Below are 55,418 nucleotides of genomic sequence, written 5' to 3'. Positions count from 1 at the left end.
GGTGAACCCCAAGCTGGGCGTGCGCTGGCAGCCCACCGCGGCGGTGCTGGTGCGCGGCTCGGCCGGCACCGGCTTCCGCGCGCCGTCGTTCAGCGAGCTGTACCGGCCCACGGTCAACGGCACCAGCCCGGCCTTCCTGTACGACACGGTGATCGACGACTTCGACCAGTGGCCCACCATCAAGCAGGCCAACCCCGACCTGAAGCCGGAGAAGTCGCGCCAGTTCTCGCTGGGCATCGTGGTGGAGCCGGTGCGTGACATGAACGTGAGCCTGGACTACTGGAACATCCGCAAGACCGACGTCATCAGCGACCTCTACGAGAAGACCATACTGGCCAACCCGACGCGCTACGCCGCCTACATCAGCCGCGATGCCGACGACGTGCCCACCGTGCTGCTGAAGAAGGAGAACCAGGGCAAGCTGCAGACCTCGGGCCTGGACATCGAGCTGAACCTGCGCGGCATCGCCACGCCGATCGGCCGCATGGGCGCCAGCCTGAGCGGCACCTACGTGATCGCCTACAAGCGCCAGTTCGGCAAGCTGGAGCCGCTGGTCAGCAACGTGGGCAAGTTCCTGAACGACCAGGTGATCCAGCGCTGGCGCCACCGCATCGGCATCGACTGGGAGAACGGCCCGTTCTCGGCCACGCTGGGCAACACCTACTACAGCGGCTACACAGACGACAGCTACCTGCCCGACACGGCGCCGCGCCGGGTGGAGGCCTATTCGCTGTGGGACCTGTCGGGCGCCTGGTCGGTGAACAAGGCGCTGAAGCTGCGCGCCGGCGTGCAGAACCTGCTGGACACCGCGCCGCCGTTCTCCAACCAGAGCTACTACTTCCTGTCGACCTACGACCCGACCTACACCGATCCGCGCGGCCGCAGCTTCTACGCCAGCCTGAACTACAGCTTCCGCTGATGGCGGGGTGACAGCGCGGCTGCGGGCCGGCTGTTAGCCTGCAGGCATGAACCCGCCCCCTGCCGCCACACCGGCCCCATCGATCGCGGCCGGCCTGGCCTGGGGCCTGCTGGCCGCGGCCATCTGGGCCAGCTACTCGGTGCTGGCGCGCCTGGCCGTCAAGGCCGGGCTGAGCCCGGGCGACCTGACGCTGCTGCGTTTTGCACCGGGCGCGCTGATCATGCTGCCCTTCCTGTTCCGCTGGGGCTGGCGGGATCTGGCCGGCATCGGCTGGCGCCGCGGCCTGGTGCTGACGGTGTTGGCCGGCCCAGGCTTCAGCCTGTTGTTCATGACCGGCTTCACCCTGGCGCCGCTGGCCCATGGCGCGGTGGTGGCGCCGGCCTTCCAGATGCTGACCGGCCTGACCCTGGCCGCCCTGATCGCCCACCAGCGCTGGACCCGCGAGACCGCCATCGGCGCGGTGGGCGTGCTGATCGGCCTGGCCTGCATGGGCGGTGACAGCCTGCTGCACGGCGAGGGCCGGATGACGCTGCTGGGCGATGCGCTGTTTGCGGCGGCCGGCACCTGCTGGGGCCTGTTCGGCGCGCTGTCGCGGCGCTGGCAGGTGGACCCGCTGCGGGTGACCGGCGTGGTGGTGGTGCTGTCGTTCGGGATGTTTGCGCCGGGCTTTGCGCTGCTGGCCGACTGGCAGCGGCTGGCGGCAGCAGGTCCAGGCATGCTGGCGCTTCAGGTGCTGGCCCAGGGCCTGGGCGCCGGGCTGATCGCGGTGCTGGCCTTCAGCCGGGCGGCGGCGCTGCTGGGATCGGGCCGGGCCGCGTTCTTTGGCGCCATGGTGCCCGGCGCGGCGGCGCTGCTGGCCATCCCGGTGCTGGGCGAGGTGCCGACACTGCTGCAGGTGCTGGGGATCGTGGCGGTGGTGGCGGGGCTGCTGGTGGCGTTTGGGGCTGTGCAACTGCTGCTGGGGCGGCGGGCGGCTTGAGGTGGCTGGGGGTGTGTGGGGATTGCATGGGCCCGTTCAGGGGCCGTTGTGCAGCGGGTGCAGTCGGTGGCCGGCAACCCTCGAGCGCACGGTCTCGGCCGCCTTGCTCACGTTCGGGCGCACCTTCGCGGCTGCCGGCAACGACAGCTGCAGGCGGTGTGGCTGCCATGGCCGGCGCCTGGATCCGCTGCGAGGGGTCGATTTGCCCGAGAAGGACTGGACATCGCCGGGGCTCGACCGAACGACTGCAGCTTCAGCGTTCGACAGGTCACTGCCGACCCTTGCCAGCCCGTCGCCGCGCTCCGAAGCTGCCTCATGACCAGCCCGGACAAGCTGTCGCGGGCTTGTCCGAGGCAGCGGCACCGCCGGCACACATCAGCGCGGGTCCACCGCCGCGCCACGCCTGGGCGACGGCTGGACGCGCTTTCGCCACCAGTCCGGTCGCACCGAAGCGGGGACTGGGGGCAGGCCTGCGGGCAGGCGATGTGCGGTCAGGCGGTCGGTGGTCTCGACCAGGAAGTCCACCCAGGCCCGCACGCGCGGCTGGCGGGCCAGTGAGCGCCGCAACAGCAGACTGAGAGGGGGGGCGTTGAGGCCGTGCCAGTCCAGCAGCACGGGCTGCAGCGTGCCGTTCGCAAGCCCTGGATGCAGGGTCAGGTCGTTGATGCGCGCCGCCAGCTGGCCGCTGTAGAGCGGCGCGTCCAGCGCCGGCCGGCTGTCGCTCACCAGCCAGCCGTCGACGCCGACTTCCACGCGCTCGCCACCGCGCTCGAAACTCCAGCGCCGGATCACTTCGCCGAACGGCGTCTTGAACAGCGCACAGGGGTAGCCAGCCAGCGCTGAGGGGTGCGCCGGCGTTCCGTGCCTTGCCCAGTAGGCGGGTGTGGCCACGACCAGCCAGCGCGTCTCGGCCAGCGTTCGCAGGATCGCGTCCTGCTCCGGGGGCCAGCCGAACTGCAGCATCGCGTCAGCGCCGAGCCGCGCCAGATCGCGGCTCGATCCCGCATCGGTCAGTTCGACATGCACCTCGGGATAGCGTGCGTGGAAGCGCGGCAGCGCGTCGGCCAGCACGAACTGCAGCACGACACTGTGTGCCGCGACCACGATCTTGCCGCGCGGCGCGTGGCTCTGGTCGCGCAGGCTGGCGTCGAGTTCGCGCAGTTCGTCCAGCAGCGACCGCGCGCGCTCGATGTAGGCCAGCGCATGGGCGGCGGGCTTGAGCGGCTGCGCCGAGCGATCGATCAAGGGCGTACCGAGCTCGGCCTCGAGGGCCTGGACCAGACGGTGCACCGAAGGCGCAGAGACGCCGAGGTGGCGCGCGGCGGCGTTGAAGCCGCCCTGGTCGACCACGGCCACCAGGTACTCGAGGCCGCGCAGCTTGTGAATGGCCATCGATGCGCCTCCTTGGCGGATGGTGAAGCCAGGACGCAGGTTGCCTGCTGCCCGTATGAGCATTCAGCTCATGCGACGTTGTCTGCCGTGAGTATTGCCGCAGACGTGAACCTTGCCCAGCATCACACCCATCCGCACAACACCGAACCACAGCCAGGAGTTCCCGATGAGTACCCACCTGTCCCGCCGCCGTTTGCTGCGATTCGCTGCGCTGGCCCCGCTCGCTGGCGTCGCTGCGCGTGGGCACGCCAAAACGGCAGCCCCGCTGCGCGGCCTGCAACTCGTGGTGCCTGTGCCACCGGGCGCGCAGCCCGACGTGATTGCGCGCTGGCTGATCGATCCGCTGGCGCGGCGTGCCGGCGTGCCCGGCCTGGTGGTCAACCGTCCCGGCGCGGCCGGGGCGCTGGCCGCCGATGCCGTGCTGGCTGCGGCACCCGACAGCGGCACGCTGCTGCTCGGCGGGTTGGATCACGTCGCCTATTCGCATCTCAACAGCAACCGCCGGGCGCTCGATCCGCTGGTGGACTTCGTGCCTGTGGGTGCAATCAACCGCGACACCTGGGTCGTCGTCACGGCCAGCGACCACGGCCCGCGCACGCTGGCGGCATTGGCCGAACGTTCGCGCCGCGAGCCGCTGAACTACGCCAGCCTCGGCGAGGGCACCACTGCGCACCTGGTTTCGGCGCGTCTGTGCCGTGCGGCGGGTGTCGAGGCGCAGCACGTGCCCTATCGCGATCCGTGGATGCCCGACCTGCTGGCCGGGCGCATCCACTTCGTCGTCGCGCCGACACCGGCGGTGCTGCCTCTGCTCAAGGCCGGCCGGCTGCGGGCCCTGGCGACACTGACCGACGAGCGGCTGCCGCTGCCCGGTGAGCCGCCGAACGTGCGCGAACTGGGCCTGGCCGACCAGGTGTTCCACGGGGGCCTGTTTCTCTACGCACCTGCGGCTCTGGCGTCGCAAGCGGCGCAGCTGAACGCCTGGCTTGTCGAGACGCTCAGCGAGCCGGAGATCGTGCAGCGCTACCGCGATGTCGCGATCGAGCCGACGCCCATCGGCCTCGATGCCACCGCGGCGATGGTGCGCCGCCGGTTGCAGGAGGTCGACGCCATGCGGCTGGCTGTGTTCGGGCGCACGCGCTGAACAGCGCAGCATCGACGCGGAACCCCGCCTTGCCTGGCACCATGCCATGAACAGCTTCGCATCCACACTACCGCCGGACACTTTCGGCTGGTTGGCGTCCGCGCTGACCCTGCTGACCTTCCTGTGCACGGACACGCGCCGATTGCGCTACACGGCGCTGGGCGCGAACGCCACCTTCATCGTGTACGGCGCGAGCGAGCAGCTCTGGCCAGTTCTGGCCCTGCACCTGCTGCTGGTGCCTGTGAACCTGTGGCGTCTGGCACGGCAAGCGGCGGTTGAGCGCCAGGTCGAATCGTCGCCCGTCAGGCGATGTGGCGGCGCTGGACCGACGGCATGTGGCGCGTGCAAGCGTGAGCCTTCAAACCCTTGCGCTCGGTCCGCTCCTCACAAGCCTGCGAACGCCTTGTGCAACAGGCCAACGCAGACGTGGTGGAGGGGCACCACAGCCCAACAACCGCGGAAGGCGGCTGGCTCGTCGCGCAGGTCCGGACAGGCCAGCTCGACCCCGTCTCGAACCCGTCGTTGCCCGCCAAAACTTGTGTCCGAGGGAGTGGTGTGACCCAAACTCGTCACACCGAGCCGGAGATCCGCCGATGGGTGCTCAATTCGAAGCAGCCGACGGTGCCATCGGACCGTTCGTGACAGTTTGCGGCCGGTCACAGCGGTCGTTCAGCCGCCGCAGTCACCGCGGCGTCATGCGCCTGATCGGTCCCGAAGCCGGAGCGGTCATCGGAGGCGTTGATCCGCACAAGACTGCTTCCGGCCAGAGCCGCCGCGCAAGCGCCGAGCCTGAGCGGCTTCACTTGGTCTGAGCGCGACATCCCAATCGCGGCGCCCTCATCCGCCCGCGCACTCCAGCATCGCTGCAAACCGCATGGCCCTGGCGTCCTCGTACCGCGGGGCGACCACCTGCATGCCGACGGGCAGGTTGCGCACCATGCCCGCTGGCACGGAGATGGCGGGCACCCCCGCATAGTTGAACAGGGGCGTGAAGGCCGCGTGGCCGCGCGGCCCGGCCGGCAGCCCCCCGATCACAGCTGGGCCCAGCTGGTCGACGGGCCAGGCCGTGACCGGGGCAGTCGGCGTCAGCAGCAGGTCGAACCGGTCGAAATAGGTGGCCAGCGCGCTGGTGATGCGCTCGCGCAGGCGCAGCGCCGTGGCCACGTCGGCCGCGGTCACCTGGGCGCCCAGGGTGATCTGGGCGGCCAGGTCCGGGTCGATCGGCGGGTGGCCGGCGTCCAGGTGCCGGCCATACAGCGCATGCAGCCCGGCATGCTGCAGCTTGATCAGCGGGTACTCGCGGGTGCCGTCTGGCCAGGCCGGGTCGGCATCGGTGATGGTCCAGCCCTGGGCGCGCAGGGCATCCACCCGGGCCTGCAGCGCGGCCGCCACATCGGCATCCACCGCGAAGCCGCAGCCCAGCTGCGGGCTCCAGCCGATGCGCAGGGCGCGCGGTGGCGGCTGCAGCTCACCAACGCCCAGGTCCACCGCCAGCGGCGGCGCTGACGGGTCGGCGGCATCGAACGCGATCAGCCGGTCGAACAACCACGCCACGTCGCCCACATCGCGCCCCAGCAGGCCGATCACCGACAGGCCGTAGTTGGGTTCGGCAAAGCCCCAGGGGTGCGGGATCAGCCCGGGGCTGGGCTTCAGGCCGACCAGGCCGGTGTGCGCCGCCGGCCTGCGGGTGGAGCCGCCCGCATCGGTCCCGATGGCCAGCAGGCCCAGGCCGGCGGCCACCGCCGCCGCCGCGCCGCCAGACGAGCCGCCTGGCGTCAGGGTCCGATCCATCGGGTGCCGGGTGGCGCCGTAGACCAAATTGACGGTGTTGCCCTTGCAGGCGAACTCGGAGCAATTGCTGATGCCCAGCACCACCGCGCCCAGGGACTTCAGGCGGGCCACCACCCAGGCGTCGCGGGGGGCCACGAAGCCGTCGTGCACCCGCGAGCCCTGCTGCTGCGCATAGCCGGCCACCCACACGTTGTCCTTCACCGTCACCGGCACGCCAGCCAGCGGCAGGCTGGCGCCGCTGGCCAGGCGCTGGTCGACGTCTGCCGCCTCGGCGCGCACCCGGTCGGGGTGGAACTGCACCAGCGCGTTCAGGGCCGGGTTGTGGGCCTGTACCCGGGCGATGAAGTGCTCGGCCACGGCCAATGCGGTGGTGGTACGCGCCTGCACCTGGGCGGCCAGCGCCCTGGCGGTGGTGGTGTGCCAGCTCATGCGTGCGGCGGGCGGTGGGGGCGGGCCATCAGGGCCGCCAGCGCCGGGCTGATGCCGTGCGCCTGCCGCCCGCCGGTGGCGCTGACGCTGCCCACGCGCGGCTTCATCCACCCCTGGTGCGCCAGGGTCTCGGCCAGGCCCACGGCGCAGCGCACGCCGTCCAGCAGCGGCACGGCCAGCGCCGGCTGCAGCAGCGGCGCCATCGCGGCCATCGCGGCGCCGGCCAGCAGCACCGCCTCGGCACCGCCGTCCACCAGGCGCTGGGCCTCGGCCAGCACGGCCGCCTGCACGCGATCGGGCTCGCTGAAGGTCTGCTCGGGCGTCATGTCCACGGCGCCGATGGCGGCCAGCCGGCTGCCCAGCCCGGCAGCCTCCACCAGTTCCCGGTACACCGGCACCAGGCGCTGGCCATAGGTCAGCAGGCCAAAGCGCGGCGCCAGCATGGCGGCGGTCCACAGCCCCGCTTCGGTCATGCCCACCACGGGGATGTCCAGCAGCTCACGGCAGGCCCACAGCGCGGTGTCCAGCGACACGGCCAGCACCACGGCATCACAGCCCGGCGCATGCCGTGCCACCAGGTCCAGCACGCCATGGGCGGCCAGTGCGTTCTCTGCGCGTGATCCGATGACCTGCGGGCCAAAGCTGCCGGTCACCGCCAGCAGCTCGGTACCGGGCCGGGCCGCGGCCTGGGCGGCCTGCAGCACCCGGTCGGTCACGGCCTGGGTCAGGTTGGGGTTGACCAGCAGGATCTTCACCGGCCTGCCCCGGCTGGCGTGGCCGCTGCGCCCGGCGGCGGCACCGCCTGCATGAAGTGGCGGGCGATCTGCTCGCGCGTGGCCACCCAGGCGCCACGCTGCTGCTGCACGTAGGCCACCAGCTGGCGCAACCCGCCGATGCGCCCGGGCCGGCCGATGATGCGGGTGTGCAGGCCGATCGACAGCATGCGTGGCGATGCCTGCGCTTCCAGCATCAGGGCATCGACGGCGGCGATGGCGTAGTCGGCGAAGTCGCTGCCGCGCACATAGGCAAAGCTGTCGAAGAAGCGCATGTCGTTGGTGTCGAAGGCATAGGGCAGCACCAGCTGCTGGCGCGGGCCGGCGCTGGTGGCCACCGGCAGCCAGTACGGCAGGTCGTCGTTGTAGGCGTCGCTGTCGTAGAGGAAGCCGCCATGCTCGACCAGCAGGCGCCGGGTGTTGACCGAGGCCGAGCTCTTGGTGTGCCAGCCCAGCGGCGGCTTGCCGTGCAGCCGGGCGATGGTCTGCACGCAGCGGGCGATCAGCGTCCGCTCTCGGGCCTCGTCCATGCCGGCGTGGGATTCCCAGCGCCAGCCGTGGCAGCACACCTCGAAGCCGCGGTCGGCGGCATCCTGGGCGATCCAGGGCGTGGTCTCCAGCGCGCGGGCGCAGGCGTTCAGGGTGAGCGGCAGGCCGGCATCCACCAGCACCTGGGCGATGCGGGCATAGCCCACCCGCGCCCCGTACTCGAACATGCTCTCCATGCACAGGTCGGGCGCGCCCACCACCTCGTGGTTGACTTCGTGGCGCGACTCATTGCGCTCGTCGCCGGCGGTCAGCGACAGCTCGGCGCCTTCTTCCACGTTCAGCACGAAGCTGACCGCCAGGCCGGCATCGCCGGGCCAGCGGAAGGCGGGGTAGCGGCCGCGGTAGCCGTCGAAGTCACGGGTGCGGGCGGTCGTCATGCCGGCGCTCCGGTGGATGCCCTGGCCCGCTGCCACAGCGCCCGGCTGGCGGCCGAGGCGTCGGCCAGCAGCTGGTCCAGGTCGGCATGCACCGGCCGGCCGCTGGCCACCACCTGCTGTCCGTCGACGAACACATGCTCCACATCGCGGCCCTGGGCCACGTGCACCAGGTTGCCCAGCGGGTTCTCGCAGGGCACCAGGTGCGGGCGGCGGAAGTCGAACACCACGATGTCGGCCTGCTTGCCCACTTCCAGCGAGCCGATGCGGTCGTCCAGGCCCATGGCCCGCGCACCGTCGATGGTGGCCATGCGCAGCACGTCGCCCGGCTGCCAGAAGTCGTCGACCGCGCCTTCCTGCAGCCGGCCGATGCACAGGGCCCAGCGCATCACCTCCACCAGGTCGGCATGCATGTTGTCGCTGCCGAGCGCGATGTTGGCGCCGGCGCGGCGGAAGGCCGACGTGCGTGCCAGGGTGCCGCCGGTGGCATTGCCCTTGGGCACATGGGCCAGGTACATGCCGGCGCGGCCGCAGCGGGCGATGTCGGCATCGTCCATGTGGATGCCGTGGGCGGCGATCAGGCGGTTGTTCAGCAGGCCCACGTCGTCGAGCAGCTGCGCCGGTGTGCAGCCGCTGCGGCGCTGGATCTGCGCCACCTCGCTGCGGCTCTGCGCCAGGTGGGTGTTGACACGCAGGCCCTGGGCGCGGGATGCGGCGGCGATCTCGCGCAGGAAGGCATCGCTGCAGGTGTCGGGCGCATGGGCCGACAGCTGCACGCCGGTGCGGCCGCCGAAGGCGCCGTTCCAGCGCTCGGCCAGGGCCAGGGCCTCGCCCAGGGTGCGCTGGCCGATGGCGGTGTGGTGCTCCCAGCGGCCGTCGCCGATCAGCGAGAAGTCGGCATCGTGGATGCGGCCGCAGCTGAACACCCGCCCGCCCAGGTCGGCCATGGCCGGCAGGGTCAGGTCGGCATGCACATAGGTGTCGTTGATCAGGGTGGAGCCGAACAGCAGCGCTTCCACCGTGCCCAGCCGGGCCAGGGCCACGGCCTCGTCGGGCGTCACATCATGGCCATGCGGGATGCCGGGTGTGTAGGCCGGCGCAAAGCCCAGGTCTTCGGCCACGCCGCGCACCATGCTGAGGATGGCATGGGTGTGCACGTTGACGAAGCCGGGGCAGGCCACGCGGCCGGGCAGGGCCAGCGTACGGGTGGCGCTGGTACCCGGTGGCAGGTCGGCCTGCGGGCCCAGCCATTGGATGCGGCCTTGCCGCACCAGCAGCGCGGCATCGGGGATGACCGCCATCCCGGCATCGACGGTGATCAGCGTCAGCCCGGTCAGCAGCAGGTCGGCCGGGTCGCTGGGGGGCAGGGGCAGGGTCATGGCGTGCTTTCTGGCGGGCGGGCTGGGGTGCGGGGGGTGGTTCAGGGCGTGGGCGCCGGGTCGTCGATGGCCTCGAACAGCACGTCCTGCGCGCCATGCCACAGCACCAGCCGGCCCAGCTGGGGCAACTGCGCGCGGCCTTCGGTGATGCGCAGGAAGTGGTTGCCGGCCAGCGGGCCCATCTTGCTGGCGAAGCTGCAGCCGCCGTAGGCGATCAGCAGCTCGGTCTCGCTGTAGCCGCCGGGGTAGAACAGCACATCGCCCACCGAGGGGTGGCTGGTGTGGTTCTCGAAACCCACGCCGAGCTGGAAGTCGCCCAGCGGCACCCACACCGCCTCGCCGCTCCAGCGCACATGGATCAGCTTCTGGCGGTAGGGCAGCAACTGACGGAAGGCGGCCAGCGTGGCCGGCGCCTCGGCCACCGGCTCGGCGGTGAACACCAGGCCGGCGGCGGTGATGCGGATGCGTGTCATGGGGGCAGATTCCTGATTGGCAACTCAGCGCCGATACCCGCCGGGCCAAGCGAACGCCGCGGAACCGGCTTCGCCGGGCCGCTGGCGTTGCCCCCTTGAGGGGGCGCGCGAAGCGCGTAGGGGGTGGGTCATGTCAGCCGTGCAGGTGGCTCAGGAAGCGCCGCGTGCGCTCGTTCAGCGGCGCGTCGAAGAGTTGCGCCGGCGGGCCTTCTTCCACCACCGCGCCGTCGTCGATGAACACCACCCGGTCGGCGGCGCTGCGGGCAAAGCGCATCTCGTGGGTGACGGCCACCATGGTCATGCCGCCGGCGGCCAGTTCCGCCATCACGTCGACCACCTCGGTCACCAGCTCGGGGTCGAGCGCCGACGTGGGCTCGTCGAACAGGATCAGCTCGGGCTGCATCGCCAGCGCCCGGGCGATGGCCACCCGCTGCTGCTGCCCGCCCGACAGCTGGCTGGGCCGCTTGTCCACATGGCTGGCCAGGTGCACCCGGTCGAGCTGCTGGCGGGCGCGCTCGCGCGCGTCTGCGGCCGACAGGCCCAGCACCCGCTGCGGCCCGATGGCCACGTTGTCCAGTGCCGACAGGTGGGCAAACAGGTTGAAGCGCTGGAACACGAAGCCGAAGCGGGCGCGCTGCGCGGCCAGCCGGGCCTCGGGCAAGGGCTTGCCGGCGGCGGTGCGGCCGATCGGCTCGCCGCGCAGCAGCACCTGGCCGGTGTCGGGTGTCTCCAGCCAGTTCAGGCAGCGCAGCAGCGTGGTCTTGCCCGAACCCGACGGGCCGATGATCACCACCGTCTCGCCTTCGGCCACCTGCAGCGCCGCACCGCGCAGCACGGTGCGGCCGCCGTAGTGCTTGCCCAGGCCATCGACCTGCAGCACGGGGGTGTTGGCGGCGCTCACCATACAGGCAGCTTTCGTTCCAGCCAGCGCGACAACCAGGCCAGCGTCGAGATGGTGAGGTAGTAGTACAGCGCGATCAGCAGGAAGATCTCGAAGGGCGCGAAGTGCACCGCGATGATGGCCTGGCCCGCGCGCGTGAGTTCGTAGACCGAGATCACCGACAGCAGGGCCGAGCCCTTGACCAGGGTGATCAACTCGTTGGTGGTGGGCGGCACCACGGTGCGCAGCGATTGCGGCAGCAGGATGTGCCACAGGATCTGCCCGTGTGTCATGCCGATCGAGCGCGCCGCCTCCGACTGCCCGCGCTCCACCGCGCCCACGCCCGAGCGCACGATCTCGGCGATGAAGCCCGCCGCGTTCAGCCCCAGCGCGATCACGCCGGCCCAGAACTCGGGCAGGTTGATGCCGATGACCGGCAGCGCGAAGTACACCAGGAAGATCTGGATCAAGAGCGGCGTGCCGCGGATGAAATCGACATAGGCCCGCACCGCCCAGCGCAGCGGCGCCAGGCGCGACAGCGAGCCCAGGCCCAGCAGGCCGCCCAGCGCCACGCCCAGCAGCATGGCCAGCGAGCAGATCTTCACCGTGGTCAGCAGCCCGGTGGCCAGCAGCGGCACGGCCTTGCCGACCAGGGCCCAGTCGAAGTTCATGGTGCTTGCGCCCGTGTGGTCAGCTGAAGCTGGGCACCTTGTCGGCCAGGTTCATGCGGAAACCGAACCACTTCTCCTGCAGCTGGAACAGCGTGCCGTCGGCGCGCAGCTTGCCCAGCTCGGTGTTGAGCCAGGCCACCAGCTCGGTGTCTTCCTTGCGGGCGGCGATGCCGGCCCAGTTGTCGGCGCCCAGGCCCTTGACGATGGCGTACTTGCCCGGCGCATCCTTCAGCACCATGGCCAGCGTGGCCAGGGTGTTGAGCACGCCGTCGACCCGGTTCTGCGCCAGGGCCACGTAGGCGGAGGGATGGTCGTCGAAGGTGCGCAGCTCCTTGAAGCCGGCGCCGCCGCTGCTCTTGAGCCCGGCGTTGATGCGCTCCTGCAGGATCTGGCCCGGGCTGCCCAGCTTGACGGCCAGGGTCTTGTTGTTCAGGTCGGCCCCCGACTTGATGGTGGCGGCATCGGCCGCGCGCACCAGCAGCGCCTGCGAGGCCTCGGCATAGGGGATGCTGAAGGCCACCCGTTCGAGCCGCTCCTTGGTGTAGCTCATCGAGCTCATGATCACGTCGAACTTCTTGGCATACAGCGACGGGATCACGCCGGCCCAGGCGGTGTCGATGAAGTTGGGCTTGACGCCCAGCGACTTGCACAGCACCTCGGCCAGCTCGACGTCGTAGCCGACGATCTTGCCGTCCTGCCGGTAGGTGAAGGGCACGTAGGCGGCTTCGCAACCGATGCGCAACTCGCCGCTGGCCTTGATCTGCGCCAGGGTCAGGCCGGTGGCCTGGGCCCGGGCCCAGCCGGGCAGCAGGGTGGATGCGGTGGCGGCGGCCGTGGCGGCGGTGAACTGGCGGCGGGACAAGGTCATGGAAGCCTCCGGAAGGGGTGGAACGGGCAGGGTGCGCCAGACGGGCCGTCAGCCCAGGCGCGCGGGGTAGGTGTCGGCGGGCACGGGCGTGGCCAGGCTGCGGCGGTAGATCTGCTCCACCGCCGCCAGGATCGGCGCCACCGAGGCCTCGGCCTCGGTGTAGCGGTCGGCCAGGCCGCGGTATTCGTCGGCGATCTCGGCCAGGATGGCGGCCTCGTCGATGCCGGTCAGCCGGCCCTGCTGCAGCACGGGCCGGCCATCGACCATGGCGAAGCTGACGCCCGCGCCGCGCTCGGCATAGACCAGCTGGCGCACCGGATCGGTCAGCGGGCTGAAGGTGACGCTGTCGAGCCGGTAGCCCACGATGTCGGCGATGGCGCCCACGCGCAGGCTGCCCAGCTGCTCGCCGAAGCCCAGCGCGCGGCCGCCGGCCAGGGTGCCGGCCTGCAGCGTCTCGCGCGCCGATAGCCAGCGGCCGGGGTCGTCGCCGCGCAGCTTGGCCACGCCGGCCGCGCTGCCCAGCACGTTCAGCATGTTGGTGGTGACTGTGGAGCAGGAGCCGTCGGACCCCAGGCTGACGTTGACGCCGGCGTCCAGCAGCTCGCGCACCGGCTGCACGCCCGAGCCCAGCAGCAGGTTGCTCCAGGGGTTGTGCTGGGCGGTCGCGCCGCTGCGCGCCAGCGCGGCGATCTCGCGCGGGTTCAGCCACACCGCGTGGATCAGGCTGGTGGCGGGTTTCAGGAAGCCGATCTCGTCGAGGTACTCGACCATCGGCTTGCCGAAGAACAGCTGGCCGGTCACCACCTGCAGCCGGGTTTCCTGCACATGGCTGATGACCGGCAGCGCCAGCTCGTCGGCCAGCGCCCGCACCTGCTGCAGGAAGCCGCGGGTGGCACGCTGCGGCGCCGACACCGACACCAGCACGCCCACGCGCTGCTGCTGCGGATGGCGGCTGGCGGCCAGGCGGCGCACCAGGGCCAGCTGGTCATCCCCCGTGGGGCGCGGCGCGGCGCGCAGCTCGGCCGCCAGCGCGGGTGGCACCAGCTCGGCCACGAACGGGAAGTTGTCGATGATGGGCTTGTCCATCATCGCGAAGCCCATCAGCGCGCGCACGCCGATGTCGTCGTAGGCCTGCAGTGCGGCGGCTATGCGCTCGGCGTCGATGGCGCCACCCAGCGCCATGTCGTCGACCAGCGTGGTGCAGCCGGTGCGCAGCGCCTCGATGCCGCCGATCAGCGTGCGCAGGTAGACCTGGCGCGGCGTCAGCGGCACGGGGATGCGGGTGCGCACCAGGTGCATCCACAGCTCCAGCGGCAGGTTCTCGGTGCGACCGCGCTGGAAGTGCTCATGCGAATGCTGGTGGCCGTTGACCAGGCCCGGCACCAGCAACTGCTTGGGCAGGTCGATCACCGGCGCGCCCTGCAGCGTGCCGGCTGGCGCGATGGCGGCGATGCGGCCGCCGTCCACCCGCACATCCAGCGGCGCGGGCTCGAACTGCAGCGCGTCGCCCAGCAGGGCCGAGGCACCGCGCAGGATCATGGCATTCATCGTGCTTCTCTCCTGGCATGGACAAGGACACCGAAGCGGCCGCCGCCGCCGACCGGCACTGGATGGCACAGGCCCTGGCCGAAGCCGAGGCGGCCCATGCCCGGGGCGACTGGCCCACCGGCGCGGTGATCGTGAAGGACGGGCAGTGGCTGGCCAGCGGCCAGAACCGGCAGGTGAGCACCGGCGACGTGTTGCTGCATGCCGAGCCCGACGCCATCCGCCAGGCCGTTGCCCGGCACGGCCCCGGCGCCACGCAGGGCGCCACGCTGTACTGCACGATGGAGCCCTGCCCGATGTGCGCCGGCGCGCTGAAGCTGGCCGGCATCACCCGCCTGGTGCTGGCGCTGCGGCACGCCACCCTGCGACGCAGCGACCTGGGCAGCTTCAGCGTGGAAGCCTTCTGCGCGATGGCCGGGCACGCGATGGAGATCGACGACGGCGTGCTGGAAGCGCCGTACCTGGCGCTGCGCCTGCGCTGGGGAAAGGACCCAAGCGAACGCCGCGGAACCGGCTTTGCCGGGCCGCTGGCATTGCCCCCTTGAGGGGGCGCGCGAAGCGCGTAGGGGGTGGTCCATGTCACCGGAGGTGCCGGGAGATGCCGGCCACACGTTCCATCACCAGCATCAACACCAGCGTGGCGAGGATCAGCACGCCGGACACGGCGGCCGCCCGCACATCCAGGCTGCTCTCGATCAGGTGCCACATGCGGATGGGCAGCACCTCGGAGCGGGCGTCCGACAAAAACAGGCTGACCGCCACGTTGTCGAACGAGTACATGAAGCCGATGAAGGCGCCCGCCGCCACGCCGCGGAAGATCAGCGGCAGCGTGACGGTGCGGAACAGGAACAGCGGCGACGCCCCCAGGCTGCGCGCGCATTCGAACAAGGCGCCGTCCAGCTGCACCAGGCTGGCGGTGGTGGTGCGGAACACATAGGGCGCGGTGATGGCGATGTGGCCGGCCACCAGCGTCCAGAAGCTGAGGCCGCCGCCGGCCAGGTTGAACAGCATCAGCAGCGCCAGGCCGATGGCCAGCGTGGGCAGCATCAGCGGCGACAGGAAGAAGGCCTCCACCGCGCGCGCCCAGGCTTCGGGGCGGCGCGCCAGCGGCAGCGCGGCCGACACCGCCAGCACGATGGACACGCTGGTGGCCAGCGCCGCCACCTTCAGCGACAGCAGCAGGGCCGCGATGATCTCGGGCGACTCGGTCCACAGCGCCAGGTACCAGCGCGGTGAATAGCCTGGCGGCGGAAACTTCAGCGAGAAGCCGCTGGTGAACGAGGTGATCAGCACCACCACCGTGGGCGCGATCAGCAGCACCCCGGCCACCAGCGCCAGCGCCACCAGCAGGCCGAAGAAGCTGCGGCGCTCCAGCGCCGAGGCCAGGCTCTCGCGGGCGGCGGCCAGGGGCAGCAAGGGCTCAGGCATGCACGAAGCCCCGCGCCCGCCGGCCCAGGGTGTTGACCAGCGTCACCACCACCAGCACCGACACCAGCAGCAGCACCGCGATGGCGGCGGCAAACGGGTAGTCGTTGGCCTGGATCGCCTGCTGGTACATGTAGAACGGCATCAGGATGTGCTGGCCGCCGCCCACCAGGGTCTGGGTGACAAAGGCGCTGACGCTGGACGCGAACACCAGCAGCGCGCCCGCCAGCAGCCCGGGCACGGCCAGCGGCAGCGTCACCTGCCACAGCGTGCGCCAGTGGCCGGCGCCCAGGGCCAGGCTGGCCTGGCGCAGATTGGGGTCGATGTTGAGCAGGGCGGTGATCAGCGGCAGCACCATCAGCGGCAGCTCGATCTGGGTGAGCGCCACCACCGTGGCACCCTGCGTGTAGAGCAGGCGCAGCGGGTCGTCGATCCAGCCCAGCTGCAGCAGGCTGGTGTTGACGATGCCCTGCCGCCCCAGGATCACCACCCAGGCAAAGGTGCGCACCACCGCGCTGGTCAGCAGCGGCAGCACGATCAGCAGCATCAGCAGGCCCTGCCAGCGCGCCGACACCAGGGTGTAGGCATAGGCCAGCGGCAGGCCCAGCAGCAGCGACAGCCCGGTGACCTGTAGGCCCAGGCTGAGCGTGCCCAGCAGCACGCCGCGGTTGAAGGCGTCGCCCAGGAAGCGGGTGTACTGGTGGAGGCCGTGGCCGGTCATCGCCGCGTCGGCATAGGTGCTGACGAACACCAGCAGCAGCAGCGGCAGCAGCACGAAGACGGCAAAGAACAGGCCCAGTGGCGCCGCCAGGCCCAGGGGGGCCGACCGGTCTGCAGGCAGTGCGGCGGCGGCCATCACACCTCGGGCAGGAACACGGCCGCCGGTGCACCCGGGCGCAGCGCCAGGCCCACCCGGTCGCCCGGGGCCACGGCGGGCCCGCCGCCATGGCGTTGCAGGCTGGCCTTGACGGTGCCGCCGCCGGGCAGCGTGAGCTCGACCACATGCTGCGGGCCCAGCGGCAGCACCATGGCCACCACCGCCTCGGGCGCGCCGTGGCCGGTGGGCACCAGGGCCAGGTGCTCGGGCCGCACCGACAGCAGGGCCTGGCCCTCGCGTGAGCAGGGTGCGGCCACCGGCAGGTGGAAACTGCCGCCGCTGTCGCAGTGCAGCGTGAAGCCGTCACCGCTGCGCGCCAGCCGCCCGGGCAGCAGGTTGGCGGTGCCGACGAAGCGCGCCACGAACAGCGAGGCCGGCCGGTCGTAGACCGCCTCGGGCGTGTCGAACTGCTCCACCCGGCCGGCATGCATCACCGCGATGCGGTCGGCCATCGACATGGCCTCTTCCTGGTCGTGGGTGACCAGCAGCGAGGTGATGCCCAGCTCGCGCTGGATGCGGCGGATCTCGATCTGCATGTCCAGCCGCAGGTTCTTGTCGAGTGCGGCGAAGGGCTCGTCGAGCAGCAGCACCTGCGGCCGGATGGCCAGCGTGCGGGCCAGCGCCACCCGCTGCTGCTGGCCACCCGACAGCTCCCGCGGGTAGCGGCCTGCAAAGGCGTCCATGTGCACCAGGTCCAGCATCTCGCCCACCCGCTGCGCCACCTGCGGGCCGCCCAGGCCGCGTGCCCGCAGGCCGTAGGCCACGTTGGCCTGCACCGTCATGTGGGGGAACAGCGCGTAGTTCTGGAAGACGATGCCCACGCCACGTTCGCCGGTGGGCAGGGCATCGACGATCTGGTCACCCAGGCGCACCTGGCCCGCGGTCTGGCGCAGCAGCCCGGCGACGATGCGCAGCAGCGTCGTCTTGCCGCAGCCGCTGGGCCCCAGCAGCGCCACCAGTTCGCCGGGGCGGGTGGCCAGGTCGACGCCGGCCACGGCCACGGCGTCGCCATAGCGGTGCTGCACGCCGATGAAGTGCAGGGCGACGCGGGGGGCCGGGCCGGGCACCGGGTGGGAAGAAGCAGGCATGGCGGGCTGGGTCACAGGCCGAAAGCCATTCAAGAAGCATGCCGGCACGGTGCCGGCTGTAACCTGACCAGGCCATGGATCGTCCACACCAGAGATTCGGATTGTCGACAATCCAGTGCGTTGATGCAAACAAACGGGGCGACATGGCGCCAACTTGGTGCGGGTGGGTGCGGCGCCGCCCCGCGGTGTGCGGCAACGCCCGTGGCATGGTCTTTGCGGCTGGGACTGACCTTCGATCTCTCCGCCAGAAAGGATTCCCATGGCCATCCGTTCCCTGCCGCGCCGCGCGTTCCTGCACACCGGCGCCGCCGCCGCCGCCGCGCTGGGCCTGCCCGGCCTGGCCCTTGCCCAGGGCAAGACGATCTCCGCCACCACCTACCCCGGTGCCTGGGAATCCGCCCACCGGCAGATCCTGCTGCCGGCCTTTGCCAAGGCCAGCGGCGGCAGCACCAACCTGGTGGCCAGCCTGGCGGTGGACACGGTCAGCAAGATCGTGGCGTCCAAGGCCAACCCGCCGTTCGACGTGATCATCCTGGACGAGGGTCCGTACCTCAACGCCCTGCAGCACGACATCTTCGAGAAGGTGCCCACCGACAAGGTGCCCAACCTCAAGGACATCCCGGCCAAGTTCATCGACCCACGTGGCCTGGGCGTGTTCTGCTCGGGCCAGATCATCGGCATCGCCTACAACACCGACAAGATCAAGACCCCGCCGCGCAACTGGAACGATCTGCTCAAGCCCGAGTTCAAGGGCCGCGTGGGCCTGGCCGGCATGGGCAGCACGCTGATGTCGGCCTGGATGGTCGAGATCGCCCGCCTCAACGGCGGCAGCGAGGAGAACATGGAACCCGCCTTCCAGTTCGTCAAGCGGCTGCTGCCCAATGTCAGCGCGGTTGCGTCCAACCCTGGCTCGCTGGCCACGCTGTTCCAGCAGGGCCAGATCGACATCTCGGTGCACTACAACAACAACGTCGGCGACCTGCAGTCCAAGGGCGTGCCGATCGCGCTGGCCAAGCCCGACACCGGCTGGATCCACATCAAGAGCTCGATGCACATCGTCAAGAACTCGAAGAACGTGGACCTGGCGGCGGCCTACATCAACGCCGCCATCAGCCCCGAGGTGCAGACCCAGATGGCCGATGCGCCCTACATGGTGGCGCCCACCAGCTCCAAGGCCAGCTTCAGCAAGGCCCTGCAGGCCTACGCGGCCAACACCGCCGCGCTGGAGGCGATGAACGGTGTCGACTGGGCCAAGCTGAACCCGCGCCGCGCCGAGTACATCGACCGCTTCAACCGCGAGGTGAAGGTCTGATCAATCCCCGCCCAGCACCGCAGCCAGGTCGATCGGTGCATCTGCCCGCGGTGCCAGGTTGAGCGAACCCTCGATGTGGTCCAGGTGATGCAGCATCAGCTCCACCGCGCGCTCGGTGCGCCGGCGCTCGATGGCATTGAGCAGCTGCTCGTGCTCGTCCTCGCGGCAGGCGGTGGCATGCGGCGCGTCGTACAGGAAGATCGCCAGCACCGTCATGGTGGCCAGCTCGCGCATGGTGTGGGCCAGCGGCCGGTTGCCGGCCAGGCGCGCCAGTTCGATGTGGAACCAGCCCGACAGCCGCACGATGGTGGGCCGGTCAGCCCGGCCCCGGGCCGCCTGCTCGTCGGCCACCACCGCCCGCAGCGCGGCGATGGCGGCGGCATCGCGCCGTGCGACCAGGCGCCGCACCAGCGCCGGTTCCAGCAGGCGGCGCGCCTCGAACACCTCGCGGGTCTGCTCGGGCGTGGGGCTGGCGATGAAGGCGCCGCGGTTGGGCACCATGTCGACGATGCCTTCGTTGGCCAGGCGCGCCAGCACGTCGCGCACCTGGGCGCGGCTGGTGGTGAACAGCTCGGCCAGGCGGTCTTCGACCAGCTTGGTGCCGGGCGGCAGGCGGTGCTCGAGCACCGCGCGCCAGATGCGGTCGAAGATGGCTTCGCGCAGGGCCACGCCATCCAGGGTGGGGGTTGCAGCAGGGGTGCGGGGCGGCATCGGGCAGGGGGGCAGGAGCGGCGCAGAGGGAACCATGATTGTCCAGCCGTCCATGCAAATGCCGCGCCGGCCTGGCGCAGGCTGAAGGAGACAGCAGCATGAAGCGCATCCGCCTGGGCATGTTGACGCCCTCGTCCAACACCGCGCTGGAGCCGCTGTGCGCGGCCATGCTGGCCGGCCTGCCCGAGGTGTCGGTGCACTTCGCCCGCTTCCGCGTCACCCAGATTTCCCTGGCGCAGCAGGCCCTGGGCCAGTTCGAGCTGCAGCCCATCCTGCAGGCGGCGCAACTGCTGGCCGATGCCCGGGTGGACGTGATCGCCTGGAACGGCACGGCCGCCGGCTGGCTGGGCTTCGACCGTGACGAGGCACTGTGCGCGGCCATCACCCGCGAGACCGGCATCCCCGCCTGCACCTCCGTGCTGGCGCTCAACACCCTGATGACCCGCAACGACCAGCGCCGCTTCGGCCTGGTGACGCCCTACACCGCCGACGTGCAGCAGCGCATCGTCGACAACTACGCCGCCAGCGGCTATGCCTGCGTGGCCGAGCGGCACCTGTCGCTGTCGGTCAATTTCGAGTTTGCCGAGGTGGCCCCCGCCGTGCTGCACCAGCTGTCGCACGAGGTGGCCGCGGCCGGCGCGCAGTGCATCACCACCTTCTGCACCAACCTGCATGCGGCGCAGCTGGCCGCCCAGCTCGAAGCCGAGCTGGGCATCCCGCTGTACGACACCACGGCCACCGCCGTCTGGCAGTGCCTGCGCCTGTGCGGCGTGGACACCGCGCGCGTGCGCGGCTGGGGCCGGCTGTTCGAGGAGAACCGATGAGCTTCGACCTGATCGTGCGCCGTGCGCATGTGGCCACCGCCGGCGACGTGTTCGATGCCGACATCGGCATCACCGGCGGGCGCATCGTGGCGCTGGCGCAATCGCTGGTGGCCGGGCCGGCCACACGCGAGATCGACGCCGCCGGCCGCTTCGTCACGCCCGGCGGCATCGATGCGCACTGCCATGTCGACCAGCCGATGCTGCCGCCGGTGCGCATGGCCGACGACTTCGAGACCGGCACCCGCTCGGCGGCCTGCGGCGGCACCACCACCATCATCCCGTTCGCGGCGCAGGCCAAGGGCGGCTCCTTGCGTGCGGCGGTGACCGACTACCACCAGCGTGCCGCCGGCAAGGCCAGCGTCGACTACGCCTTTCACCTGATCGTGGCCGACCCCACGCCGCAGGTGCTGCAGCACGAGCTGCCGGAGCTCATCGCCGAAGGCTGCACATCCTTCAAGATGTACATGACCTACGACGACCTGAAGCTGGCCGACGGCCAGATCCTGCAGGTGCTGGAACTGGCCCGGCGCGAGCAGGCCATGGCGATGATCCATGCCGAGAACAGCGACGCCATCGCCTTCCTCACCGAGCGGCTGCTGGCGGCGGGCAAGACAGCGCCCGGCTACCACGGCCTGTCGCGCCCCGCGCCGGTGGAGCGCGAGGCCACCCACCGCGCCATCACGCTGTCCGAGCTGCTGGACGTGCCCATCCTGATCGTGCACGTGTCGGGCGGCGAGGCGATCGAGCAGATCCGCTGGGCCCGCGGCAAGGGCCTGAACATCCATGCCGAGACCTGCCCGCAATACCTGTTCCTGACGCAGGACGACCTGGCCACCACCGGCTTCGGCGGTGCACGCTGCGTCTGCAGCCCGCCGCCGCGCGACAAGGCCAACCAGCAGGTGGTGTGGGACGCGCTGGCCGACGGCCTGTTCACCGTGGTGTCGTCCGACCATGCGCCGTTCAACTACGACGACCCCAACGGCAAGCGGCTGGGTGGCCGCGAGCCGCCGTTTCCCTACATCCCCAACGGCATCCCGGGGCTGGAGACGCGCATGCCGCTGCTGTTCAGCGAAGGCGTGCTGACCGGGCGGCTGTCGGTCCAGCAGTTCGTGGCCCTCACGGCCACCAATGCCGCCCACCTGTACGGCCTGTACCCGCGCAAGGGCACGCTGGCCGTGGGCAGCGATGCCGACCTGGTGATCTGGGACACCGGCCAACCGCATGTCATCCGCAACGAACACCTGCACCACAACGTCGACTACACGCCCTACGAGGGCCGTGAGCTGCAGGCCTGGCCGGCCCTGACCCTGCTGCGCGGCCAGGTGGTGTGGGACGGCCAGCACTTCACCGGCACGCCCGGCCAGGGCCAGTTCCTGCGCTGCGACCGCCCGGCGCTGGCGCGGCCGCGCACCCGCAGCGGCGGCTGGCGGCAGTGGCTGGAGCTGGATGCGTGACGACAGCGCCGCCCGCCGGCCCATCCCCCGGCCTTCAATTCGACCTGCTGCTGGACGGCGCCACGCTGATCACCGGCGACGCGCAGCAGCCGCTGCTGCGCGGTGCCAGCCTGGCCGTGCAGGATGGCCGCATCGCCTGGATCGGCACGCAGCTGCCGCCGGGGGCGCGGATCGGCCGCCGGCTGGCGCTGCAGGGGCATGTGGTCACGCCCGGCTTCGTCAACCCGCACCAGCATGCCATCCTGAGCCTGGTGCGCGGTGTGGCGGCGGATCTGGGTTTTGCGCCGTCGTACACCCCCGGCATTCCGCAGGGCACGCAGGTCAACCCCGAGCAGGCCCGTGCGCTGGCCCGGCTGGGCGCCTGCGAGGCGCTGATGTTCGGCAGCACCGTGCTGGGCGACCACTTCGTGCATGCCGATGTCAGCACCGAGGCCATGGCAGAGACCGGCCTGAAACTGGCGCCCAGCTGGCGCATCCACGATGTCGACTTCGCCCGCGTGGCGCAGGGCGACTGGCACTTCGATGCCGCCATCGGCGAGCGCCTGCTGCGCCGCGCGGCCGACCTGCATGCGCGCTGGCACGGCCACCCGCGCGTCCATCCGCAGCTGGCCGCGCATGCGGTGGACACCTGCAGCGAAGACCTGCTGCGCCAGGTGGCGGCGCTGTCGGCGTCATCGGGCATGCATGTCAACACCCACCTGTCGCAAAGTCGGGTCGAGGTGGACCGGGTGCAGGCCCGCTGCGGGCGCACCGCCACCCAGGTGCTGGCCGACTGCGGGCTGCTGAACCACCGCCTGATGGGTGGCCACGGCATCTACTTGAGCGACGGCGACATCGCCCTGCTGGCCGCCGCCCGGGCCACCGTCATCCACATCCCCAAGTGCAATGCCACCTCGGGCCGGCTGGCGCCCACGCCCAGGCTGAAGGCCGCCGGCGTGAACCTGGCGCTGGCCACCGACACCCAGCATGCCGACATGGTGGAGCTGCCACGCTGGGCCCTGATGACCGCCCGGGTGCAGACCGGCGGCGTCGATGCCGACTGGCAGCCGCAGCATGTGTTCGCCATGGCCACGCTGGGCGGCGCCCGCGCGCTGGGGCTGGACGGCGAGACCGGCTCGATCACCGTGGGCAAGTGCGCCGACCTGGTGGTCTTCGACGCGCGCCGGCCGCACTGGGTGCCGCAGGCCGATCCGCTGGGCACGCTGGTGCACTGCGGCCAGGGCCGCGATGTGCGCCATGTGCTGGTGGACGGTGAGCTGGTGGTCGAAGACGGCCGCCCCACCCGTGTCGACCTGGACACCGTCTGCGCCGAGGCAGAAGCCGCTGCCCGCCAGCTCTGGGCCGCCGTCGGCAAGCCGTACTGACCACCTGCCAACCCCCACCGAAGGAAGCCCCATGAAAACCCCGTTCGCCCTGCTGGGTCTGGCCTTGTGCCTGCTGCTGGCCCCAGCCGTCCAGGCCCAGGACAGCTACCCCAGCAAGCCGATCAAGATCGTCGTGCCCTTCCCGCCGGGCGGCGCGGCCGACAACTTTGCCCGCCTGATCGGCCAGAAGCTGGGTGAGGCCTGGGGCCAGGCCGCGGTCATCGAGAACAAGCCCGGAGCCGGCGGTCAGATCGCCACCCAGGCCGTGGCCACCGCGCCGGCCGACGGCCACACGCTGCTGGTCGTCACCGTGGGCCATGCAGTCAACCCCAGCCTGTACCCCCGGCTGCCCTACGACACCGAGAAAGACCTGCAGCCGGTGGCCAAGCTGGCCACCGTGCCCAGCGTGCTGGTGGTCAACCCCGCCGTGCCGGCGCAGAACCTGAAGGAACTGCTGGCCCTGGCCAAGGTGCAGCCCGACAAGCTGGCCTATGCCTCGTCGGGCAACGCCACCACCAGCCATGTGGCGGCGGCACTGCTGGCCAGCATGGCCGGGGTGCAGATGCTGCACGTGCCCTACAAGGGCTCGGCACCGGCACTGACCGATCTGATCGCGGGCCAGGTGCAGCTGATGATCGACCCGCTGCTGTCGTCGGCCCAGCATGTGAAGGCCGGCAAGCTGCGGGCCCTGGCCATCAGTTCGGCCACCCGGTCGCCGCTGGCGCCCGACCTGCCCACCATGGCCGAGGCCGGCGTGCCGGGGTATGCCTTTGCGGCCTGGTTCCTGCTGCTGGCGCCGTCGGGCACGCCGGCGCCCGTGGTGGCCAAGCTGAATGCCCAGGTGGCGCGCAGCCTGGGCGCGGCGGATCTGCAGGAGCGCTACACCGCCATGGGCGCCGAGGCCGGCAAGGGCACGCCGGCCGAGCTGCAGGCCTTCCTGGCCGCCGAGATCCGGCGCTATGCCAGGCTGGTGAAGGACACCGGCATGAAGGCCGAGTGAGCACAAGGGAACGGCCATGGCACGCCTGCTCATCATCAACCCCAACATCAGCCCGTCGGTGACCGACCTGATCGAAGCCGAGGCGCGCCGCGCCGCGTCGCCCGGCACCGTGCTGACCATGGCCACCGCCCGCTTCGGCGTGGCCTACATCGAGACCCGCTTCGAGGCCATGCTGGGCGCCCATGCCACCGCCGAGGCGGCGGCCGAGCAGGCGGCAGGCCATGACGCGGTGATCGTCGCGGCCTTTGGCGACCCCGGTCTGCAGGCGCTGCGCGAGGTGCTGCCCATGCCGGTCACCGGCTTGACGGAAGCCGCGCTGATGAGTGCCTGCCTGCTGGGCCAGCGCTTCTCGATCATTGCCATCTCCACCCGCATCAGCGCGTGGTACCGCGAATGTGTCGATGCCCATGGCCTGCTGGGCCGGCTGGCCAGCATCCGCAGCCTGGGCAGCCCGCTGCGCGATGTTGCCAGCATCCAGCAGGACCACCGCGACGCCCTGGTGGCCCTGGCCGAGCGCGCCGTGGCCGAGGACGGCGCCGACGTGATCGTGCTGGCCGGCGCGCCCCTGGCTGGCCTGGCCCGCCAGGTGCGCGACCTGCTGCCCGTGCCGGTGGTCGATGGCTTGTCCAGCGCCGTGCGCCATGCTGAAACCCTGGCCGCACTGGCGCCGGCCAAGGCCCGCGCCGGCAGCTTTGCGCTGCCGCCGGTGAAGCCGAATGCGGGGCTGTCGATGGGCATCCAGGCTTTGCTGGCGCGACGCTGAAGACCAGGAGGCGCCTGGACGTCTCCAACCGCAGTCGGGGTGCGGCCCACAGACCGCACGGGCTGGTGCGGGGCGGACTGACAGGACGGCGGACTCCTGGCGCATGGGCATCGCATGCATGCCGATGCGACCTGGCGCCTGGTCAGATGATCTTCGACGCGTGCCCCGCCCAGTAGCGGTCCTTCAGCAGGCGCTTGTACAGCTTGCCGGTGGGGTGGCGCGGCAGTTCGGCCTCGAAGTCGACCGACTTCGGGCACTTGATCGGTGACAGGTGCTCGCGGCAGTAGGCGATCAGTGCGGCTTCCAGTTCGGGCCCGGCATCGCGCATGTCGCGCGGCTGCACCACGGCCTTCACCTCTTCGCCGAACTCCTCGTTGGGCACGCCCAGCACGGCCACGTCGGCCACCTGGGGGTGGTTGATCAGCACGTTCTCGGCTTCCTGCGGGTAGATGTTCACCCCGCCGCTGATGATCATGTAGGCCTTGCGGTCGGTCAGGTACAGGTAGCCCTCGGCGTCCACGTAGCCCACATCGCCCAGCGTGGTCCAGCCCTTGGGGTGGGTGCTGCTGGCGGTCTTGGCGGCATCGTTGTGGTAAGCAAACGGCCGGCCGTTGGCGAAGTAGATGGTGCCGCTCTGGCCGGGCGGCAGCTCGGCGCCGGTCTCGTCGTCGCAGATCTTCAGCTCGCCCACCACCGCCTTGCCCACCGTGCCCGGGTGCGTCAGCCACTGGGCGCTGTTGACCATGGTCACGCCGTTGCCCTCGGTGCCGGCGTAGTACTCCCAGATCACCGGGCCCCACCAGGCGATCATCTGCTTCTTCACCTCCACCGGGCAGGGCGCGGCGGCATGGATGGCCACCCGCAGCGAGCGCAGGTCGTATTGCTTGCGGGTGGCCTCGGGCAGCTTGAGCATGCGCACGAACATCGTCGGCACCAGCTGGGTGTGGGTGATCCTGTGCTGCTGCACCAGCTGCAGGTAGCGCTCGGGGTCGAAGTGCTCCATCACCACCACCGTGCCGCCCAGGCGCTGCACGCCCAGGGTGTAGCGCAGCGGCGCGGCGTGGTACAGCGGCGCCGGCGACAGGTAGATGGTCTCGGCCGACACGCCGTAGAGGTTGACCATGATGTCGGTCATCGGGCTGGCGGCGTCGATCTCGGTGGTCTGCGGCGGCACGAACACGCCCTTGGGCCGGCCGGTGGTGCCGCTGGAATACAGCATGTCGCCGCCAGCCAGCTCGTCGGCGATGCGCTCGGCCGGCTGGGCGGCCACCGCGGCTTCGTAAGCCGTCCAGCCCGCGATGGTGCCGTCCAGCATCAGCCAGCTGCGCACGCCCGGGCAGCTGGCCGGCAGCGGCGCCACCGACTTGGTCATCGCCTGCGAGGCCACCACCGCCTTGGCGTTGCAGTCGTTGACGATGTAGCTGACCTCGGCCTCGGTCAGCCGGGTGCTCATCGCGGTGTAGATCAGCCCGGCGCGGTGCGCGCCCCAGCAGATCTCGAAATAACGCGGATGGTTCTCCAGCATCAGCGCGATGTGGTCGCCCGATTGCAGGCCCAAGGATCGGAACAGCTGCGCCACCCGGTTGGCGCCGTCTTCCAGCTGGCGGTAGGTGACCACCACGCCGGTGTCGGCCATCACCAGGGCGGCTTTGTCGGGGGTGGTGCGGGCATGGTGGAGTGGGTGCAGCACGGGCAATCCTCGGGGCGGATGGGCAATCGGGCCACTCTAGGTGGCCGCCCCGGCCTGCCGCTGCACTGCAGGTGACAGCCGCGCGCGGTTGTGGCGCGGCGGCGGGTCAGCCCGCGTTGTCGCGCGGGCGCAGCTGGGTCGACCGGCGCAGCCGCTGCGACAGGTGCAGCGCGATGTTGCGGTGCAACTGCGCCGCCAGCGCCGGCTGCTCGGCCAGCAGGGTGTCCAGCGTGGCCAGGCTGAGCTGGCGCAGTTCCACCTCGCCATCGGCCACCGCGGTGCCGCTGCGGCCGGCGCCGTCGAGCATGGCGGTTTCGCCCAGCATCATGCCCACCGACAGGCTGCCGAAGCGCTGCTGGTCCTGCCCCGGCGACCGGCCGGCCACGATGGTGACCGAGCCGCGTGTCAGCACATACAGCCCGTCGGCGGCATCGCCCTGGCGGAACAGCACCTCGCCCGGCGCCAGCCGGCGCAGCGGCATCCGCGCGGCCAGCAGCGCCAGCTGCGCCGCATCCAGCCCCAGGCACAGCGTGCTGTCGGTCAGCGGCAGCTGCGGGTCGGCATCGGCCAGGCCGGCCTCGGCCAGCAGGCGGCGTTCGGCCGCCTCGGTGGCGCGGTCGACATCGGGGAACCAGTCGTCGCGCGGCTCGTCGCGGAAGCAGCCCACCGCGCGCAGCCGGCGGCCATGGAGGTTGGTGGCCGTCACGCCGGCCAGCAGCAGCTGCACGCCGCCATCGGCCAGCGTGGTCGACAGGCGCTGCAGCACCATGGCGCCGGTGGCATCGATCATGCTGACGCCGCGCAGGTCCAGCACCAGCCAGCGCACGGTGGCGGGCAGGTCCGATGCCGCCTGCGCCACCCGCTCGGCGCTGCCGAAGAACAGCGCGCCCTCCAGTTCCAGCACCAGGACCCGTTCGCGCCCGGCCTGCAGCCGGGCCTCATGCGCCAGCGGCCACATGCGCCGCGACGGGCTGGCCGCTGCGGTGTAGCGCGCATGCACCAGCGACCGGTTCATGCCGCGCACGAACACGCCCAGTGCCACCACGCAGCCGGCAGCCACGCCCAGCGCAAAGCCCTGCCACACGGTGACCGCACACACCACCGCCACGATGGCCAGGCTCTGCCACAGGTCGGCGCTGCGCTCGCCGCTGCGCCACTGGTCGATCAACTGGCGGGTCCAGCGGTCGGACAGCGACACCGCCACCGTCAGCATGATGCCGGCCAGCACCGCCACCGGCAGCCTCGCCACCAGCGGGCCCAGGGCCACCGCCACCAGCAGGAAGGTGGCGGCTCCGGCCAGCGCGGCACGGCGGCCGCGGCCGCCCGCCTGCAGCGTGGCCAGGGCGCGGGCGCGCAGCAGCACGCTGGGCAGCCCGCTGAACAGCCCCACCACCAGGTTGGCCAGGCCCAGGCTGAGCAGCATGGCATCGGGCTGGGCGCGGCTGCCCACCTGCTGCTCCAGCGCCAGCGCACCCAGCACCGATTCCAGCGCGCCGATCAGCGCCAGCACCGCGGCGGTGGTCAGCACCGCCGGGGCCTGGCGGGCCAGGAAGCCGGCCGTCTCCGGCGCCAGCAGCTGCCAGGCCACCTGGGGCAGTGGCAGGCCCTGGGGCAGTGCGCCCACCTGGGGGCCCAGGTGCAGGCCGGGCATGGTGGCCTGCAACGCGGCATGCAGGGCCAGCCCCAGGGCCAGGCCGACCAATTGGGCCGGGGCCCGTGGAAAGCGCCATGCCGCCACCCAGGTGGTGGCTGCGGCGCCCAGGCCCACCAGCAGCGGGGCCGGATGGAAGCCCTGCGGCCCGGTGCCCAGCAGCACCGGCACCTGGGCCAGCAGGATCAGCAGCGACACGCCGTTCATGAAGCCGGCCAGCACCGGCTGCGGCACGTACTGCGCCAGCCGGCCCAGGCGCAGCAGGGCCAGCGCGATCTGCAGCACGCCGCTGAGCGACACCGCCACCCCGGCGGCCACCAGCAACGGGCCCAGCGTGGCGGCGGGATCGGCCCGCCACTGCGGGTCGGCGGTCAGCTGGGCGATCAGTCCGGCATAGATCAGCGCCGTGGCCGAGCTGGGCCCGCTGACCGGCAGGCGCTGGTGGCGCTGCAGCGCAAACACCAGGCCGCCGATGCCGGCGGTGGCCAGCGCTGCGGTGACGCCCTGCGGCGCCAGTGCCGGCCCCAGCGGCGCGTAGGCCAGCAGGCCCAGCGTGACCACCACCGCCAGCATCACCACCGCACCGGTGGCACCGCCCAGCAGTTCGGTGGACCAGGGGGCGTTGGCGTGGGCCGACGCCGGGATCACGCGCGCCTGCAAGGGCTCATGCCTCGATCAGGGCCGGGTCGATGGCGCGCACCCGGTGGTCCACGTAATAGCCGCCGGCCTCGGTGTACTGGAGGAAGCCGCGCCGGCACTGCGGGCAGCGCCAGACGGTGCAGCGGTTGTACGGAAAGTGCGTCAGCGCCACCGGCGCCCGCGCATGCCAGAAGCTGGTGCCCTCGGCATGGCGCTCCAGGTAGGTGGGCTCGTCGATGGCCGGGTCGCGCAGCGTGCCCAGCGGCTGCAGCAGCGGCGCACCCAGCGGCGCGGTCACCGATTCCCAGCCGGCGCATTGCAGCCCGGCGCAGTGGTCGCAACCGGTGGCCGGGCCCAGCGCGGCGCGCAGGCCCTCGGCGTTCAAGAAGTCATCCATGGCGTGCATGCCCGGCATGTTGCCGCAAGCGCGCGGCCCGCTGCCGCGCCGGTCAATCCGGGGTGATGCCGTTGTCGCGCACCACTTTGCCCCAGGTCTCCAGCTGGCGATCGACGAAGGTTTGTGCCTGGGCCGGCGTCCCGGTGTTCACGCTGATGCCCTGCTGCGCCAGGCGGGCGGCCACGTCGGGGTTCTGCAGTGCCTTGTTGATCTCGGCGTTCATGCGCTGCACCAGCTCGGGCGCCATCTTGGCCGGCGCGATCACCGCCCACCAGGCCGGCGCCTCGAAGTTGCGGAAGCCCAGCTCGGCCAGCGTGGGCACATCGGGCAGCGACGGGTGGCGCTGCGCGGTGGTGACGGCCAGCGGCCGCAGCCGCTTGCTGTCGATGTGCGGCTTGGCGACGAACACCGAACCGATGGACAGCGGCACATGGCCGGCGATGGCGTCCTGCATCAGCGGGCCGCCGCCCTTGTAGGGCACATGCACCAGCTCCAGCCCGGCGCCCTTGGCCAGCAGCGTCACCGCCAGGTGCCCCAGGCTGCCGTTGCCGATGGTGCCGTAGGCCACGCCCTTGCCACCGGCCTTGGCGGCGGCTGCCACGTCGGTGAAGCTCTTGTAGGGCTGGTCGGCATGGGTGCTGATCACCATCGGGCTGGTGCCCAGCAGGGCGACGGTGGTCAGGTCGCGCCGGGTGTCGAAGGCCAGCTTGGGCTGCAGCGCCGGGTTCACGCCATGGGTGTCGAACACCACGCCGAACTGGCTGCCGTCGGCCGCGCCGCGCGCCACCTCGCCGGTGCCGATGGCGCCCGATGCGCCGCCCTTGTTCTCGACGATCACCGATACGCCCAGCTGCTGCTGCAGCGCCGGCGCCAGGATGCGCGCCACCTGGTCGACCGAGCCGCCGGGCGGGAACACCGCCACCAGGCGGATCGGGCCGGCGGTGGGCCAGGCCTGGGCCTGGCTGAGGGCGGGCAGGGCCAGGGCGGCCAGGCTGGCCAAGGCATGCCCCAGCCAGCGGCGGCGGGCAGGGGACTGGAACATGGGGCGCATCAACGACTCCGGTGCGTGCAAGGTGCCGGAGTGTGCGTGCCGCCGGCCGCCGCGGTGCTGCGGAAACCCCGCACAGGGCAATCCCGGGTGTGGCCGCCGGTGGCGGCGGTCAGCCCGTCAGCGCTTGCGCAGCGCATCCCACTGCGCCGGGCCCCACTGCAGCAGGTCCTCGGCGCCGGAGGTGCGCAGGTGGGCGCCGCCGTCGATGGCCACCATCTCGCCGTTGATGTAGGCCGCCTGCGGGCTGACGAGATACGCCGCCAGGTTGGCCAGCTCGGGCGGCTGGCCGACACGGCCGGTGGGGTTGAGCGGCGCGCGGGCGGCGCTGCCGGCGCGTTCGCCGGGGTTCAGCTGGCGGTTGCTGCCGTCGGTGGGGAAGGGCCCGGGCGCGATGGCCACCAGCCGGATGCCGTGCGGCCCCCATTCCACCGCCAGGCTGCGGGTCATGGCCAGCAGGCCCGACTTGGCCATCGCCGACGGCACGGTGAAGGCCCGGCCGGTGAGGGTGCTGGTCGACAGGATGCTGAGCACCACGCCGGGCCGCTGCGCCGCGATCCAACGCTTGCCCAGCGCCAGCGTGCAGTACAGCGCGCCGTGCAGCGTGGTGGCCAGGATGGCATCGGCCGCGCGGGCCGACAGCGTCTCGGTGCGGGCGATGAAGGTGGCGGCGGCGTTGTTGACCAGCACGTCGATCGGCGCAACCGCCCACTGCGCATCGACCATGGCCTCCACCGCGGCGGCATCACGCACATCGCACACGGCGGTGTCGACCTGGGCGCCAGCGGCCCGCAACGTGGCGGCGGTGGCCTCCAGCACCTCGGCGCGGCGGCCGGCCAGCAGCAAGCGGGCGCCGAGTTCGGCGAAACGCGTGGCCATCGCCGCGCCCAGGCCGCTGCCGCCGCCGGTGACCAGGATGCGCTGGCCGGCCAGCAGGTCAGGTTGGAACATGGCGCTGCGTCACTCGCCCTTGAACACCGGCTCGCGGCGGGCGGCCATCGCGGCCACGCCTTCCTTGAAGTCCTCGGTCTTGAACTGCCAGTTCTGCTGCTCGCTCTCGCGCGCCACGGCCAGGCGGATCTGCTCGACCAGGCCGGCGCGCAGGGTGTCGCGCGTGCCCTGCACCGCCAGCGGCGCCGAGACGGCGATCTCGCGCGCCAGCTTCTGTGCCTCGGCGCGCACCTGGTCCTGCGGCACCAGCAGGTCGGCCAGGCCCATGGCCACGGCCTCGGTGCCGTTGATGCGGCGGCCGGTGTAGAACAGCATGGCCGCCTTCTGCATGCCGACCAGGCGCGGCAGCGTGCACGACAGGCCGAAGCCGGGGTGGAAACCCAGCCGGTTGAAGTTGGCCGAGAACTTGGCCTCGGCGCAGGTGACGCGGAAATCCGCCACCAGGGCCACGCCCAGGCCACCGCCGATGGCCGGGCCCTGCACGGCGGCCACCACCGGCTTGCGGCAGGCGAACATGCGCAGCGCCTCGTCGTAGATGGGGTTCAGCGCGCGCGGGCTGCGCTGCGGCGGCGTGGCCTCGCGGTTGCTGAAGTCGGCGCCGGCGCAGAAGCTGGTGCCCTGCGCCGCCAGCACGATGGCATGGCAGCGGCGGTCGGCCTCCAGGTCTTCAAACGCATCGGCCAGCGTGCGGATCAGCGGGATGGTGAAGAAGTTGTGCGGCGGCTTGCACATCTCCACCGTGGCCACGTGGCCGTCGAAGGTGACCTGCACGTCGGTGTAGTCGTTGGACATCTTGGTGTCTCCGTCGGATCAGAAGGTCTTGGCGGTGATGCCGGGCCAGAAGCCGGCGGCACGTGCGGCGATGGCGGCGCGGCCCAGCTCGGACGCCCAGGCGGCATCGCTGCCGAACTCTTCCCGCCAGGCCCACAGCCGCCGGGTGGCGAAGTGCAGCGCATGTTCATGGGTGAAGCCGATGGCGCCATGCACCTGGTGGGCGATGCTGGTGCCGCGGGTGGCGGCCTCGCCGGCGCGCACCTTGGCCACGGCGGTGGAGAAGTGGGTGGCGGCGCAGCTGTGCTGGTCCCCGCCCGGTGCATCGGCCAGGGCCACCTGCGTGGCCACGCGGGCGGCTGACACATCGCCCGCCATCAACGCCAGCTGCTGCTGGATGGCCTGGTACTTGCCGATGGCCTTGCCGAACTGCACCCGCTCGCCGGCATAGCGCACCGCCTGCTCCAGCGCCGATTCCAGCGCGCCCACCAGCATCGTGCTGCGGGCCAGCGCGCCCAGCGTCCAGACTGGCCGGTCCAGCGCCAGCGGGTTGGCGGCCACGGCGCGCAGCCGGGCCTGCTGCAGCACCAGGGTGTCCGACGGCAGGCCGGCGTGGTTGGCATGCGGCTGCACCTGCACGCCGGGTGCGCCCTGCAGATCGAGCAGCGCCACCCGGCCATCGGCCAGCGACACCAGCGCTGCGGTGGCATGGCGCGCCCAGGGCACGGCATGGGCGGTTCCGGATAGCGTGGCCAGACCGTCACCGGCCGCCACCGTGAGCTGGTTGCCCTGGCCCTGCTCGATCAGCGTCAGCGGGCCGTCGGGGATGTCGAAGCCGGCGGCCGATGCCAGCTGGGCTGCCAGCATGGTCTCGGCCAGCGGCAGGGGCACCTGCCAGTAGCCCAGGCCGCGCAGCAGCGGGTAGGCGGCTGTCCAGCCCTGGCCGTAGCCGCCGCTGGCCTCGCTGGCCAGCAGCAGGTGGAAGCCGCTGTCGGCCACCTGTTGCCACAGCGCGGCGTCCCACTCGCCGGTCTCGGCGCGCAGGCGCCGGTCCTTGTCGACCTGGGTGGAAAAGAGCTTGGCAGCGCTGTCTTCGATCAGCGTGTCGGTCAACGTGTCTTGGCTCATCGCAAATCCAATCCCTTGGCAATGATCCCGCGCAGGATCTCGCGCGTGCCGCCGCGCAGGGAGAACGAAGGCACGGCCAGCGTGGTGTAGCGCATGGCCTGGTCGAGCGTGGAGCCGGGCGCCACCCGGCCGCCGAACAGCGCATGGGCGGTGTCGGGCATGGCCTGCTCCACCAGCGCACCCTGGTCCTTGACCAGGCTGGCGGCCAGGGCCGGGTTCTCGCCGCGGGCCAGCATGCTGGCCACGCCCAGGCTCATCTGCCGCAGCGCGCCGTAGCTGGCCACGATGCGGCCGATGACCTCGGCCTGGCGGGCGTCTTCGGCATCGCTGGCGTCCAGCATCTCCAGCAGCAGCTGGCTGCAGCTCATGTAGCGCTCGGGGCCGCTGCGCTCGTAGGCCAGCTCGGCGCCCACCTGCGCCCAGCCGTCGCCTTCGGCGCCGATCAGGTTCTCGGCCGGCACCCACACATCGTCGAACGTCACTTCATTGAAGTCATGCTCGCCCAGCTGGTTGACGATGGGCCGCACGGTCAGGCCGGGCGTGGTCATGTCGACCAGGAACTGCGACATGCCGCCGTGGCGGTTCTCGCTCTTCTCGCCGGTGCGCACCAGGGCGATCATGTAGTGGGCGCGGTGGGCGCCGGATGTCCAGAGCTTGCGGCCGTTGATCACCCAGCCATCGCCTTGGCCGTCCTTGTGGCTGCGCGTGGCTTTCGTCCGGATGGAGGCCAGGTCGGAGCCCGAATCAGGCTCGCTCATGCCGATGCAGAAGAACACCTCGCCGCGGGCGATGCGCGGCACGATCTTCGGCGCCAGCGTGGTGGGCGCAAAGCGCATCAGCTGCGGGCCGCTCTGCCGCTCGGCCACCCAGTGCGCGCCCACCGGCGCGCCGGCGCACAGCATCTCTTCCAGCACCACATAGCGCTCCAGCGCACTGCGCTCATGGCCGCCGTAGGCCTTGGGCCAGGTCATGCCCAGCCAGCCGCGCTCGCCCATCTTGCGGCTGAAGTCGGCATCGGCGCCCGACCAGTTGCGGCAGCGCTTCAGTGGCGGGATGGCCGGCATCTCGGCGGCCAGGAAGGCGCGCACCTCGGCGCGCAGTGCTTCGGCCTCCGGCGGCAAGGCGCCGGGGGGGATGGTCAGGCCCTGCATCGGGTTGTCTCCTGGTGGATCTCAGGCTGAGAGTGGGGCAATTCTGGATGGCATTTGTTGGCCGGGCAACAAACATATGGGTTCCGATTCAAACCCGCGGCGTGCCTGGCCGCTGTCGCCACCATGACGCTGGACACCGCCGCACCGACCCCTGCCCCCCGCCGCAGCGGCCCGCTGGCGGGCGTGCGGGTGCTCGACCTCACCGCCGTGGTGCTGGGCCCGCTGGCCACGCAGATCCTGGGCGACTGGGGTGCCGACGTGATCAAGGTCGAGCCGCCCGAGGGCGACCTGATGCGCGCCAACGGCGTGTCCACGGTGCGCGGCATGAGCTCGATCTTCCTGGCCATCAACCGCAACAAGCGCTCGCTGGCGGTCGACCTGAAGCAGCCCGCCGGCATCGAGGTCATCCAGCGCCTGCTGCCCACGGTGGATGTGCTGGTGCACAACATGCGCACCGCCGCCATCGAGCGCCTGGGCCTGGGCCACGCCGCCTGCGCCGCCATCAACCCGAAGTTGCTGTACTGCGTGGCCACCGGCTTCGGCGAAGACGGCCCCAGCGCTGGCCAGCCCGCCTTCGACGACGTGATCCAGGCCGCCTGCGGGCTGGCCGGGCTGATCGGCCATGAAGGTGGACCGCAGAGCGGCCAGCCCAACTACGTGCCCAGCCTGATCGCCGACAAGACCACCGGCATGGCGCTGTGCAATGCCGTGCTGGCCGCGCTGTACGAGCGCACGCAGAGCGGGCAGGGCCAGTATGTGGAAGTGCCGATGTTCGAGACCATGGTGGCCTTCACCCTGGCCGAGCACCTGGGCGGGCTGACCTTCGACCCGCCCACCGCACCGGCGGGTTATGCCCGGCTGCTGGCCGGCGGCCGCCAGCCCGCGCCCACGCTGGACGGCCATGTGGCCATGCTGCCCTACACCGGGGATCACTGGCAGCGCTTCTTCACCGCCACCGGCCGGCCCGACCTGCACACCAAGTACGGCAGCGACGACCGCCATGCCCGCAACGCGCGGGTGAAGGAGCTGTATGCCGACATGGCCAGCATCACCCGCACGCTGACCACCGAGACCCTGCTGGCGCTGTGCCGCCAGCTCGACATCCCGGCCACCCGCATCCACGACATCCAAGACCTGCCGCAGCATCCGCACCTGCAGGCGGTGGGCCTGTTCCAGCCGCAGCAGCACCCCGTGGTGGGGCCGATCACGGCCGTGCGGCCCACCACGCTGTTCGGCCGCACGCCGGCCGATCTGGCGCTGCATGCGCCCACGCTGGGCGAGCACAGCACCCAGGTGCTGCAGGAGGCCGGCTTCGCCACCGACGAGATCGATCGGCTGCAGGCCAACCACACCATCACCACGACGGAGACACCCCGATGAGACGCTGCACCCGCTGGATCCTGGCCGCCACCACGCTGGCGCTGTCGCCGTTGCTGGCGGGGGCCCAGGCCTTTCCGAGCAAGCCGATGAAGATCCTGGTGCCGTTCACCGCCGGCAGCGGTGCGGACAGCTCGTCGCGCTTCTATGGCGAGCAGCTGTCCAAGCTGCTGAACCAGACGGTGACGGTGGAGAACAAGCCCGGCGGCAGCGGCGTGATCGCGGTGCAGGCGGTGCGCCAGCTGCCAGCCGACGGCCACACCATCCTGATGGGCAGCAACTCGCCGGCGGTGGTCAATGCCATCACCATCAAGAACCTGCCTTACGACCCGTTCAAGGACCTGCGCCCGCTCTACGGCCTGGCCATCAGCCCGGTGGCCTTCGCGGTGAAGGCCGACTCGCCCTACAAGACGATCGGCGATGTGGTGGCCGCCGCCAGGAAGGAGAACCGCCCGCTGCAGCTGGGCAACTACTCGGCCGGCTACCAGCTGGTGGCCGCCTGGCTGGGCACGGCCAGCGGCTTGCCGGTGACGCACATCCCCTACAAGGGCGGCGCGCAGATGCTGACCGACGTGATCGGCGGCGCGCTGGAGGTCGGCGTGATCGACTTCACCGGCACCATCGAGCTGCTCAAGGGCGGCAAGCTGCGGGTGCTGGCGATCACCGCGCCAGCGCGCGATGCGAAGTTCCCCGACATCCCGACGATGAAGGAGAGCGGCTTCGCCGACTTCGAAACCTCCGTCTGGTCGGCCTTCTTCATGCGCGCCGAGACGCCGGACGACGTGGTCGAGAAGCTGGCCGCCGCCATCCAGAAGATCATGACGTCGGACGTCGGCAAGGCCTACCACGCCAGCTTGCCATCGCAGCCAATGATGATGGGCCCGAAGGCGCTGGGAGAATTCCAGCTGCGTGAATACCAACGCTTCAAGCGCGTGGCCGACACGGCCGGCATCAAACCCGAGTGAGTTCCCCCGCCCCCGCCAAGAGAGTGCGCCGCAGTCATGCCCAGCGGCGGGAGGAGGCTGAGCGCCGGTTGCTGGATGCGGCACTGACCATCGTCGCCCAGCGCGGCAGCGTGCGCATGACGCTGGCCGAGGTGGGCGAGGCGGCCGGCTACAGCCGCGGCCTGGCAGCGCACCGCTTCGGCAGCAAGGCCGGCCTGGTGCAGGCGCTGGCCGGCTACATCGGCGAGCAGTTCGGCCAGCAACGCGCCCGCGGCCCGGCGCTGCAGCCGGGGCTGGACGCCATCCTCGGCAACATCCGCTTCTACTTCGGCCGCCGCGGCGGTGCCTGGCTCAGCAGCCGGGCCCTGCTGGTGATGATGAACGAGGCCTGTCTCGAGGCCCAGCCCGAGTTGCGGCCGGTGGTGGCCGCCTACAACCGCAGCGCGCTGGCCTGGTTCGAGCAGCACATCGCCACCGGCATCGCCCGTGGCGAGATCGCGCCGCACAACGACCCCGGCATCACCGCCGTGATCCTGCTGGGCGCGATGCGCGGCGTGATGCAGCAGTGGCTGGTCGATCCGAAGCTGCCGCTGGTGGCGGTGCGCGACCGGCTGCTGCAGGTGGCCGGGCAACTGCTGCGGGCTGAGCCCGGGCACAGAGGCTCCTGAGGAGCCTCTGTGCCTGGCGAAGCGGCCGAGCTCTGCCAGGCCGTGGGCGATTGCGGTAGAACTGCGCCATGTCCGCCACCGTCCACACCAGCCCTGCCGACCGCGCCCGCGCGTTCTGCCACCGCCACGGCCTGCGCCATCCGATCCTGCTGGCGCCGATGGCCGGCGCCTGCCCGCCCGCGCTGAGCATCGCCGTGGCCGAGGCCGGCGGCCTGGGCGCCTGCGGCGCGCTGCTGATGGCGCCAGCGGCCATCCTCGACTGGGCCGCCGCGGTGCGTGCAGGCACCGACCGGCCGTTCCAGATCAACCTGTGGGTGCCCGATCCGGCGCCGTTGCGGGATGCCGCGCATGAGCAGGCGCTCTGCGACTTCCTCGCTGCCTGGGGCCCGGCTGTGACGCCGGCGGCCGGTGATGCCCGCCCGCCCGACTTCGCCGCCCAGTGCGAGGCGCTGCTGGCCGCCCGGGCGCCCATCGTCTCGTCGGTGATGGGCCTGTTCCCGCCGGCCTTCGTGCAGCGGCTGAAGGCGGCCGGCATCGCCTGGTGGGCCAACATCAGCACGGTGGCCGAGGCGCGCGCCGCCGCCGCCGCCGGCGCCGATGTGGTGGTGGCCCAGGGCATGGAGGCCGGCGGCCACCGCGGCTGCTTCGACGCGGCGCTGGCCGAGGCCCAGCAGGTCGGCCTGTTCAGCCTGCTGCCGGCGGTGGCCGATGCGGTGCGCATCCCGGTGGTGGCCACCGGGGGCATCGCCGACGCCCGTGGCGTGGCGGCGGCCTTGGCGCTGGGCGCCAGCGCGGTGCAGGTGGGCACCGGCTTCCTGCGCGCGCCCGAGGCCGGCCTGCCGCCGGCCTGGGCCGATGCGCTGGCCACCACCGCGCCCGAGGACACCCGGCTCACCCGCGCCTTCAGCGGCCGCGCCGGCCGCGGCATCGCCACCGGCTATGTGCAGGCCGCCGCCGCCCCCGGCGCACCGCCGCCGGCGCCCTATCCGGTGCAGCGGGGGCTGACCGCGGCCATGCGGCAGCAGGCGGTGGTGGATGGCGATGTGCAGCGCATGCAGGCCTGGGCCGGGCAATCGGCGGCGCTGGCGCCGGCCTGGCCGGCGGCGCGCACTGTGCAGGCGCTGGCGGCGGGCGTGCCGGTCTGAGCTCGGCGGCTGGTCAGGCGGCCGGCTGGGCGGCCACCGTGCCGTGCACCAGGCCGTCCACCCGCTCGCACAGCAGGCGCGGGCTGGCGGCCTTGGACACGAAGGCGTCGTAGCCGCTGAAGCCGGCGCGCACCTGGGCCTCGTCCAGGCCGGTGTGCATGGCGATCTTGGCGCCGGCGGTGCGGGGGTTCTGGCGCAGGGCGCGGCCCACGGCCATGCCGTCGAGGCCGGGCATTTCCACGTCGAGCACGATGGCGTCGAAGGCCTGGCGGCTGGCGGCTTCGAGCGCGTCGCTGCCGTTGTCCACCGCCTGCACGCTGTAGCCCAGCGATTCCAGCAGCACGCCCAGCAGCGCCCGGGTGGTGGCGCAGTCGTCCACCGTCAGGATGCTGCCCCGGGAGCGCATGGCGGTGTCGTCGGGGTCCAACATCCGTGGGAGCTTATCGGTTGCCGGCGGCGCCGAAAAGGGGCCTGCCGGCCAATCCGGGGGGGCGCCGCGGGCCTGCTCAAAACCGAGGCAAAGGGGTGACAAGACCGCCACACAGGGCCTGTCCAGGGCTTGCGCCCAGGTTGTGCACAGGCTTGTGAACAGGCGGAGGGGCTGAAATTTTTTTTCAGGCGGCCAGCGCGCCGGTGCCGCCACCGGGGCCGTCGGCGGGCGTGAGGCCGCAGGCCAGCATGGCGGCGGCCAGGTCTTCCAGCGCCGTGCCCACCGACTTGAACACCGTGCGTGCCGCGGCGTCCTGCCGGCCGGCCGCCTGCCCGGCGCACAGCGTGGCCAGCGTGCCGCGCACCGCGCCGGCAGCGAGGACGCCGCGCGCCAGCGGGCCGAGCAGGTCGCCACTCTTGGCCAGGGCCTCGTCGGTGTCGACGTACAGCGCCGCGCCGGCGAAGCAGGCGTCGTCGGCCTCGCGCATCGCCGGGGTGAAGCTGCCGATCAGGTCGAGGTGGCTGCCCGGCTGCAGCCAGGCGCCCTGCACCAGCGGCGCGGTGGCCAGCGTGGCGCAGCTGACCACGTCGGCCCGTGCCACGGCGGCAGGCAGGTCGGCGGTGGGGTGGGCGTCGAAACCGTCGGCGCGCAGCTGTTCTGCCAGGACGCGGGCGCTGTCGGCCGACCGCGCCCAGACCGTCACCCGGTCGATCGGCCGCACCACCCGGTAGGCCGCGGGCAGCAGGCGCGCCACCTGGCCGGCGCCCACCAGCAGCAGGTGGCGGGCATCGGCGCGGGCCAGGAACGACGCCGCCAGCGCCGAGGCCGCCGCCGTGCGGCGGGCGGTGATCTGGTCGCCGTTCAGCCAGGCCAGCGGTGCGCCGGTGGCGGCGCTGTAGAGCAGGTAGGTGCTGTGCAGGCCGGGCAGGCCGTGGGCGGCGTTGTGCGGCGCCACGTTGACCGTCTTCACGCCGTAGCAGACGCCCGGCACCCAGGCCGGCATGATCAGCGAGGTGAAGCCGCCGCCGGGTGCCGGCACGGTGTGCACATGCCGGGGCGGCACGTCGCAGCCGGTGGCGAACAGCGTGCGCAGCGCCGGGATCAGCCGGTCGAAGGGCAGGGCGGCGCGGGTGGCTTCGGCATCCAGGATCAGCATGGTGCGGCGGTGGCAGGGCAGGCCCGGCGCGGGCCCGCCACCATGATCGCACCCGCCGCGGCGGTGCCTACCAGCTCACCTCGCGGTCGGGCGTGGCGCCGATGCGGTGGATCGACAGGTCGGCGCCGTCGTATTCCTCCTCGGCGCTCAGCCGCAGGCCCATCGTCACCTTCAGCAGGCCGTAGACGGCGAAGCCGCCCACCAGCGCCCAGGCCACGCCCAGCACCGTGCCGATCAGCTGCGCGCCCAGGCTCACCCCGCCCAGGCCGCCCAGCGCCGTGCTGCCGAAGATGCCGCAGGCCACGCCGCCCCAGGCACCACACAGGCCGTGCAGCGGCCACACGCCCAGCACGTCGTCGATCTTCCAGCGGTTCTGCGTCAGGGTGAACATGGCCACGAAGATGGCGCCGGCCACGCCGCCCACCACCAGCGCGCCGGCCGGGTGCATCACGTCGGAGCCGGCGCACACGGCCACCAGGCCGGCCAGCGGGCCGTTGTAGGCGAAGCCGGGGTCGTTCCTGCCCATCAGCACCGCCACCAGGGTGCCGCCCACCATGGCCATCAGCGAGTTGACGGCCACCAGGCCGCTGATCTTGGCCACGGTCTGCGCGCTCATCACGTTGAAGCCGAACCAGCCCACCGCCAGGATCCAGGCGCCCAGCGCCAGGAAGGGGATGGACGACGGCGGATGGGCGCTGATGTTGCCGTCGCGCCGGTAGCGGCCGGCGCGTGCGCCCAGCAGCAGCACCGCGGCCAGGCCGATCCAGCCGCCCACCGCATGCACCACCACGCTGCCGGCGAAGTCATGGAACTCGGCGCCGGTGGTGGCCTTCAGCCAGGCCTGGATGCCGAAGCGCTGGTTCCACACCACGCCCTCGAACAGCGGGTACACCAGGCCCACCAGCACCGCGGTGGCGATCAGCTGCGGGCCGAAGCGCGCCCGCTCGGCAATGCCGCCCGACACGATCGCCGGGATGGCCGCCGCGAAGGTGAGCAGGAAGAAGAACTTCACCAGCTCGTAGCCGTTCTTCTGCGCCAGCGTCTCGGCACCGATCATGAAGCCGGTGCCGTAGGCCACCAGGTAGCCGACGAAGAAGTAGGCGATGGTCGACACCGCGAAGTCGACCAGGATCTTGACCAGGGCATTGACCTGGTTCTTCTTGCGCACCGTGCCCAGCTCCAGGAAGGCAAAGCCCGCATGCATGGCCAGCACCATGATGGCGCCCAGCAGGATGAACAGGGCATCGGCGCCCTGGGCGATCGCTTCCACAGCAGTCTCCTCGACAGTTGTTGTGCCGCTGTTGTGCATCGATCGCACCAAGGCGCGGCTTGATGCACCAAATCAAGCAAGCGGCATGCCTTGCTTGGTGCGCGCTGTATGCACCAATTCGGGGTGAATTGGCGGGGTGGTGCCTGGAAGTGGTGCGCAGCACCGGTCTTATGCTGTGCGCATGGCCGAGCCCTTCAAGAACCTGATCGATGCGGCGGCGGTGCAGGCCATCGCCGCGCATGTGCAGCGTGGCTGGCGCGGCTTTGATGCCGCCGGCTTCCGCGCGCAGGCGCTGGCCGGGCTGGACGGCCTGGAGCTCAAGGCCCGGGTCATGCAGGTGGCGCAGGCCCTGGTGGCCCACCTGCCGGCCGATGCCGACCGCGCCTGCGGCATCCTGGAGGCCAGCCTGGGCCCGCCGGGCGAGGGGGATGACCTGGGCAGCCTGCGCACCAGCAACGCCGGCCTGGCCGGCTGGCCGGTGTGGCCGCTGACCGAGGCGGTGGCGCTGCTGGCGGTGGATGCCGCACCGGAACGTGGCCTGGCCGCGCTGCAGGCGATGACGCAGCGGCTGACGGCCGAGTTCGCGATCCGGCCGTTCTTCGTGCGACAGCCGGCGGTGACCTTCGCCACCGTGGGCGGCTGGCTGGCCCACCCCAGCGCCCATGTGCGCCGCCTGGTCAGTGAGGGCAGCCGGCCGCGCCTGCCCTGGGGCCTGCGGCTGCAGGCCCTGGTGGCCGATCCGTCGCCCACGCTGCCCTGGCTGCAGCAGTTGCAGGACGACGCCAGTGCCTATGTGCGCCGCAGCGTGGCCAACCACCTCAACGACATTGCCAAGGACCACCCGGCGCTGGTGGCCGACTGGCTGGCCATCCACCTGCCCGGCGCCGGCGCCGAGCGCAGCGCACTGCTGCGCCATGCCAGCCGCGGCCTGGTGAAGGCGGGGGATGCCGCGGTGCTGGCCGCCTGGGGCCTGGGCGCGGCCTTCCGCGGCCGGGTGGAGCTGGCGCTGTCACCCGCGGCGCTGGCCGTCGGCGAAGCGCTGACGCTCACGCTCGATATGCAATCCACCGCCCGCACCCCGCAGCGCCTGGCCATCGACTATGCGGTGCACCATGTCAAGGCTGGCGGCCACACCACGCCCAAGGTGTTCAAGGGCTGGGTGCTCGACCTGGCGCCCGGCGAGGCGCGCCAGCTGGTCAAGCGCCATGCGATCAAGCCGATCACCACCCGCCGCTACCACCCGGGTGCGCATGTGGTGGATGTGCGCATCAACGGCCAGGTGCTGGCCGAGGCGGGCTTCGACCTGCGGGTCTAGCGGTCGATGACCGGGCCGAACGGCTCGAAGCGCTGGCCGGCGAACTTGGTCAGCTGCAGCTGCGAGACCGGATAGAAATCGTCCGGCGTGGTGCGCAGCGTGATGCCGGGGGCCAGCATCGGCAGCGTCGTGTTCAGGTTGGCGGCGATCTTCATGATGTTGTCGCGCGTCAGGTTGTCGCCGGCCTTCTTCAGCACCTCCACCATGGCCTGGGCGATGCTGTAGCCGTTGGCGTTCAGGCTGTCGGCCACGTCACCGCTGGGGTAGTACTTCTTGATCGTCGCGGCGTAGTCTTGATATTCCTTGCTGCCGTGGTGCGACGGGTCCGACGGATCACGCAGGTAGGCCGACGAGATCACGCCCTGGCCGTTCTCGAAGCCCGCGGGCTTGAGCACCGAGGTGACCGAGGTCGACACGCTCACCAAGTATTGCGTCGGCTTCCAGCCCGATTCCGCCGCGCGGCGGATGGCCTGGGCCGCGAACTTGGGCGTGGTGATGTTGACGAAGGTGTCGGCGCCGCTGCCCTTGAGCGACAGCACCTGGCTGTCGATGGTGGTGTCGCTGACCTCGTAGCTCTGCTGGCTGACCACCATGGTCTTGGCCTTGTCGCCCAGGCCCTCGAGCACGCCCTTCAGGTAGTCCTTGCCGAAGTCGTCGTTCTGGAACAGCACGCCCACCTTGGCATTCGGCCTGGTCGCCAGGATGTGCTTCGCAAACGCCTTGCCCTCGGTGTAGTACGAGGGGATGAAGCCCATGGTCCAGGGGAAGTTCTTCGGGTCGCCCCACTTGTTGGCGCCGGTGTTCAGGAACAGGTGCGGCACCTTCTTCTGGTTCATGTACTTGTGCACCGCGGTGTTCTGCGCCGTGCCCAGCGGCGACAGCATCAGCAGCACTTCCTCTTCCTCGACCAGCTTGCGCACCTGCTCCACCGTCTTGGCCGGGTTGTAGCCGTCGTCCAGGCTGATGAACTTGATCTTGCGGCCGTTGACGCCGCCTTCGGCATTGACCTTGTCGAACACCGCGGCCATGGCCTTGCCCACGGTGCCGTAGGCCGACGCGGGGCCGCTGTAGGGCACGGTGTTGCCGATCAGGATCTCCTTGTCGGAGGCGCCGGTGTCGTACTTCTTCTGCGCCGTGGCGGCGAGGGGTAGGCTCAGGGCGATGGCCGCTGCCAGGGCAAGACGGCGGGAAACAGGGGACACGGGGAACATGGAAACAGAACTCTCCTGGCCGGAAGCGGCCGTCGGTCGTGGAAACAAAAGAGCCGGCTCACAACTGGCCGGCCCGCGGGGACACGGTGACGATGCTAAGGGTGTACCCGAGCCCGCCAACATCGTCCGAAGCGACGATTGAGGCGGCTTGCAGCGGCTGCCTACGATCCACGCCAACCAAGTCCGTCGCACGCAGCTGGCACCCCTTCCGATGAACCTCACCCAGCCACTGCACAAGGCACTGGTCGAATGCCCGCAGGCCGAGGCCCTGGCCTGTGCCGGCCGCCGCTGGACCTGGGGCCAGTTCGCCGACCGCGTGGCACGCCTGGCCGCGGTGCTGCAGCAGCTGGGGCTGCAGCCCGGCGACCGGGTCGGCATGCTGGGCATGAACAGCGACCACTACGTCGTCTTCTTCCACGCGGTGTGGTGGGCCGGCGGCGTGGTCAACCCGGTCAACATGCGCTGGAGCGCGGCCGAGATCGCCTACTCGCTGGATGATTGCGACACCCGCATCCTGCTGGTCGATGCCCACTTCCATGGCGTCGTCGGCGGCCTGAAGGACCGCAGCCGCAGCCTGCAGCAACTGGTGCACTGGGGCGATGGCCCGGCGCCGGATGGCTTCATCGATGGGCCCGCGCTGGTGGATGCCGCCATGCCGGTGCCTGATGCCCTGCGCGGTGGCCAGGACCTGGCCGCGGTGCTCTACACCGGCGGCACCACCGGCCGGCCCAAGGGCGTGATGCACAGCCATGCCAGCCTGGTCATCAATGCGCTCAGCGCCAACCAGGCGGCGCCGCGGCCCATCGACAGCGTGGGCATCCACTGCGCGCCGATGTTCCATGTCGGCGGCATGGCCCTGGTGCTGCAGATCGTGCAGCGGCTGGCGCGCCAGGTGGTGCTGCCCGGCTTCGACGAGCTGCCGGTGCTGCAGGCGATTGCCGAGGAGCGCGGCACCGAGACCTTCCTGGTGCCCACCATGCTCAAGCGCCTGGTCGAGCATCCGCGCTTCGCCGAGTTCGACACCAGCAGCCTGCAGTGCGTGCTGTACGGCGCCTCGCCCATCGACGAGGCGCTGCTGAACCGCGCGCGGCAGGCGCTGCCCGCGGCCGGCTTCTGTCAGCTCTACGGCATGACCGAGCTGGCGCCGGTGGTCAGCGCGCTGCCAGCCTGGTGCCATGCGCAAGGGCAGCCTCCGGAGCGGCTGCGCTCGGTGGGCCGCGCGGTGCCGATCGCCGAGGTGCGCATCGTCGATGCCGACGACAACCCGGTGCCGCCGGGCACGGTGGGCGAGATCGTGGTGCGCGGCCCGCTGGTGATGCAGGGCTACTGGGGCCAGCCCGCACTCAGCGCCGAGGCGCTGCGCGGCGGCTGGATGCACACCGGCGACGGTGGCCGCATGGATGCCGACGGCTTTTTCTATGTCGTCGATCGCATCAAGGACATGATCGTCAGCGGCGGCGAGAACGTGTACTCCGCCGAGGTCGAGAACGCGATCACCCAGCTGCCGCAGGTCAGCATGGCGGCGGTGATCGGCGTGCCCGACGAGCGCTGGGGCGAGCGGGTGCATGCGGTGGTGGTGCTGCGCCCCGGCGCCACGCTGACCGAGGCCGAACTGCAGGCGCATTGCCGCACGCTGATCGCCGGCTACAAGTGCCCGCGCAGTGTCGAGTTCCGTGAGGCGCTGCCGCTGTCGGCCGCCGGCAAGGTGCTGAAGGTGGACCTGCGCGCGCCGTTCTGGGCGGGCAAGACCCGCAACGTCAATTGAGTGCGCATGACACACCGCCTGCCTGACCACATCACCCGCCGGCTGCGCCTGCCGCTGATCGCCGCGCCCATGCTCAACGTCTCGGGCGTCGATCTGGTGGTGGCCGCCTGCCGCAACGGCGTGATCGGCGCCTTTCCCACTGCCAACGCCCGCACGCCCGAGCAGCTGGACCAGTGGCTGACCGAGATCCGCGCCCGGCTGTTCGCCGCGCCGGAAGAAGCTGCGCCGTTCTGCCCGAATCTCATCATGCGCTCGCCCCGCATGGCCGATGACCTGGCCTGCCTGGTGCGCCACCAGGTCGAGCTGGTGATCACCAGCGTGGGCTCGCCGGCCGCGGCGGTGCCGGCGCTGCATGCCATCGGCTGCCTGGTGCTGGCCGATGTGGCCACGCTGGCCCATGCCCGCAAGGCGATTGCCGCCGGTGCCGACGGCCTGGTGCTGCTGAGCGCAGGCGCCGGCGGTCAGACCGGCTGGCTCAACGGCATGGCCTTCGTCCGCGCGCTGCGGCAGGAATACGACGGCCCCATCGTGCTGGCCGGCGGCATCAGCGACGGCGTGGCGCTGCGCGCTGCCCAGGTGTTGGGCTGCGACCTGGGCTACATGGGCACCCGCTTCATCGCCACCCGCGAGAGCCTGGCGCCCGACGCCTACCGCGGCATGCTGGTCGAGGCCAGCATCGACGACGTGCTGCTCACCCGCGCCTTCACCGGCCTGCCCACCAGCATGCTGGTGCCGTCCATCCAGCGCGCCGGGCTGGACCCGGCCACGCTGGACGAGACGGTGACGCCCAACTCGGCAGCGCAGATGTTCGGCGGCAGCAGCCACGGCAACGCCAGCGAAGGGCCGCGCCGCTGGCGCGACATCTGGAGCGCCGGCCACAGCGTCAGCGGCGTGCAGCAGGTGCAGACCGTGGAGGCGCTGGTCGCCCAGGTCGAGCAGGAGTTTCACAAAGCCATCGCCTGAAGCGGCGGAGAGGTCCACGATGCATCCCTACCAGGCCGGCCCCACCGCCAGCGCCCTGCTGCTGCGTGCGCTGCAGCGCCACCCCGGGCGCACTGCCTTCCGCTGGGATGCGGGGGAGCTCAGCTACCGCGCGACGGCCGAGACCATCGGCCGCATGCAGGCGGTCTTTGCCGCCGCCGGCCTGGGCCCGGGCACGCGGGTGGCCATCCTGGCAGCCAACCAGGTGGAAGCCTGGTGTGCTGGCCAGGCCGCGGTGGCCAGTGGCATGGTGACCACCGCGCTGCACCAGCTGGGCAGCCTGGACGACCACCTGTTCCAGCTGCAGGACTTCAGCGCCACCGTGCTCATCTGCGATGCCAAGGGCTTCGGCGAACGGGCGCAGGCGCTGGCCGCGCGGCACCCGGGCCTGCAGCAGGTCTACACCTTGGCCGACGCGGACTTCGGCACCAGCCTGGCCACGGCGATCGACCGCATCGGCCACGCGACGATGCGCGACCTGTCGCGGCCCGACGGCCTGGCGGTCGTCAACTACACCGGCGGCACCACCGGCCGCAGCAAGGGCGCGGCGCGCACCCAGGCCGGCATCGCCGCGATGGTGGTCGAGAAGCTGAGCGACTTCGACCTGCCCGAGACGCCGCACTACCTGGCCGCCGCGCCGATGACCCATGTGGCCGGCACGGTGGTGCAGCCCACGCTGATGCGCGGCGGCACCATGCGCCTGCTGTCGGGCTTCCACCCCGGCCGGGTGCTGGAGCTGATCGCCACCGAGCGCATCAACCTCACACTGCTGGTGCCGACGATGATCTACACCCTGCTCGACCACCCCGAGCTGGACCGCACCGATCTCAGCAGCCTGCACACCCTGCTGTACGGCGCCAGCCCGATGTCGCCCACCCGGCTGGTCGAGGGCCTGGAACGCATCGGCCCGGTCTTCGCGCAGCTCTATGGCCAGACCGAGGGCTACCCGGTCAGCTTCTTGAAGCGCAGCGACCATGACGTGGCCCAACCGGATCTGTTCAGCAGCTGCGGCCTGCCCACCAGTGGCAGCCACGTGGTGCTGCTCGATGACGACGACCAGCCGGTGGCGCCCGGCGGCGTGGGCGAGCTGTGCGTGCGCAGCCGGCAGGTGATGGAGGGCTACCTCAACCAGCCCGAACTGACCGCCGCCACGCTGAAGAACGGCTGGCTGCACACCGGCGACATGGCGCGGGCCGATGACCGCGGCTACCTCTACATCGTCGACCGCAAGAAGGACATGATCGTCAGCGGCGGCTTCAACGTCTACCCGCGTGACGTGGAGGACGTGATCAGCAGCCACCCCGCGGTGGCGATGGTGGCGGTGATCGGCGTGCCCGATGCCAAGTGGGGCGAGGCGGTGACCGCGATGGTGGTCTGCAAACCCGGCCAGCAGGTGCCGGCCGAGGTGCTGACCGACATGGTGCGCGACCGCAAGGGCAAGGTCTACGCGCCCAAGCAGGTGCAGTTCGTGGCCGACCTGCCGCGCACCGCGGTGGGCAAGATCGACAAGAAGGTGCTGCGCGCGCCGTTCTGGGCGGGGCAGGGGCGCAACGTCGGGTAAGCCTGCGCCCGCAGGGCCGGGCGGCTTCCCGTATCCTGCGCGCCGCGGCGCTGCCGCACCACGACAACCAGGAGACACGATGCACTTCCACCCGCTGCGGCTGGCCGCCGCCCTGCTGCTGTGCGCAGCCACCACCACCTCGGCGCTGGCCCAGGCCTTCCCCAACAAGCCGATCCGCCTGGTCGTCACCTTCCCGGCCGGTGGTGCGCCCGACATCCTGTCGCGGCTGTTCGCCGACAAGGCCCAGCTGGGCCAGCCGGTGGTCATCGACAACGTGCCCGGTGCGGGCGGCAACATCGGTGCCGACAAGGTGGCCAAGAGCCCGCCCGACGGCCACACGCTGGTGATGGGCACGGTGGGCACGCACTCGATCAACGGCGCGCTGTACAGCAAGATGCCCTACGACATGGTGAAGGACTTCACCCCGGTGGCGCATGTGGCCAGCGCGCCCAACCTGCTGGTGGTCAACAACGACCTGCCGGTGAAGACGGTGGCCGAGCTGATCGCCTACCTGAAGGCCAACCCGAACAAGCTGAGCTTCGGCTCGCCGGGCATCGGCAGCTCGGTGCATGTGTCGGGTGAGCTGTTCAAGAGCCTGACCGGCACCAGCATGCAGCATGTGCCCTACAAGGGCCGGCAGTTCGCCATCCCTGATCTGGTGGGCGGCCAGATCCAGCTGATGTTCGACAACATGCCCTCGGCCCTGCCGATGGCCAAGGAAGGCAAGATCCGTGCGGTGGCGCAGACCACGGCCAAGCGCTCGGCTGCCGCGCCCGATGTGCCCACCGTCGCCGAGACGGTGCCCGGTTTCGAGGCCACCACCTGGTTCGCGGTGTTCGCCCCGGCCGGTACGCCCAAGGACGTGGTGGCCAAGATCAACACCGAGATGCAGCGCGTCTTCAAGCTGCCCGACGTGGTGGAGAAGATGAAGTCCCTGGGCCTGGAGCCCTGGATCTCCACGCCGGAGGAGCTGGCCAAGTACCAGGCCGCCGAGATGGTCAAGTGGGCGAAGGTGGTGAAGGACTCGGGCGCCAAGGCGGAGTGACGGCGGGTCGCTGCGGGCTCGTAGCGGAAGTTGCCGACTTGCCATCTTCGGCGCGAGGCCGAGGGCGTCGTGTACCTGGCCGACTCCGTGTCATTCCGGGCCTTCGGCCCTCCCTTCTTTACCTACGTCGGCCAGGCACCCGACGCCCTCGTCCAGCCACGGTCACCGCATGCGGCGCACACCTCGGTGGTGGTTGAGCGTCGGGGCGGGTGGGCCTGTTTTGCGGAAGTAGGGGAGGAGTCCTATGCGCCGCTTGCGGCGTGTAGGACGGGGGACATGGAGCAAAACAGGCCCACCCGAACCGGCGCGATCGCTCAAACCAAGCGATCGCAACGAGCCCCCAGCAGTCACCCACCATCCAGCGTGATCGGCAGCGCAGAAAAGCCGCGGAAACGCACGCGGCGGTCGCGCACTGGCGGCCCAGCCAGATCCAAGCGCGGGTAGCGTTGGGCCAGGGCGCCCAATGCGATGCGGGCCTCCAGGCGGGCCACGTTCATTCCTGCGCAGGCATGGGCACCATGGCCGAAGGCCAGGTGGTGGTTGGGCTTGCGGGCCAGGTCCAGCACGCCGGGCTCGTGGAAGACGGTCGGGTCGTGGTTGGCCGCGCCCACGCCCAGGGTCAGGAAGTCGCCGGCCGGCAGCAGCTGGCTGCCCAGCTCCAGCGGCCCGTCCAGCTGCCGGTTGTTCAGCTGCAGCGGACTCTCGAAGCGCAGCAGCTCCTCCACGGCGGTGTGGATCAGCGCCGGCTCGGCCACCAGTTGCGCCCAGGCCACGCGCTGCGTCAGCAGCGCATGCACGCCGTTGCCGATCAGGTTGGTGGTGGTCTCGTGGCCGGCGTTGAGCAGGAAGATGCAGTTGTGCAGCAGCTCGGCTTCGGTCAGCCGCTCACCGTCGGTCTCGCCCTGGATCAGCCGCGTCAACACATCGGCCTGCGGATCGCCCGGGTGGGCGCGGCGGTGGGCCACCAGGCTGCGCAGCTGGTCGCAGAAGTCGGTCACCGCGGCATGGCCGCGGGCCAGCACCTCGGCCGAGGGCGCCGGCTCCAGCGCCGACAGGATGGCCAGTGACCAGGCCCGCAGCGGCGCCCGGTCGGCCGCCGGCACATCCAGCAGGTTGCCGATCACCTCCACCGGGATCTCGGCAGCAAAGTGGGCGATCAGGTCGGGCGCGGGCTGGTCGGCCAGCTGGTCGAGCAGGCGCTCCACCAGTTTGGCCACGCCGGCCTCCATGCGGGTGATGGCACGCTGGTTCAGCGCCCCCAGCAGCAGCCGGCGCACCCGGGTGTGCAGCGGCGCGTCGTTGAACACCAGGCTGGTGGTGTGGTGCTCGAACAGCGGCGTGCCCGCGCCGAACTTGGGCGCGAACTCCCGCCGCTTGTCCGACCGGGCCTGCGGCGCACGGTAGACCGCGGCCACGTCGGCATGGCGCGTCAGCAGCCACTGGCCTGGCGCCAGCGGATGCACCGGGCTGTGCGTGCGCAGCGCGGCATGGAATGGGTAGGGGTCGTCGATGAAGGCCGGCGGCGCGGCGGCCAGGCTGAAGCCGCGGAGCCAGTCCGGTGCAGGCGAGGTGTGTTGCATGCAGCCATGCTGCCTCAGCCCGGGCTGCCGCCACCCTGGGGCTTGCGCGCACCGTGGCCCCTGTGCATGCGCGCCGGTTGTGCCGGCGCGGTTGCGCTGGCGCGTCGGTACTCCGTCACGCACTGCCGGCAGGGATGCTCCAGTCTGGAACGTTCGGACCGAAATACCCGACGTCAATGCTGCGGTATCGGGCCACACCAACCAACCTGGACAACTCTCCATGGATTTTCTCGATCGCCTCCGAGTCCAAACCCGGCTGGCGCTGGTCATTGCCAGCGCGCTGCTGGGCATCGTGCTGATTGCCACGCTGACCCTGGTGTCCGAATGGCGGACCGTGCTGGGAGAGCGCCAGAACGCGGTCCGCCAGACCGTCGAGATCGCCCACGAGATCCTGGTGCACCACCATGCGGCGGCCACCCGCGGCCTCTACCCGATGGACGAGGCGCAGGCCCGCGCCAAGGCCGCGATCAAGGCGCTGCGCTACAGCGGCGACGAGTACTTCTTCATCAACGACATGCACCCGCGCATGGTCATGCACCCGATCAAGCCCGAGCTCGAAGGCAAGGACCTGACGCAGTCCAAGGACCCGTCGGGCAAGGCGTTGTTCGTGGCCTTCGTCGACACCGTGCGTGCCAGCGGCGGCGGCTTCGTCTCCTACCTGTGGCCCAAGCCGGGCAGCGAGCAGCCGGTGGAGAAGCTGTCCTACGTCAAGGGCTTCGCGCCCTGGGGCTGGATCGTGGGCTCGGGGGTCTATGTCGACAGCGTCGACGCCGCCGTGCTGTCGGCAGCCATCAGCACCGGCCTGCAATCGCTGGTGCTGATGGGCGTGCTGCTGGTGCTGGGCCTGGCTGTCTCGCGCAGCCTGCTGCGGCAGATCGGCGGTGAGCCCGCCGACGCGGCCGATGTGGCACGCCGCATTGCCGGCGGGGACCTGTCGGTCGACGTGCAGCTGCGCGCCGGTGACGACCGCAGCATGCTGCATGCGTTGCGCAGCATGCGCGACGGGCTCACCGGCCTGGTGCGCGGCGTGCGCCAGGGGTCGGAGTCGGTGGCGATGGCCAGCGGCGAGATCGCCAAGGGCAACCTCGACCTGAGCCAGCGCACCGAGCGCCAGGCGGCCGCCGTGCAGCAGACCGCGGCAGCCATGGACGAGCTGGGCACCACCGTGAAGCACACCGCCGACAGCGCCCGCCAGGCCAGCCAGCTGGCCCAGGCGGCCTCCACGGTGGCTGCCGACGGCGGTGGCGTGGTGGCCGAGGTGGTGCAGACGATGCACGGCATCCACGACAGCAGCCGCAAGATCGCCGACATCATCGGTGTCGTCGACGGCATCGCCTTCCAGACCAACATCCTGGCACTGAATGCCGCGGTGGAGGCCGCGCGCGCCGGTGAGCAGGGCCGCGGCTTCGCCGTGGTCGCCTCCGAGGTGCGCACCCTGGCCGGCCGCTCGGCCAGTGCCGCCCGCGAGATCAAGCAGCTGATCCAGACCAGCGTGGAGCAGGTGGAGCTGGGCAGCCAGATGGTGGGCCGGGCGCGCGACAAGATGGACGAGGTCGTCGCCTCGATCCGGCGCGCTTCCGATGTGATCGCCGAGATCAGCGCCGCCAGCGGCGAGCAGAGCCAGGGCGTGGCGCAGATCGGCGCCAGCGTGGCCGAGATGGACCATGCCACGCAGCAGAACGCGGCGCTGGTCGAGCAGAGCGCCGCCGCTGCCGAGAGCCTGCGCGAGCAGTCGGCGCAGCTGGTGCAGGCGGTGTCGGCCTTCCGGCTGCAAGGCGGCGACGCGGTCGCCCGCTGACCCTGGCGGCGACCTTGGTGGCCGGCGGGGCAGCGGGTGCGCTGGTAACCTCGGCGCCTGTCTGCAACCCTGCGCCGCTGGGCGCCGTTCCGCCATGTTCACCGGCATCGTGCAAGGCCTGGCCACCGTCGCTTCCCTGACCGACCGCCCCGGGTTGCGCAGCTTCGAGCTGGCCTTTCCGCCGGGCTTCGACAGCGGTCTGGAGATCGGCGCCAGCGTGGCCTGCGACGGCGTCTGCCTCACCGTCACCCAGCTGCCCGGTCCCGGCCGCGCCTGCTTCGACGTGATGCAGCAGAGCCTGGGCCTCACCACCCTGGGCGCGCTGGCCACCGGCAGCCCGCTGAACGTGGAGCGCGCTGCCAAGGATGGCGCCGAGATCGGCGGCCACCCGCTCAGCGGCCATGTCGATTGCCTGGGCACGCTGCTGTCCATCCGCCAGCCCGAGAACAACCATGTGCTGCGCATCGGCGTGCCGGCCAGCCACATGCGCTATGTCTTCGCCAAGGGCTACATCGCGGTCAACGGCGCCAGCCTCACCGTGGCCGAGGCCAACCGCCAGGAGCGCTGGTTCGAGGTCTGGCTGATCCCCGAGACGCTGCGCATGACCACCTTCGGCCACAAGCAGGTGGGCGATGTGCTGAACATCGAGATCGAGCGCAGCACCCAGGTGGTGGTGGACACCGTGCGCGATGCGCTGGACGAGCGCCTGGGCCCGCTGCTGCCCGCGCTGGAGAAGCTGCTGGCCCAGCAGGGCCAGTCGCTCGACGACCTGGGCGCGGCCCTGCGTCTGCCCGGCTGACCCGTCAGATGATCGCCTGCTCGACGAAGGCCTGACCGGTCAGCACCCGCTGCGGGCTGAAGGCCGACAGGTCCAGCGTCTCGAAGCCGCCGGTGAGCAGCAGTTCGGCCAGGCCGCGGCCGGCCGCCGGCGCATGCTGCAGGCCATGGCCCGAGAAGCCGTTGCACAGCCAGAAATTGGCGCAGTGCGGATGCGCGCCGATCAGCGCGTTGTGGTCCAGCGGGTGCACCTCGTAGTAGCCGGCCCAGGCCTGCTGCACCCGCAGCGCCTCGAAGGCCGGCACCCGGTGGGCCATGGCCGGCCACAGCCGGTCCTCGAACTGCGCCAGGTCGGGCTGGTCCAGCGGCAGGTCGTCGGGATCGGCATCGCCGTCGCCGGGTGACCAGCCGCCGATGAAGCCGCGGCCCTCGCTGCGGAACCAGCAGCCCGAGCTGTCCACCACCAGCGGCGTGGGCGGCAGCGGCGTCGGGCAGGTCATCATGAACACGGTGCGCCGGCGGGCATGCACCGGCACCGGCAGGCCGGCCAGCGCACCCACCGCGCCGGCCCAGGGCCCGGCGGCGTTGACGAAGGCATCGGCCGCCAGCACCTCGCCGCTGGCCAGCCGGGCCGCCACCAGCCGGCCGGCCTGCAGGTGCAGGCCGGTCACCCGGTCATGCCGCCATTGGGCGCCCAGCGCCCGCGCCTTGGCGCCCAGCGCGCGGGCCCAGGCCTCGCCGTCCAGCCAGCCCTCGCCCGACTGGCCCAGGCTGGCCAGCGCGATGTCATCGGTGTGCAGCCAGGGGAAGCGCGCGGCCAGCGCATCGCGCCGCAGCAGGGCCACGTCGGCGCCGGCCTGGCGCTGCACCGCATGGTTGTGCTGCAGCACCGGCACGCCGGCGGCGCCGGCACAGAACAGGTAGGCGCCGGGCACCCAACCCACGGGCACCGGTGCGCCGTCCACGCCCAGCCAGGCATCGGCCTCGGTGATGACTTGGTGGCCGAAGCGCGACATCTGCACATTCACCGCATTGCTGAACTGCTGCCGCACCGAGCCGGCCGACAGCGCCGACGACGATCTGGCCAGCGTCGGGTCGGCCTCGACCACCAGCACCTCCACCGCCGCGCCACCGCGTTGCCGCAGGAACAACGCCACCGCTGCGCCCACCGCGCCGCCGCCGATCACCACCACCCGCATCCGCTGCCTCCCGCTGCCCTGCCCATGTGACGACGCCGGCGCAGGGCCGGCGTCGGTCAGGAGCTTAGCAAGGGCCGCCGCGGCGGCCGGGGGTGGTCACTTGAAGACCAGCGTGCCCAGGTACACCTCCTGGTCGGGCACGCGGCGCACGAACATCGTGGCATCGCTCAGCCGGCGGGTGGCCGGGTGGCCCCAGCGCAGATCGACCTGGCCGCTGCCGCTGGTGCGGGCCACCTGGATCGCCTGCTTGACGAACGGGCGGCCGTTGGCGTCGCGCGCCTCCAGCATGTTGTTGCCCGGCAGCTTGCCGTTGGCCGAATTGGCCAGCACCGTGCCGTCCATCTGCACGGCCACCAGGTAGGCGCGCTCCTGCTTCCACTTGCCGCCGGCGTTGAAGCCCTTGACGGCCTTCTCCAGCCCTTGCGCGCGGATCTCGGCCAGCGCGCCGTCGAGCAGGCTGCGGGCCACCTCCGGCGGCGGTGCCTCCGCCCACGCCGCGCTGGCCACCAGGGCCAGGGTGGCGGCGGTCAGCCGGGCCGACCAGCGGAATGTTGTCTGTTGCATGGTGCGCTCCTGACCGGTGTTGCCGCCAGTGCGGCGGCTGTTCGACCACTGGACACCCGTCTTTCCAGCAGATCGGCCGCGGTGGGCCGAACTTGATGGCCGGGCGGCTAGAAGGATTCCCAGTCGTCGCTGCCACCGGCCGGGGCGGGCGCCGGTGCCGGTGCCGGGCGCGGTGCCGGCGCGGCGGCCACCGGCGGTGTGGCCATCCGCGGCGGCGCCACCGGC

General features: G+C 71.4%; 50 protein-coding genes (1 of these 50 running past the window's edge). 21 read left to right on the top strand and 29 right to left on the bottom strand.

Going from position 1 to position 55,418, the window contains the following annotated elements; genetic code table 11:
* Both FFT10_RS14410 and FFT10_RS14405 read left to right on the top strand, forming a co-directional pair.
* A protein-coding gene (locus FFT10_RS14410) for a TonB-dependent receptor (protein WP_228027119.1) crosses the window boundary here: on the top strand, nucleotides 1-919 show its 3' portion. It extends 1,793 nt beyond the left edge of the window; 919 of the gene's 2,712 nt are visible here — the last part of the coding sequence; the start codon falls outside the window, past its left edge; its stop codon occupies nucleotides 917-919.
* Nucleotides 920-965: 46 nt separating this feature from the next.
* Nucleotides 966-1,898, top strand: a complete 933-nt coding sequence (locus tag FFT10_RS14405) for a DMT family transporter (protein WP_137733546.1) — start codon at nucleotides 966-968, stop codon at nucleotides 1,896-1,898.
* 375 nt (nucleotides 1,899-2,273) lie between these two features.
* On the opposite strand, the gene FFT10_RS14400 is transcribed toward FFT10_RS14405, so the two are convergent.
* On the bottom strand, nucleotides 2,274-3,290 hold the full coding sequence (locus tag FFT10_RS14400) for a LysR family transcriptional regulator (RefSeq protein ID WP_162520800.1): 1,017 nt from the start codon (nucleotides 3,288-3,290) through the stop codon (nucleotides 2,274-2,276).
* Nucleotides 3,291-3,456: 166 nt separating this feature from the next.
* Here FFT10_RS14400 and FFT10_RS14395 point away from each other — a divergent pair, with 166 nt between their 5' ends.
* Nucleotides 3,457-4,431: a Bug family tripartite tricarboxylate transporter substrate binding protein gene (locus FFT10_RS14395; protein WP_137733544.1), complete on the top strand. Its 975-nt coding sequence runs from the start codon at nucleotides 3,457-3,459 to the stop codon at nucleotides 4,429-4,431.
* Between the two features lie 837 nt (nucleotides 4,432-5,268).
* Here the strand turns inward: FFT10_RS14395 and FFT10_RS14390 are convergent.
* The 9 genes from FFT10_RS14390 to FFT10_RS14350 form a co-directional block, all read right to left on the bottom strand.
* Nucleotides 5,269-6,651 (bottom strand): amidase, encoded by a 1,383-nt coding sequence (locus FFT10_RS14390; RefSeq protein WP_137733543.1) that lies wholly within the window; start codon nucleotides 6,649-6,651, stop codon nucleotides 5,269-5,271.
* Nucleotides 6,648-7,406, bottom strand: coding sequence for an aspartate/glutamate racemase family protein (locus FFT10_RS14385; RefSeq protein WP_137733542.1), 759 nt, complete (start codon nucleotides 7,404-7,406; stop codon nucleotides 6,648-6,650). Before FFT10_RS14385 ends, FFT10_RS14390 begins: the two co-directional genes overlap by 4 nt.
* Nucleotides 7,403-8,350, bottom strand: coding sequence for a polysaccharide deacetylase family protein (locus tag FFT10_RS14380; protein WP_137733541.1), 948 nt, complete (start codon nucleotides 8,348-8,350; stop codon nucleotides 7,403-7,405). Before FFT10_RS14380 ends, FFT10_RS14385 begins: the two co-directional genes overlap by 4 nt.
* A complete protein-coding gene (locus tag FFT10_RS14375) occupies nucleotides 8,347-9,726 on the bottom strand; it encodes an amidohydrolase family protein (protein ID WP_137733540.1) in 1,380 nt (459 codons plus the stop codon). The genes FFT10_RS14380 and FFT10_RS14375 overlap by 4 nt, the downstream gene beginning before the upstream one ends.
* Nucleotides 9,727-9,767: 41 nt before the next feature.
* Nucleotides 9,768-10,199 carry a DUF3830 family protein gene (locus tag FFT10_RS14370; RefSeq protein ID WP_137733539.1) on the bottom strand — a complete coding sequence of 144 codons (432 nt, stop codon included), beginning with the start codon at nucleotides 10,197-10,199 and terminating at the stop codon, nucleotides 9,768-9,770.
* A gap of 133 nt (nucleotides 10,200-10,332) precedes the next feature.
* Nucleotides 10,333-11,103, bottom strand: coding sequence for an amino acid ABC transporter ATP-binding protein (locus tag FFT10_RS14365; protein WP_137733538.1), 771 nt, complete (start codon nucleotides 11,101-11,103; stop codon nucleotides 10,333-10,335).
* Nucleotides 11,097-11,750: an amino acid ABC transporter permease gene (locus FFT10_RS14360; protein WP_137733537.1), complete on the bottom strand. Its 654-nt coding sequence runs from the start codon at nucleotides 11,748-11,750 to the stop codon at nucleotides 11,097-11,099. The genes FFT10_RS14365 and FFT10_RS14360 overlap by 7 nt, the downstream gene beginning before the upstream one ends.
* Nucleotides 11,751-11,769: 19 nt before the next feature.
* The gene (locus FFT10_RS14355; RefSeq protein ID WP_137733536.1) at nucleotides 11,770-12,618 is read right to left on the bottom strand and encodes a transporter substrate-binding domain-containing protein; all 849 of its coding nucleotides are present in this window, start codon (nucleotides 12,616-12,618) and stop codon (nucleotides 11,770-11,772) included.
* A 48-nt stretch (nucleotides 12,619-12,666) separates the two neighbouring features.
* Nucleotides 12,667-14,166, bottom strand: coding sequence for an amidohydrolase family protein (locus FFT10_RS14350; RefSeq protein WP_137733535.1), 1,500 nt, complete (start codon nucleotides 14,164-14,166; stop codon nucleotides 12,667-12,669).
* A 17-nt stretch (nucleotides 14,167-14,183) separates the two neighbouring features.
* Here FFT10_RS14350 and FFT10_RS14345 point away from each other — a divergent pair, with 17 nt between their 5' ends.
* Nucleotides 14,184-14,708 (top strand): nucleoside deaminase, encoded by a 525-nt coding sequence (locus tag FFT10_RS14345; RefSeq protein WP_137733534.1) that lies wholly within the window; start codon nucleotides 14,184-14,186, stop codon nucleotides 14,706-14,708.
* Nucleotides 14,709-14,742: 34 nt separating this feature from the next.
* Here FFT10_RS14345 and FFT10_RS14340 read toward each other — a convergent pair whose 3' ends face one another.
* From FFT10_RS14340 to FFT10_RS14330, 3 genes are read right to left on the bottom strand one after another with little or no spacing between them, the layout of a single operon-like run.
* Nucleotides 14,743-15,591 (bottom strand): ABC transporter permease, encoded by an 849-nt coding sequence (locus FFT10_RS14340; protein ID WP_137733533.1) that lies wholly within the window; start codon nucleotides 15,589-15,591, stop codon nucleotides 14,743-14,745.
* Nucleotides 15,584-16,444 carry an ABC transporter permease gene (locus FFT10_RS14335; protein WP_137733532.1) on the bottom strand — a complete coding sequence of 287 codons (861 nt, stop codon included), beginning with the start codon at nucleotides 16,442-16,444 and terminating at the stop codon, nucleotides 15,584-15,586. Before FFT10_RS14335 ends, FFT10_RS14340 begins: the two co-directional genes overlap by 8 nt.
* Nucleotides 16,444-17,553: an ABC transporter ATP-binding protein gene (locus tag FFT10_RS14330; protein WP_137733531.1), complete on the bottom strand. Its 1,110-nt coding sequence runs from the start codon at nucleotides 17,551-17,553 to the stop codon at nucleotides 16,444-16,446. The genes FFT10_RS14335 and FFT10_RS14330 overlap by 1 nt, the downstream gene beginning before the upstream one ends.
* A 259-nt stretch (nucleotides 17,554-17,812) precedes the next feature.
* Between FFT10_RS14330 and FFT10_RS14325 the strand changes: the two genes are divergently transcribed.
* Nucleotides 17,813-18,865, top strand: a complete 1,053-nt coding sequence (locus tag FFT10_RS14325; RefSeq protein WP_137733530.1) for an extracellular solute-binding protein — start codon at nucleotides 17,813-17,815, stop codon at nucleotides 18,863-18,865.
* Here FFT10_RS14325 and FFT10_RS14320 read toward each other — a convergent pair whose 3' ends face one another.
* A complete protein-coding gene (locus FFT10_RS14320) occupies nucleotides 18,866-19,576 on the bottom strand; it encodes a GntR family transcriptional regulator (RefSeq protein ID WP_137733529.1) in 711 nt (236 codons plus the stop codon).
* A gap of 98 nt (nucleotides 19,577-19,674) precedes the next feature.
* Here FFT10_RS14320 and FFT10_RS14315 point away from each other — a divergent pair, with 98 nt between their 5' ends.
* The 5 genes from FFT10_RS14315 to FFT10_RS14295 are packed head-to-tail and all read left to right on the top strand — an operon-like array spanning nucleotide 19,675 to nucleotide 24,981.
* Nucleotides 19,675-20,400 carry a maleate cis-trans isomerase family protein gene (locus FFT10_RS14315; protein WP_137733528.1) on the top strand — a complete coding sequence of 242 codons (726 nt, stop codon included), beginning with the start codon at nucleotides 19,675-19,677 and terminating at the stop codon, nucleotides 20,398-20,400.
* Nucleotides 20,397-21,854, top strand: a complete 1,458-nt coding sequence (hydA, locus tag FFT10_RS14310) for a dihydropyrimidinase (protein ID WP_137733527.1) — start codon at nucleotides 20,397-20,399, stop codon at nucleotides 21,852-21,854. The genes FFT10_RS14315 and hydA overlap by 4 nt, the downstream gene beginning before the upstream one ends.
* Entirely contained in the window at nucleotides 21,851-23,218 is a 1,368-nt protein-coding gene (locus FFT10_RS14305; protein ID WP_228027118.1) for an amidohydrolase family protein, read from the top strand. The genes hydA and FFT10_RS14305 overlap by 4 nt, the downstream gene beginning before the upstream one ends.
* 31 nt (nucleotides 23,219-23,249) lie before the next feature.
* Nucleotides 23,250-24,218, top strand: coding sequence for a tripartite tricarboxylate transporter substrate binding protein (locus FFT10_RS14300; RefSeq protein ID WP_137733526.1), 969 nt, complete (start codon nucleotides 23,250-23,252; stop codon nucleotides 24,216-24,218).
* 16 nt (nucleotides 24,219-24,234) lie between these two features.
* The gene (locus tag FFT10_RS14295) at nucleotides 24,235-24,981 is read left to right on the top strand and encodes an aspartate/glutamate racemase family protein (protein WP_137733525.1); all 747 of its coding nucleotides are present in this window, start codon (nucleotides 24,235-24,237) and stop codon (nucleotides 24,979-24,981) included.
* Between the two features lie 142 nt (nucleotides 24,982-25,123).
* Here the strand turns inward: FFT10_RS14295 and FFT10_RS14290 are convergent, their stop codons facing one another.
* The 8 genes from FFT10_RS14290 to FFT10_RS14255 form a co-directional block, all read right to left on the bottom strand.
* Nucleotides 25,124-26,668, bottom strand: coding sequence for an AMP-binding protein (locus FFT10_RS14290; protein ID WP_174246113.1), 1,545 nt, complete (start codon nucleotides 26,666-26,668; stop codon nucleotides 25,124-25,126).
* Nucleotides 26,669-26,777: 109 nt separating this feature from the next.
* Entirely contained in the window at nucleotides 26,778-28,970 is a 2,193-nt protein-coding gene (locus FFT10_RS14285; RefSeq protein ID WP_162520799.1) for a SulP family inorganic anion transporter, read from the bottom strand.
* 16 nt (nucleotides 28,971-28,986) lie between these two features.
* Nucleotides 28,987-29,358: a hypothetical protein gene (locus tag FFT10_RS14280; protein WP_137733522.1), complete on the bottom strand. Its 372-nt coding sequence runs from the start codon at nucleotides 29,356-29,358 to the stop codon at nucleotides 28,987-28,989.
* A 52-nt stretch (nucleotides 29,359-29,410) separates the two neighbouring features.
* Entirely contained in the window at nucleotides 29,411-30,400 is a 990-nt protein-coding gene (locus FFT10_RS14275) for a tripartite tricarboxylate transporter substrate binding protein (protein ID WP_137733521.1), read from the bottom strand.
* A gap of 126 nt (nucleotides 30,401-30,526) precedes the next feature.
* Nucleotides 30,527-31,357 (bottom strand): SDR family oxidoreductase, encoded by an 831-nt coding sequence (locus FFT10_RS14270; RefSeq protein ID WP_137733520.1) that lies wholly within the window; start codon nucleotides 31,355-31,357, stop codon nucleotides 30,527-30,529.
* 9 nt (nucleotides 31,358-31,366) lie between these two features.
* Nucleotides 31,367-32,149 (bottom strand): enoyl-CoA hydratase/isomerase family protein, encoded by a 783-nt coding sequence (locus tag FFT10_RS14265; RefSeq protein ID WP_137733519.1) that lies wholly within the window; start codon nucleotides 32,147-32,149, stop codon nucleotides 31,367-31,369.
* Between the two features lie 18 nt (nucleotides 32,150-32,167).
* The gene (locus FFT10_RS14260; protein WP_137733518.1) at nucleotides 32,168-33,256 is read right to left on the bottom strand and encodes an acyl-CoA dehydrogenase family protein; all 1,089 of its coding nucleotides are present in this window, start codon (nucleotides 33,254-33,256) and stop codon (nucleotides 32,168-32,170) included.
* Nucleotides 33,253-34,407, bottom strand: coding sequence for an acyl-CoA dehydrogenase family protein (locus FFT10_RS14255; protein WP_137733517.1), 1,155 nt, complete (start codon nucleotides 34,405-34,407; stop codon nucleotides 33,253-33,255). The genes FFT10_RS14260 and FFT10_RS14255 overlap by 4 nt, the downstream gene beginning before the upstream one ends.
* 123 nt (nucleotides 34,408-34,530) lie before the next feature.
* Between FFT10_RS14255 and FFT10_RS14250 the strand changes: the two genes are divergently transcribed.
* The 4 genes from FFT10_RS14250 (at nucleotide 34,531) to FFT10_RS14235 (ending at nucleotide 38,541) form a co-directional block, all read left to right on the top strand.
* Nucleotides 34,531-35,787 (top strand): CaiB/BaiF CoA transferase family protein, encoded by a 1,257-nt coding sequence (locus tag FFT10_RS14250; RefSeq protein ID WP_137733516.1) that lies wholly within the window; start codon nucleotides 34,531-34,533, stop codon nucleotides 35,785-35,787.
* The gene (locus tag FFT10_RS14245) at nucleotides 35,784-36,749 is read left to right on the top strand and encodes a Bug family tripartite tricarboxylate transporter substrate binding protein (RefSeq protein ID WP_137733515.1); all 966 of its coding nucleotides are present in this window, start codon (nucleotides 35,784-35,786) and stop codon (nucleotides 36,747-36,749) included. The genes FFT10_RS14250 and FFT10_RS14245 overlap by 4 nt, the downstream gene beginning before the upstream one ends.
* Before the next feature lie 23 nt (nucleotides 36,750-36,772).
* A complete protein-coding gene (locus FFT10_RS14240) occupies nucleotides 36,773-37,396 on the top strand; it encodes a TetR/AcrR family transcriptional regulator (RefSeq protein WP_162520798.1) in 624 nt (207 codons plus the stop codon).
* Between the two features lie 68 nt (nucleotides 37,397-37,464).
* Nucleotides 37,465-38,541 carry an NAD(P)H-dependent flavin oxidoreductase gene (locus FFT10_RS14235; protein ID WP_137733513.1) on the top strand — a complete coding sequence of 359 codons (1,077 nt, stop codon included), beginning with the start codon at nucleotides 37,465-37,467 and terminating at the stop codon, nucleotides 38,539-38,541.
* Between the two features lie 13 nt (nucleotides 38,542-38,554).
* Here the strand turns inward: FFT10_RS14235 and FFT10_RS14230 are convergent, their stop codons facing one another.
* From FFT10_RS14230 to FFT10_RS14220, 3 genes are all read right to left on the bottom strand, one after another.
* On the bottom strand, nucleotides 38,555-38,947 hold the full coding sequence (locus FFT10_RS14230) for a response regulator (RefSeq protein WP_162520797.1): 393 nt from the start codon (nucleotides 38,945-38,947) through the stop codon (nucleotides 38,555-38,557).
* Between the two features lie 208 nt (nucleotides 38,948-39,155).
* Entirely contained in the window at nucleotides 39,156-40,127 is a 972-nt protein-coding gene (gene lhpI / locus FFT10_RS14225) for a bifunctional Delta(1)-pyrroline-2-carboxylate/Delta(1)-piperideine-2-carboxylate reductase (protein ID WP_137733511.1), read from the bottom strand.
* A 67-nt stretch (nucleotides 40,128-40,194) separates the two neighbouring features.
* The gene (locus FFT10_RS14220) at nucleotides 40,195-41,397 is read right to left on the bottom strand and encodes an ammonium transporter (protein ID WP_137733510.1); all 1,203 of its coding nucleotides are present in this window, start codon (nucleotides 41,395-41,397) and stop codon (nucleotides 40,195-40,197) included.
* A 181-nt stretch (nucleotides 41,398-41,578) separates the two neighbouring features.
* Between FFT10_RS14220 and FFT10_RS14215 the strand changes: the two genes are divergently transcribed.
* Nucleotides 41,579-42,712: a DNA alkylation repair protein gene (locus FFT10_RS14215; protein ID WP_137733509.1), complete on the top strand. Its 1,134-nt coding sequence runs from the start codon at nucleotides 41,579-41,581 to the stop codon at nucleotides 42,710-42,712.
* On the opposite strand, the gene FFT10_RS14210 is transcribed toward FFT10_RS14215, so the two are convergent.
* Nucleotides 42,709-43,923: an ABC transporter substrate-binding protein gene (locus FFT10_RS14210; RefSeq protein WP_137733508.1), complete on the bottom strand. Its 1,215-nt coding sequence runs from the start codon at nucleotides 43,921-43,923 to the stop codon at nucleotides 42,709-42,711. The genes FFT10_RS14215 and FFT10_RS14210 overlap by 4 nt on opposite strands.
* Before the next feature lie 211 nt (nucleotides 43,924-44,134).
* Here FFT10_RS14210 and FFT10_RS14205 point away from each other — a divergent pair, with 211 nt between their 5' ends.
* From FFT10_RS14205 to FFT10_RS14190, 4 genes are all read left to right on the top strand, one after another.
* Entirely contained in the window at nucleotides 44,135-45,688 is a 1,554-nt protein-coding gene (locus FFT10_RS14205; RefSeq protein ID WP_137733507.1) for an acyl-CoA synthetase, read from the top strand.
* Nucleotides 45,689-45,694: 6 nt separating this feature from the next.
* Nucleotides 45,695-46,651 carry an NAD(P)H-dependent flavin oxidoreductase gene (locus FFT10_RS14200; protein ID WP_137733506.1) on the top strand — a complete coding sequence of 319 codons (957 nt, stop codon included), beginning with the start codon at nucleotides 45,695-45,697 and terminating at the stop codon, nucleotides 46,649-46,651.
* 19 nt (nucleotides 46,652-46,670) lie between these two features.
* Nucleotides 46,671-48,230 (top strand): AMP-binding protein, encoded by a 1,560-nt coding sequence (locus FFT10_RS14195; RefSeq protein WP_137733505.1) that lies wholly within the window; start codon nucleotides 46,671-46,673, stop codon nucleotides 48,228-48,230.
* 79 nt (nucleotides 48,231-48,309) lie between these two features.
* Nucleotides 48,310-49,275 (top strand): Bug family tripartite tricarboxylate transporter substrate binding protein, encoded by a 966-nt coding sequence (locus tag FFT10_RS14190; RefSeq protein WP_137733504.1) that lies wholly within the window; start codon nucleotides 48,310-48,312, stop codon nucleotides 49,273-49,275.
* 347 nt (nucleotides 49,276-49,622) lie between these two features.
* Here FFT10_RS14190 and FFT10_RS14185 read toward each other — a convergent pair whose 3' ends face one another.
* Nucleotides 49,623-50,855 (bottom strand): cytochrome P450, encoded by a 1,233-nt coding sequence (locus FFT10_RS14185; RefSeq protein WP_137733503.1) that lies wholly within the window; start codon nucleotides 50,853-50,855, stop codon nucleotides 49,623-49,625.
* A 220-nt stretch (nucleotides 50,856-51,075) separates the two neighbouring features.
* On the opposite strand from FFT10_RS14185, the gene FFT10_RS28750 reads away from it, so the two are divergent.
* Nucleotides 51,076-52,653 (top strand): methyl-accepting chemotaxis protein, encoded by a 1,578-nt coding sequence (locus FFT10_RS28750; RefSeq protein ID WP_137733502.1) that lies wholly within the window; start codon nucleotides 51,076-51,078, stop codon nucleotides 52,651-52,653.
* Between the two features lie 94 nt (nucleotides 52,654-52,747).
* Nucleotides 52,748-53,452: a riboflavin synthase subunit alpha gene (locus tag FFT10_RS14175; protein ID WP_137733501.1), complete on the top strand. Its 705-nt coding sequence runs from the start codon at nucleotides 52,748-52,750 to the stop codon at nucleotides 53,450-53,452.
* A gap of 4 nt (nucleotides 53,453-53,456) precedes the next feature.
* Here the strand turns inward: FFT10_RS14175 and FFT10_RS14170 are convergent, their stop codons facing one another.
* Nucleotides 53,457-54,629, bottom strand: a complete 1,173-nt coding sequence (locus FFT10_RS14170) for an NAD(P)/FAD-dependent oxidoreductase (RefSeq protein ID WP_137733500.1) — start codon at nucleotides 54,627-54,629, stop codon at nucleotides 53,457-53,459.
* Nucleotides 54,630-54,725: 96 nt separating this feature from the next.
* Nucleotides 54,726-55,193 (bottom strand): cache domain-containing protein, encoded by a 468-nt coding sequence (locus FFT10_RS14165; RefSeq protein WP_137733499.1) that lies wholly within the window; start codon nucleotides 55,191-55,193, stop codon nucleotides 54,726-54,728.
* Nucleotides 55,194-55,418: the final 225 nt, after the last annotated feature.

Origin of the sequence: Pseudaquabacterium pictum (assembly GCF_005403045.1) — a bacterium.
Lineage (GTDB): Bacteria > Pseudomonadota > Gammaproteobacteria > Burkholderiales > Burkholderiaceae_C > Pseudaquabacterium > Pseudaquabacterium pictum.
This window is presented reverse-complemented; position numbering and strand designations above follow the sequence as displayed.

Excerpts from the sequence above, each read along its gene's own strand:
- FFT10_RS14405 (WP_137733546.1), top strand. The coding sequence starts at position 966 with ATGAACCCGCCCCCTGCCGCCACACCGGCCCCATCGATCGCGGCCGGC.
- FFT10_RS14400 (WP_162520800.1), bottom strand. The coding sequence starts at position 3,290 with ATGGCCATTCACAAGCTGCGCGGCCTCGAGTACCTGGTGGCCGTGGTC.
- FFT10_RS14395 (WP_137733544.1), top strand. The coding sequence starts at position 3,457 with ATGAGTACCCACCTGTCCCGCCGCCGTTTGCTGCGATTCGCTGCGCTG.
- FFT10_RS14390 (WP_137733543.1), bottom strand. The coding sequence starts at position 6,651 with ATGAGCTGGCACACCACCACCGCCAGGGCGCTGGCCGCCCAGGTGCAG.
- FFT10_RS14380 (WP_137733541.1), bottom strand. The coding sequence starts at position 8,350 with ATGACGACCGCCCGCACCCGTGACTTCGACGGCTACCGCGGCCGCTAC.
- FFT10_RS14375 (WP_137733540.1), bottom strand. The coding sequence starts at position 9,726 with ATGACCCTGCCCCTGCCCCCCAGCGACCCGGCCGACCTGCTGCTGACC.
- FFT10_RS14370 (WP_137733539.1), bottom strand. The coding sequence starts at position 10,199 with ATGACACGCATCCGCATCACCGCCGCCGGCCTGGTGTTCACCGCCGAG.
- FFT10_RS14365 (WP_137733538.1), bottom strand. The coding sequence starts at position 11,103 with ATGGTGAGCGCCGCCAACACCCCCGTGCTGCAGGTCGATGGCCTGGGC.
- FFT10_RS14360 (WP_137733537.1), bottom strand. The coding sequence starts at position 11,750 with ATGAACTTCGACTGGGCCCTGGTCGGCAAGGCCGTGCCGCTGCTGGCC.
- FFT10_RS14355 (WP_137733536.1), bottom strand. The coding sequence starts at position 12,618 with ATGACCTTGTCCCGCCGCCAGTTCACCGCCGCCACGGCCGCCGCCACC.
- FFT10_RS14350 (WP_137733535.1), bottom strand. The coding sequence starts at position 14,166 with ATGAATGCCATGATCCTGCGCGGTGCCTCGGCCCTGCTGGGCGACGCG.
- FFT10_RS14345 (WP_137733534.1), top strand. The coding sequence starts at position 14,184 with ATGGACAAGGACACCGAAGCGGCCGCCGCCGCCGACCGGCACTGGATG.
- FFT10_RS14340 (WP_137733533.1), bottom strand. The coding sequence starts at position 15,591 with ATGCCTGAGCCCTTGCTGCCCCTGGCCGCCGCCCGCGAGAGCCTGGCC.
- FFT10_RS14335 (WP_137733532.1), bottom strand. The coding sequence starts at position 16,444 with ATGGCCGCCGCCGCACTGCCTGCAGACCGGTCGGCCCCCCTGGGCCTG.
- FFT10_RS14330 (WP_137733531.1), bottom strand. The coding sequence starts at position 17,553 with ATGCCTGCTTCTTCCCACCCGGTGCCCGGCCCGGCCCCCCGCGTCGCC.
- FFT10_RS14325 (WP_137733530.1), top strand. The coding sequence starts at position 17,813 with ATGGCCATCCGTTCCCTGCCGCGCCGCGCGTTCCTGCACACCGGCGCC.
- FFT10_RS14320 (WP_137733529.1), bottom strand. The coding sequence starts at position 19,576 with ATGCCGCCCCGCACCCCTGCTGCAACCCCCACCCTGGATGGCGTGGCC.
- FFT10_RS14315 (WP_137733528.1), top strand. The coding sequence starts at position 19,675 with ATGAAGCGCATCCGCCTGGGCATGTTGACGCCCTCGTCCAACACCGCG.
- hydA (WP_137733527.1), top strand. The coding sequence starts at position 20,397 with ATGAGCTTCGACCTGATCGTGCGCCGTGCGCATGTGGCCACCGCCGGC.
- FFT10_RS14300 (WP_137733526.1), top strand. The coding sequence starts at position 23,250 with ATGAAAACCCCGTTCGCCCTGCTGGGTCTGGCCTTGTGCCTGCTGCTG.
- FFT10_RS14295 (WP_137733525.1), top strand. The coding sequence starts at position 24,235 with ATGGCACGCCTGCTCATCATCAACCCCAACATCAGCCCGTCGGTGACC.
- FFT10_RS14280 (WP_137733522.1), bottom strand. The coding sequence starts at position 29,358 with ATGGATGACTTCTTGAACGCCGAGGGCCTGCGCGCCGCGCTGGGCCCG.
- FFT10_RS14275 (WP_137733521.1), bottom strand. The coding sequence starts at position 30,400 with ATGTTCCAGTCCCCTGCCCGCCGCCGCTGGCTGGGGCATGCCTTGGCC.
- FFT10_RS14270 (WP_137733520.1), bottom strand. The coding sequence starts at position 31,357 with ATGTTCCAACCTGACCTGCTGGCCGGCCAGCGCATCCTGGTCACCGGC.
- FFT10_RS14265 (WP_137733519.1), bottom strand. The coding sequence starts at position 32,149 with ATGTCCAACGACTACACCGACGTGCAGGTCACCTTCGACGGCCACGTG.
- FFT10_RS14260 (WP_137733518.1), bottom strand. The coding sequence starts at position 33,256 with ATGAGCCAAGACACGTTGACCGACACGCTGATCGAAGACAGCGCTGCC.
- FFT10_RS14255 (WP_137733517.1), bottom strand. The coding sequence starts at position 34,407 with ATGCAGGGCCTGACCATCCCCCCCGGCGCCTTGCCGCCGGAGGCCGAA.
- FFT10_RS14250 (WP_137733516.1), top strand. The coding sequence starts at position 34,531 with ATGACGCTGGACACCGCCGCACCGACCCCTGCCCCCCGCCGCAGCGGC.
- FFT10_RS14245 (WP_137733515.1), top strand. The coding sequence starts at position 35,784 with ATGAGACGCTGCACCCGCTGGATCCTGGCCGCCACCACGCTGGCGCTG.
- FFT10_RS14235 (WP_137733513.1), top strand. The coding sequence starts at position 37,465 with ATGTCCGCCACCGTCCACACCAGCCCTGCCGACCGCGCCCGCGCGTTC.
- FFT10_RS14230 (WP_162520797.1), bottom strand. The coding sequence starts at position 38,947 with ATGCGCTCCCGGGGCAGCATCCTGACGGTGGACGACTGCGCCACCACC.
- lhpI (WP_137733511.1), bottom strand. The coding sequence starts at position 40,127 with ATGCTGATCCTGGATGCCGAAGCCACCCGCGCCGCCCTGCCCTTCGAC.
- FFT10_RS14215 (WP_137733509.1), top strand. The coding sequence starts at position 41,579 with ATGGCCGAGCCCTTCAAGAACCTGATCGATGCGGCGGCGGTGCAGGCC.
- FFT10_RS14210 (WP_137733508.1), bottom strand. The coding sequence starts at position 43,923 with ATGTTCCCCGTGTCCCCTGTTTCCCGCCGTCTTGCCCTGGCAGCGGCC.
- FFT10_RS14205 (WP_137733507.1), top strand. The coding sequence starts at position 44,135 with ATGAACCTCACCCAGCCACTGCACAAGGCACTGGTCGAATGCCCGCAG.
- FFT10_RS14200 (WP_137733506.1), top strand. The coding sequence starts at position 45,695 with ATGACACACCGCCTGCCTGACCACATCACCCGCCGGCTGCGCCTGCCG.
- FFT10_RS14195 (WP_137733505.1), top strand. The coding sequence starts at position 46,671 with ATGCATCCCTACCAGGCCGGCCCCACCGCCAGCGCCCTGCTGCTGCGT.
- FFT10_RS14190 (WP_137733504.1), top strand. The coding sequence starts at position 48,310 with ATGCACTTCCACCCGCTGCGGCTGGCCGCCGCCCTGCTGCTGTGCGCA.
- FFT10_RS14185 (WP_137733503.1), bottom strand. The coding sequence starts at position 50,855 with ATGCAACACACCTCGCCTGCACCGGACTGGCTCCGCGGCTTCAGCCTG.
- FFT10_RS28750 (WP_137733502.1), top strand. The coding sequence starts at position 51,076 with ATGGATTTTCTCGATCGCCTCCGAGTCCAAACCCGGCTGGCGCTGGTC.
- FFT10_RS14175 (WP_137733501.1), top strand. The coding sequence starts at position 52,748 with ATGTTCACCGGCATCGTGCAAGGCCTGGCCACCGTCGCTTCCCTGACC.
- FFT10_RS14170 (WP_137733500.1), bottom strand. The coding sequence starts at position 54,629 with ATGCGGGTGGTGGTGATCGGCGGCGGCGCGGTGGGCGCAGCGGTGGCG.
- FFT10_RS14165 (WP_137733499.1), bottom strand. The coding sequence starts at position 55,193 with ATGCAACAGACAACATTCCGCTGGTCGGCCCGGCTGACCGCCGCCACC.